Below are 54874 nucleotides of genomic sequence, written 5' to 3' on the forward strand. Positions count from 1 at the left end.
GAGGTGGGCATCCCCGGCACCCAGCGGGTGCACGTCGCTGGCCCGCCGGGGGAGGTGGACCCCGGCTTCCTGGTCCGGACCGGCCTGGGCAGGGGAGAGGACCGGCACTCGCCGGAGCACGTACAAGACCCGCGGTCGTGCTGGTGACCGAGCCCAGACCGGGGGCGAGTCGACGGCCCCGCTAGGCCGGGCTGCGCGGCGGCAGCTGCCGGGTGATCCGGTCGAACAGGTCCGTCAGCGGCTCGCTGATGTCGCGGCCGAACTCGCTGAGCCCGTAGGTGACCTGTGGCGGCGTCGTCGGCTCGACCTCCCGCCACACCAGGCCGTCCTTGACCAGCGCGCGGAGGGTCTGGGCGAGCATCTTCTCGCTGATGCCATGGATGCTCTCGCGCAGCTCGTAGAACCGGAGGTCGTTGCGCCGCAGGGAGATCAGGACCCAGATGCCCCATCTGCTCGTCACGTGGTCGACCACATCGCGCGCGGGGCAGTCGGTGTGAAACACGTCATACCGCTGCTCAGGACCGGTCTCGGTGAGCTGCGCGCTTTCCGTCATGTGATGAGCTTACCCAAAGGTATGTCCTTACCAAAAGTTAGCCCGGCTCCTAGCGTCAAAGCCACGAAGACATCCGACAAGGAGCTGATCATGATCGTGGTGACCGGAGCTACCGGGAACATCGGCCGGCCGTTGACGCAGGCCCTGGCCGAGGCGGGCGAGCCGGTGACGGCTGTCTCGCGACATGCGGCGGCGCTGCCGCACGGCGTTCGCCACATGGCGGCCGACCTCGCCGATCCGGCCGGCCTCAGGCCCGCGTTGGAGGGGGCGAAGGCCCTCTTCCTGCTGCTCTCCGGCGACCTGCACGCCACTGGAGCCAGCCATACCGACATCATCGGCGAAGCCGCGGCCGGAGGAGTCCGGCGGGTCGTACTCCTCTCCACACTGGGCGTGGCGACCAGGCCCTTCGGCCCGACGCGGATCGCGATGCGCGCACTGGAGGACACGCTGCGCGGCTCAGGCCTGGAGTGGGTCATCCTGCGGCCCGGCGGCTTCGCGTCCAACGCCCTGTGGTGGGCCGAGTCCGTACGCGCGCGACAGCTCGTCGCCGCGCCGTTCGGCGACATCGGAGTGCCGATCATCGACCCGGCGGACATCGCTGCGGTCGCGGCGGCCTGCCTCCTCGACGACCGGCACACCGGCAACGTGTACGAACTGACCGGCCCACAGGTGATCACTCCTCGCCGGCAGGCACAGGACATCGCCGCCGCGCTGGGCTCGCCGGTGGGGTTCCACGAGTTGACCCGAGACGAAGCCAAGGCCGCCATGACCCAGAGCATGCCGGCGGAACTCGCCGACGACACCCTGGACATCCTCGGTTCCCCGAGCCCGGCCGAACTGCGCGTCAGCCCGGACGTCCGGCGCGTCCTGGGCCGCGACCCTCGCCCCTTCGCCGACTGGGCCGCCCGCAACGTCGCCGCCTTCCGCTGAGACCGGTCAGCCCCGCCGGCGGTGCAGCACCCCGCCGGGAACGCGGCCGAGCCTCGGAGCTGCCGGGCTGCCACCCAGGGCCAGGCACAGGTCGGCGACGACCCGCTCGCCGCCATCCGGCGCGAGAGCGCCGAGGAGCTCGGTGTCACACTTGGACCGCTCACCCACGTCCTCGACGCCTATATGAGCCCCGGCTCCGTCACCGAGCGCCTGCACTTCTACGCCGCCCCCTACACCCCGGCCGATCGAACCGGAAGCGGCGGCGGACTCGAGGAGGGCGGCGAGGACATCGAAGTACTTGAACTGCCCTTCACCGACGCCCTCGCCATGATCCGCGACGGCGCACGACGCTAGCGGATCGCTGTCCCGGTCTGGCCCGCCCAGCGGCGCAGTGCGGCGATGGCCTGTTGGGCGTCGTTCGGACGCAGGCCGTTGATGGAAATGTGGTGGTTGGCGTCGGGGACGTTGAAGAGGTGGGAGTCGTAGCTGCCGCTGCCCGGGCGGAAGTGCTCTGCGACCGCGATGTCGTTCTCGCCGTTGACGAACATGAGTGAGCTGCCGTGGCGGCGCACCCAACGGTCGATGTCCGCCATCGCGGAGGGCTGGAAACGCAGGGGGATGTCACGCGGCACATAGGTGCGCAGCTCCTGGATGCCCGGGTAGCGCAGCAGTCCCTCCAGGTAGGGGGTGGTGAACTGTGCGTACCCGAGTTGGGTGCCCAGTTGGTAGAAGTACGGCGTGAACGCTTCGAGGGTCTGGTCGGTGTAGACCGGGAGCTGGGTCACATCGGCGACCCACGCGTAGAGGGCATCGTCTGTGGTTGCGGCGGTGGGTATGGAGGCGCAGCCCCCCGTGGGCTGATGCATCCAGAACATCATCGGCAGCCGCAGCACGGCGAGCTCGAACGCCCGGTCTGCGCTGCCGATGGTCTGGAAGGTCTTCTGCTCGCCGTCGGCCCACCGGGCATACCGCTCTGTCATCGCTTCGCGCCGTATCAGTGCCTCACGCTGGGCGGACTTGATCGCGGCACGGCACTCGGTGGTGCCGACCTGCTCGAGGCGGGCATCGTACGCGGTGTCGTCTTGGTCGTCCGTGTTGTTGGGGGCGGAGTAGGCGACCGTGCCGGCCACGTCTCCTGGGTAGAAACGGCGGTGATAGACGGCGGTCATCCCGCCTTTGCTGCCGCCGGTGGAGATCCATGCGCCGCGGTAGATCTTCTTGAGGGCAGTGATGAGGCGGTGATGGTCACTGGCTGCCTGCCAGATGGTGAGCTTGGACCAGTCCGAGCCTTCGGGCCGGGACGTTCCGAAGAAGCGTTGCTCGGTGGTGATCTGATTGGCGTCCAGCAACTCGGTCGGCTCGGTCAGGCGGTTCGGCGACGGTCCGAGGTCGTAGCCGCTGGAGTAGAGCACCATGGGGCGCCGGGTCGACTTGTGCACCAGAGTCAGCCTCTGGTCGAAGGAACCTTGGTCGGCGTGCCGGTGGTCGGAGGGCTGCCGGTAGGCGAGGTCGAGGACGACCTGGCCTGCGGTGGCGGCGGGTCGTTCGCCGAGCACGCGCATTCCGGGAATGGCTTCGATCCGGGCCCGGATGTTGCTGTCAGGCGGTTGAGCCAGGGCCGGCGCGGACAGCCCGGTGGCCGTGAGCGTGGTCATCAGGAACAGGGTGAGGAGGCGCCTTGTCACGTTCTTCATGTACTCAAGGCAACCGCACCTGGTGGGGGCGGCGGATCCCCCGCGCGTGGAAAGCGTCTCCCACTCATGGGGGGTGACAACTCGGAGCCTCTGGCGTAGTGATCACGGAGCACTGGGTCAGAACCAACTACCCCGCTCACGCTGGTCAGCTGTGAGGTTCTGACCGCTCTCCGTGCGACCTACAGCTGACGGAGGGCCGCCACCCCCCAAGGGGTGGCGGCCCTCCGTCATCGGCCCGTGCCTGGGACCTGCTGTGCGTGCTGCTGCCGTGCACCTCGCGACCGCGGACGCGGCCTCCGCCCGGTCCGCGAACCGGTCACTCTGCCTACAGCTGCGGCGTGCGGGGCGGCACCGTGCGCCGGCTGCCGGTCTTCTCGAAGGCCGCGGCGAGGACCAGCAGGGCGTTGTCGTCGTAGGCGCGGCCCGCGAAGGTCAGACCGACCGGCATGCCGGTGTCCGCCATGGTGCCCATCGGCACGGTCACCGTAGGGATACCGAGGTGGCGGGGGACCAGGTTGCCGTTCGCGACCCAGACGCCGTTGCGCCAGCCGAGGTCGGCGGACGCCTCTGAGACGTCCATGTCCGCGGGGCCCACGTCAGCGACCGCGGGGAACACCACCGCGTCCAGTCCCAGCCCGTCCATCCACTGCTCCAGGTCGACCCGGCGCGTCTCCTCTAGACCCCGCAGCCCCTGTTCGAGGTGCGGCATGTCGGTGAGCGACGCATACGGGCGCTCGCGCACGATGCGCGGGTAGTCGCCGATCGTGTCGTCGAAACCGTGGTAGCGGTCGGGCAGTTCACCGGGCTGTTTGGGAAAGATGCGGTCGCCGTCGACCTCGGTGAGGGTGGAGAGCGCCGGGTCGCCGTTGGCGCGCAGGAAGTCGTCCCATGCCCAGGCGGACAGGTCTTCGATCTCGAAGGTCAGGAAGTCGCGGCTGACCAGGCCGCGGGTGAACAGCGAGGGCGCGTCGGGGCGGTCGGACTCGTAGTTCGACACGACCGGGAAGTCGACCTCGACCACCTCGGCGCCGGCGGCCTCCAGGTCGCGGCGGGCGGCTTCCCACAAGGTGATGACCGAGGGACGCGTGTCGATGCGCTGGCCGGTCTGGCCGCCGATGCCGCCGTCGGGGTTCGTTCCGGCGTCAGGGTCGGCGTTGATGTACATCCGGGGTACCCCGACGCGCTTGCCGGCGAGTGCGTCGTGTGCGGCCGCGGCGTCGGCGGGCGCGAGCGCCGGGTACGAAGCAGGTCGTACCTGCGACGCCGGGGGCAGCGCTACCCACGGCTGTGCACGCCACAGGTCACCGCGCGTGTGCGGGTCGTCGGCCACGACGACGTCGAGCAGTTCGAGCAGGTCGGCCATGGTGCGGGTGTGCGGGACCACGACGTCCATGGTCGGTACCAGCGGCCAGTTCCCCCGAACCGAGACCACGCCGCGGCTGGGCGTGTAGGCGCACAGCGCGTTGTTCGACGCGGGTGCCCGGCCCGAGGACCAGGTCTCCTCACCCAGGCCGAACGCGCCGAACGACGCCGCCGTCGCCGTGCCGGAGCCGTTGGAGGAGCCGGAGCCGTACGCGCTGGTGAGCCAGTCGGCGCTGTACGGGCTTTCCGCGCGTCCGTACACACCGCGCTGCATGCCGCCGTTCGCCATCGGCGGCATGTTGGTCAGGCCGATGAGGACGGCCCCGCCCGCGCGCAGGCGCTCGATGGCGAAGGCGTCGCGCTGGGCGACGAGGTGCTCGAACGCGGGGGAGCCGGACGCGGCCGTCAGACCCTTCGCGAGGTAGCTGTCCTTCGCGGTGTACGGGATGCCGTCCAGCGGGCCGAGCGTCTCGCCCCGCGCGCGGCGTGCGTCGCTGGCCTCCGCTTCCGCCCTGGCGTCCGGGTTCATCACGACCATCGCGTTGAGAGCGGTGGCCGTGCCGGGCCGGTCGTACGCGTCGATCCGCGCGAGGTAGGCGTCGAGCAGGTCGACCGCGGTGGTCTCACCCTTCTCCAGCGCGGCGCGCAGGTCGGCGATACAGGTCTCCACAACATCGAATCCATGCGTCATGCGGGTGCCTCCTCGGGGTCGGATCGGTACAGGCGACCGCCGCTGGGCGCGGGGCCGAGCACACGTGGCTCGCCCCTTCGTCGCACTGACTAGATTTTCAGTCTAGACTAGCGTTCTAAGTTTTCAGAACCTACCAAGGTGAGCCCATGTCGACGCCACAGCCCGGGCCCGCGCACCCGCAGGGGTCACGCCTGCCGGAAGGCGGGTCCGAACCGACAAACGCCGAGGTGGGCACCGCTGCGCAGCGTGCGGCCAGGCCCTCGGGCGACAGGCGGCGTCAGCCCAGCGGAGACGAGGCGCGGGGACGGGCGATGAGGGCTGCCATCAGCGTCATTGCCGAGAAGGGGACCGCGGCCGTCCGGATGTCGGATATCGCTGCGCGGGCCGGCATGAGCACCGGGCACATCCTTTACCACTTCGGCAAGAAGGATCGACTGCTACTCGAAGTCCTCGCATGGAGCGAAGCGGATCTCGGCACCCAGTTCCAGCAGGCCGCCGACAAGGCCGAGTCCCCTGCCGAGAAGCTCGCCCTGTTCGTCCGCTTCTACCTGCCCCGCCACCAGGGCGACGAACGCTACGCCCTGTGGACGCAGGTGCTCGCGCAGCGGCATGACGCCGAAGGCCGGCAGGTTCTCACGGCGCTCCTGGACGCCTGGGAGGAGCGGTTGGAGGCCATCCTGCGGGAGGGCCGGGCCCTGCAACAGTTCGCCGACGTGGACCTTCCCGAGTTCATCATCCGGTCCGTGGCCATGCTGAGCGGCCTCTCCGAAGAAGTGATGCTCGGCCGGTCGCGCTGGCAGCACACTTCCGCACACTCCTTCGCCCTGTCGGCCCTCGAACGCGAACTCCGTCCGCCTGGTCAGCGATGAGGCCCTCGGGCAGGGGGGCGGGGCCGGACAAGCTCGCCATCGGTTACCAGGCCGCACTCGACCCTGTTGCCATCCTGACCTGGGCCCGGCGCTGAGCAGGGCGTCCGAAGGCAGTCCCCTGGCCGGTAGCCCCCCGTGGGCTGCCGAGAGGCCCGTCTACCCTGGCCGGGTGATGGATGAGGGGGATTTTCGAGTCGGTGACGTGCTGTCGGTCGCGTGTCCCTTCACGGTGACCAGAGTCGCGCGGGGTGTCACGTGGGATCACGTGTCGGTCGCCACGATCCCCGCTCGAGACGGCCTGGCTGCCGCACCCCACCCAGACCGTGACCGTGCTGCACCGAGGCCTGTCCTATCGCGAGTTCCCGGACGGGAGCCATCTCAATGGCTCGGGGTACGACATCCACCCCGGCGACGGGATTCCTTCACGTTCGAGCTGCTGATGCGTCCGTACGCGGCTCTCCAGGTGGGCGATGAAGTCGCCGACATCGGCGGCCGGGCATGGCGGTTCGACGGCCCTTGGGACTGGACTGCCTTCGACGGAGAGCCGGCCGGTGAGGGCCCCGCGTGGCCGCTCGTCCTGCTCGCCCGAGCAGGGATGCCGTGCTCCGCGGAGGACGCCGAAGCGGTGGCTGCCGGCACGGCGAGCGGCTCGCACCAGGAGACGGTCCGCGAGTGGATGGCGCTCACCGAGGCCTCGCCCACACCCTGACCGTCGGACACGTGCTGGATCTCTCCCGTGGCGGAGTGCCTCAGTCGGCCATTGAGGGCGGGAGTTGGCCAGTTGGGCACATCGTTGGCCGGATGTACGGCCCTGGCCTCATGTCAGGCGACCCTGATAGGGATCATATGTCATATTTCGGACATATCTCCTGACGGGAAGGCATGTCATGAAGTTCGCGGTCATCGGCGGTACCGGGCTGATCGGGTCGCAGGTCGTCACGAGTCTGAACGCAGCCGGGCACGAGGCGGTGCCGCACTCGCAGTCCACCGGTGTCGACGTCATCAGCGGCCAGGGACTGGACGAGGCGGTGGCGGGGGTCGACGTCATCGTCAACCTGACGAACTCCCCGACCTTCGACGAAGCATCCCTGGCCTTCTTCCAGACCTCGATGGACAACCTTCTCGCCGCGGCCCGGGCGGGTGGCGTCGGGCACTTCGTCATTCTGTCGATCGTCGGCGTGGACCAGGTGCCGGAGCTGGACTACTACCGGGCCAAGCTGCTCCAGGAGGACATCCTCAGGGGCGGACCGATCCCGTACTCGATCGTCCGCGCGACGCAGTTCATGGAATTCGTCGACGCGATCCTGTCCTGGACCGCCGACGGCGACACCGTCCGGCTGCCGCCACGCCGATCCAGCCGATCGCCTCCAAGGACGTGGCCGCGGAGGTGGCGGAAGTCGCTGCGGGCGACCCGCTGGGCGGCATTCGCAGCGTCGCGGGACCCGAGATCTTCGCCCTGGACGAGTTGGGCCGGCTCACCCTGTCCCACAAGTCCGACCGCCGCACCGTCGTCACCGACCCCTCCGCCGGCATGTTCTCCGTCATCAACGGCGACGTCCTCACCGACAAGAACGCCCACCTCGCCACCACCCGCTACGCCGACTGGCTCTCCTGAGGAACGCTCGTGTCCTGCCCCGCATGACGGCGTATGCGTCAGCGGGACGAGGTGTTGCCGTTGTGCTGTGCGCCGGAGGCCAGCCGGCTCGCGGCCTGGTCCCATGGCTGAGGCTCGACCGGGTCGTCCCCGTCGAAGGCGTCCTCCTCGAACCAGCCCGTCCCCGCCAGCCATGTCTCCAGCCAGCCTGCGAGGCCGGCGGCGTCGAGGAACCAGCACTGCTCCCACGATCCGCCGCCGTACGGGTTCGGCTCGAAGAGCAGGACCTGACCGTCTCCGCTGAGGCAATCAACGCCGGCGTACATGCCACAGCCCCAGGTCAGGATCGGTACGACGCCTTCGGGCCACTCCGGATGCTCCGCTCCAGCGGAAGCCTCCCGCCGCATCAGGTATTCGCCGGTGACGCTGGAGCCCGGGCCGAGCAGTGGCAGCAGCTGGTAGTCAGGGCCGAAGCCGCCGTCAGCGACCTCGCGGTGTCGATCACGACCGTGATGCTCTCAGGCCCCGCTGACATGTCGACGGTCTGGGCCTCCGGGCGGATCGTCGTGCCGGCTTCCCATGCCTCGCGTCCCCGGACGGGCGGGGTGCTGCGGATCACGGACTTCGCGCCCGCACGACTTGAGCCGAGACGGTTCGTCTTGTTATGGTGGGCGCATGGCTTTCCTCTTCTTCGTCTGAGTCCGGGCACGGCCCCTGCCGCCGTTTCTGCTGCCCGTAGACCCTTCGTATGCCCAGGGAAAGTCCCATGCGCGATCGCGCTCATACCGCCATGCCCGCCACCGTCTCGGCGCCGGCGCAGCTGTCCGTCAAGTCCGTCACCAAGTCCTATGGCACCCGGACCGTCCTCGACCAGGTCTCCTTCACCGTCCGGCCGGGGGAGAAGGCCGCCGTCATCGGCGAGAACGGCTCCGGCAAGTCCACCTTGCTGCGGCTGCTCGCCGGGGCCGAAACGCCGGACGCCGGAGAGGTCACCGTCCGCTTTCCCGGCGGGACGGGCCACCTCGCCCAGACCCTCGACCTCGATGCCGACTGCACCGTGCAGGACGCCGTCGACCTTGCCCTGACCGAACTGCGCGACATGGAGCGCAGGCTCCGTACCGCAGAGGAGTCCCTCGGCGGCGCGTCGGACGAGGCACTTGCCGCGTACGGCGAGCTGCTGATCGCTTACGAGGAACGCGGCGGATACGAGGCGGACGCCCGCGTGGATGCCGCCATGCACGGGCTCGGGCTGGCCCGGATCACCCGTGAGCGCCTGCTCGGCTCACTGTCCGGCGGCGAACAGTCGCGCCTCGCGCTCGCCTGCGTCCTGGCCGCCGCCCCCGAACTGCTGCTCCTGGACGAACCGACGAACCACCTCGACGCGGCGGCCGTGCGCTGGCTGGAGGATCACCTGCGCGCACACCGCGGCACCGTCGTCGCGGTCACCCACGACCGCGGCTTCCTGGAGCGCATCGCCACCACGATCCTCGACGTCGACCGGGACGCGTGCACCGTGCACCGGTACGGCGACGGCTGGGCCGGCTACCGCGCCGCGAAGGCCGCCGCCCGGCGCGGAGCGGAGCAGCGGTACGCGGACTGGGTCGAGGAGGTGGCCCGCGCGGAGGAGCTGCTGGAGGCCGCGGGCAGGAGGCTCGCCACCACCGGCCGCGACCCGAAGCAGGGCTTCGGCAAGCACCGCCGCTCCAGCGAGGCGAAGCTCGGCGGGCAGGTGCGCTCGGTGCGGGAGCGCCTGGATCGGCTGCGGCGCGACCCGGTGGCGGAGCCGCCCGTACCGCTCAGGTTTACGACAGTGCTGCCGTCGGCCGCCGACGGCCCGGTCCAGGGCGCACTTGCCGAACTCGACAACGTACGGGTCGGGGAACGGCTGCGCCTGGACGGGCTCCTGGCGATCGAGCCCGGAATGCGCCTGCTCGTCACGGGGGAGAACGGCGCGGGCAAGACGACGCTGCTTCGCGTCCTCGCGGGCGACCTGCCGCCGGACGCGGGCACCGTGCGCCGCCCCGCCCGGATCGGCTACCTCGCCCAGGAACTGCCCGCGCACGCCACACGGCTGCCGCTGCTCGCCGCGTTCGCCGCTGGGCAGGCCGGGCTGCCGGACGAGCACGCCGAACAGCTCCTGTCCCTGGGCCTGTTCCGCGAACAGGATCTGCACGTCCCGGTTGCCGCACTGTCCGTGGGCCAGCAGCGGCGGTTGCAGATCGCGACCCTGGTGACCCGGCCCGCAGACCTTCTCGTCCTCGACGAGCCGACCAACCACATCGCCCTCGACCTGGTCGAGGATCTCCAGGCGGCGCTCGCGGCGTACCCCGGGGCGGTGGTCGCGGTCTCGCACGATCGTGACTTCCGTGCGCGCTTCGAAGCCGAGCAGCTGGAACTGCACGCCGGCCGCAGGCGCTGACCCGCTCCGGCCCGCCCTCAATTGCCTCACATCCACCAGTCAACCAATCCACAAGTTCGCCAATGCAGTGAAACGAGGGGCCCATGACCACCTTCCTGACACCACAACAGCGCGCCGACCGCACCTCCGCCGCCGTCGAGGCAGCCGTCGCGGCCGGGCGCGGGCTCGGCCTGACTGTCACCGAGCCCGCCGTGCTCCACGACGTCTTCTCGGTCGTCGTCCACCTGGCCCCGTCCCCGGTCGTGGCCCGGATTCCCACCGTCCTGCCCCGCCCGGACGACCTGGCCGCCCTCGCTCGCCGCCAGCAGGACGAGCTGGATGTGACGGCGTGGCTGGCCGAGCAGAAGATCCCCGTGATCGCGCCCAGCCCGCTCGTGCCGCGCGAACCGGTGCAGCGCGACGGGTTCTCGATGACGTTCTGGCCGTTCGTCGAGGAGGCCCGGGACAAGGAACCCGACTACGTCGCGAACGCCGAGAGCGCCGCCGACCTCCATGCGGCACTGCGCGCCTACCCGGGCCACCGCCTGGAGTTTCTCTCCGCGGCCGACCCGCAGTTCATCTCCGATGGCCTCGCCCTGCTCGACCGGCATCCTGACCTGATCGCAGCGCCCGAGCTCGACCGGGCGCGTCGCGAATGGCAGTTCTTCGAACCCCTCGTACGCTCACGCAGCGCCTTCGAGGCTCGGTTCCCCGGCATCGAACTCCAACCCATCCACGGCGACTCCCCGCCCGCGAACATCTTCAACGGGGTGGACGGCGACCTCTACGCCGACTTCGAACTGGTCACTCTGGGGCCCGTCGAGTGGGACCTGGCCGCTCTCGGACCCGAGCACGAAGCCGCGTACAACCGCGGCGCACGACGCAACGGCACGCGGCCGCTCGACGAGGAGGTCCTCGCCTTCGTCAATGCTCTGGGCATGCTGCGGATCATCGCCACCCTCACCCTGGTCCCGCAGCTTCCCGAACTGCTGGAGTACCTCAAGCCCGCGGTGGACCACTGGCAGACGACGCCCTTCGCCGCAGGCATGAGCGACTGACCCGGGCCGGCCGGCCGGCTGCCGAGCCGGAGCCCGAGCTCGGGCGCGGACCGGCTCGGGCCGGATGCAACGGGCGGACTTGGCCGCCGGGTACCGACGACACTGCCTGGAGATGGATCCGGTCGCGCTGCGCCCTGAGCAGACCCGCCAGACAGGTACCATGCAGCGCCCCACCTCCGCGGCGCGGTCATCTGGCTCTGCGGCCTCCGCCCACGGGCACCAGGAACCGGCTCCGAACGTTAAAGAGCGAGCTTGAACCCATCGTGACTGCAAGCGAAGCCCAGCCCGCCGTAGAAGCGGTGCGCATCCTCGCGCCGCTTGTTGCTGGTCAGCTGGACCAGCGCGCAGCCACGCGTGCGGGCCCGCTCGATCGTGCGCTCCATCAAGATCCGTCCGAGCCCGCCGCCTCGACGGTCCGCGCGGACCCGCACCGCCTCGATCAGGGCCCGCTCGGCCCCGCCCTTGCCCAGCCCCGGGATGTACGTCACCTGCAGACAGCCCACCACCACCCCGCCGCCAGCACCCTGCTCGTCGACGCCTTCGACCAGGACCAGCACTTCGTTACGCGGGTCCGCCTCGATCGCCGCGAAGGCCTGTTCGTATGTCTCATCCACCACGAGCGTCGCCGGGTCGACCACCCTCTCCTCGTCGGCGAGCAGAGCGAGTACCGAGGGCAGGTCGGCGCGTGTCGCGGGGCGCAGCGCTAGCGCGGGCACGTGGACGGATTCAGGGACAGCCGGCATGGCACCGACCATAACCGGCCCCTCGTCGGCACCTTCCACCCTGCCCCTGATCGCGACGCCCGCCCAGGACGCGGCGCGGGGCCGGTAACGCTGTGGGCGGCCGCGCGGCGCGCGGGACCGCCCCACCACCCCCTTTCGTAACGATTCATCCGCTATGGCCATATATTGCTGATCATGTGTGCTGACATCAGCCCGTTCCGGATCCAGATTCCGCAGGCCGATCTCGATGACCTGCATGACCGACTGGCCCGCACTCGATCGCCGCATCCGGTACCCGGCGCCGATTCGGAGTGGGATCACGGCATTCCGTCGGCCTACCTTCACGAGCTGGCCCGCTATTGGGCGGACGGATTCGACTGGCGGGCCCACGAGTCCAGGCTGAACGCCTTCCCGCAGTTCCTGACCGAGATCGACGGGCAGACCATCCATTTCCTGCACATCCGTTCACCGGAGCCGGACGCCACGCCCCTGCTGCTCAACCACAGCTACCCGACCTCGTTCGTCGAGTTCCTGGAGGCGAGCGGGCCGCTGGCCGATCCACGCGCGCACGGTGGGGACCCCGCCGACGCGTTTCACGTCGTCATCCCCTCGCTGCCCGGCTTCGCCTTCTCCAGCCCGCTCTCCGCGCGCGGCTGGAATCTGGAACGCACCGCCATGGCCTTCGGGGAACTGATGACCCGTCTGGGCTATGAGCGCTTCGGCGTGGAAGGAGGGGATCTCGGGGCCGGGGTGACGGGCCGGGTGGCGATGCTGATGCCCGACCGGGTGATCGGCGCGCACACCCATGGCGACCGGCTCCAGCTCGGCATGGCCGGCGAGGACCTCCCCGTCCCGGACGGCCTGAGCCCAGCGGAACGGGCCGGCCTCGAAGCGGCGCAGCGGAGCTGGTCGCAGATGAAGGGCTACCGGGTGCTGCACTCGACCGCGCCGAACGCCCTCTCGGCGGGGCTGGCGGACTCGCCGATCCTGCAGCTGGCCTGGATCGCCGAGAAGTTCGTGCAGTGGGCCAACCCCACCACACCGATCAGCCGCGACAACGTCCTGATCACCGCCAGCCTCTACTGGTTCACCCGGACCGGGCCCGCGGCGGGCGACTTCTACTGGGAACTGGCCCACTCCGACGACCCGGGATGGGGCGGCCCTTCCGACGTGCCCATGGCCTCCTCCCTGTTCTTCAGCGACCCGCTGGTCCGCAAGGTCCTCGGCCCTGGCGCCGACAGCGACGTCTTCTTCCGGGAGCACGCCGAAGGCGGGCACTTCCCAGCCTTCGAGGTCCCCGACCTGTTCGTCGACGACATCCGCGCCTTCTTCAGATCACTCCGCGACTGACAGCCCAACTTCGCCCCGGAGGTTCCATGTCGACAAGCGGCGCGCCTCGCACTGACATTACGGGTGAGGCCCCGGCGCGGGCGTCGCTCGTTCTGGCGTCCTTGATCATCGTTGCCGCGGTGGCCAACCTGAACCTGTCGGTGGCCAACGTGGCGCTGCCCGCGATCGGGAAGGCCTTCGACTCCTCCCAGACCGCGCTGAACCTGGTCGCCGTGGGGTACTCCCTCGGCCTGGCCGCATCGGTGCTCTATCTGGGTGCGGTCGGCGACCATCACGGGCGCAAGCTGCTCCTCCTCCTCGGCGTCGCTCTGTCCGTCCCCGCCTGCCTGCTCGCCGCGTACGCGCCGAGCGACACCGTCCTCGTAGCGGCCCGGATCCTCGGCGGGCTCTCGGCCGGCATGGCCTATCCGACCACCCTGGCGCTGATCACCGCCCTGTGGTCGGGGCCGGCGCGGACGAAGTCGATCGCGCTGTGGTCGGCCCTGGGCGGCGGCATCTCCATGCTCGGGCCGGTGACCGCGGGCGCGCTGCTCGAACGCTTCTACTGGGGGTCGGTGTTCCTGATCACCCTGCCCCTCGCCGTGGTCGCGCTGGTCATGGCCCTGCTGTTCATCCCCGCGCACGCCAACGAGTCGGCCGAACCGGTGGACAACCTCGGCGGCGTCCTGTCCGTACTCCTGATCGCGGGGCTGGTGCTGGCGATCAATTTCGGCGCCGTCCCGGGTCAGGGAGCACTGGTCGTCGGCCTCGCAGTGATCGCCCTGGCTGCCGGAGCGGCGTTCTTCTGGCGTCAGCGCCGGGCTCCCAACCCGCTGTACGACCTCCACATCGCCGGCCGGCGCACGTTCTGGGTCGCCGCATGCGCGGGAATCATCGTGTACGGCGCCATGATGGGGTCTGCGTTCATCAGCCAGCAGTACCTGCAGAACGTGCTCGAGTACAACCCCGTCGAAGCCGGCGCCGCCATCCTCCCCCTCGTCGTGATGATGGTGCTCGTGGCACCACGGTCCGCGAAGCTGGTCGAGACGCGCGGCGCCCGCACGACCCTGCTGATCGGCTACGCGTTCCTCTTCCTCGCCTTCGCCTGGATGCTGGTGTTCTGGCGCGAGAACAGCGGCTACTGGCAGATCGGATTCGCCTACGTACTCATCGGCATCGGCGCCGGACTCGCCGGGACGCCCGCATCCCACTCACTGACCGGATCGGTGCCCGTGCGACGCGCCGGCATGGCCTCAGGCACCGCCGACCTGCAACGGGACCTCGGCGGGGCCGTCATGCAGTCCATCATGGGCCTGCTCCTCACCGCCGGCTACGCCTCGGCCTTCAGCGCGGCGATCTCTGCTTCCCCCGAGAGCAAGGACGTCTCGGACCAGGTCCAGAGCGAGCTGACGAAGTCCTTCGCCTCCGCCGGACAGGTCGCCGAGCAGCACCCCCAGTACGCCGACCACATCGTCGCGGCAGCACGCCAGTCGTTCCTCCACGGCGACGACTGGGCATACACCGTCGGCCTCGCCGCGATCGCCCTGGGCGCGCTGCTGATCTTCTTCATGTACCCCCACCGGGACGCCGAGCGGGAACTCCTGGCGCGCTACTACACCGAGGACTCCGCTTCCGCCGCCCCCGAGAGGCCGAGCGGACCGGGAGCCTGAGAGCGTCCGGGTGGAGGGAAAGGCTGTCAGGACTGGGGTGGCTGGCATTCGTGGGGGAGTGTGACGGTTCCGGGGCGGTGTTCGAAGGTGTCCATGACCAGCCATTCGTCCAGTTCGGGGTCGTAGAGGTTCTGTACACCGAACTGCAGCACCTGCCAGAAGGTGCCCGGGTTGTTCTCGTCGACGTAGATGTCGCCCAGGGCGAGGGGCAGGCGCGGGTAGTTGCCGGGAGGCAGCTTCGGGAAGACCACGCCCACCCTCCAGTGGTTCACGTGCCGCTGCGGGGTGCGCCGCAGGGTCTCCCGTCCGACGAACCGGGCCTCCTCGAATCCTTGGTTCAGATCCTCCAGGCTGAAGCCGGGGATGCGTGAGCAGGGGTGCTCGTTCAGACCGGGCCACTTGTACGTCAGTGTGTAGAGGGTGTCGTGGTAGATCAGGTTCGTGAACCAGATCGGGTACCCCGGGCCGCCCGCGGTCATCTGGCTGTCGCCGTCCCGCCCGCTCCAGGTGAACGGCACCGTGATGCCGAGGTCCCGGACGATCCACTTGCCCTTGCCGTGGAAGTCGCGGGGCAGGCGGGGCGGGGGTGGATCGCCGTCGTGCCGTGCGGCGGCCGCCGTTGCGAGCCATGACGCGGCTCCGGTCCGTGGCTCGGCGCCGGCCGAAGGTGCAGCCGTCAGGACGAGGCCGACCGCCCCGGCGAGAGCGGCCGACGCGACCGTCCGGCGTGTACGTTTCCAACCCATGATCTTCCTCGGCTGTCGCGTCAGGCGCCGTAACGGCGCAGGGGACAATCGCGGCGAATGATGGGAAACCATCCCCGGAATCAAAAATTTCGAAACCGACGGCCAGTCAGCCCGCAACCAGTCGTGTGAAGGGGTGCGGTGGCAGTCCCTTCTCGCCTTGCATCTTCTGGTGGATCTTCTGCCACACGATGTCCCGGGTCACCGGCAGTTCCGTGAAGCGGATCCCCGTCGCGTCGCGCAGTGCGTTGGTGAAGGCCGGGGCCACCGGGTTGAAGGGGCTTTCGGACATGGACTTGGCGCCGAGTGGGCCGATCGCGTCCGAGGTCTCCATGAAGTGGACTTCGGTGCGCGGGACGTCCGCGTACTGGGGGAGGCGGTAGCGTCGGAAGGCGGCCGTGGTGACCTCGCCGCGTTCGTCCACCCGTACCGTCTCGAAGAGGGTCGCTCCGAGGGCCTGCGCGACGCCGCCTTCGACCTGGCCGCGGCACTGCATCGGGTTCATGACCTTGCCCGCGTCCGCCGCGTGCACACTGCGCAGGATCTTCATTTCGCCCGTTTCGGGGTCGACGGCGATGCGGAACCACTGGGCGTTGAAGGCGACCGAGCGCGGGCTGCCGCCCCAGTGCCCGTCCGCCGCCAGCTCGTCGAGCCTGCCCTTGTCGTGGGCGGCCTCGTACAGCTCCTTGAGGGTGAGGACGCGGCCCGCGCAGTCGAAGGACTCCGCCGAGAGGATGCACAGGTGCCGGGCCACGCCCGTGTGGCGGGCCGCGAGGGTCTTGAGGCGCTCCGCGAGGGAGTTGGCCGCGAGCATGACGGCCTTGCCCGCCACCACGGTGCCGGCGGAGCCGAACGCGCCGGTGTCGTGGCGGACGACGTCCGTGTCGGACTGGCGGATCGCGATGCGGTCGACCGTGGTGTTCAGGGCGCCGGCGGTGATCTGCTTGTGGACGGTGGTCGTGCCGTTGCCGAACTCGGCCGTGCCCACCGCGATGTCGTAGGTGCCGTCGCGCAGCAGGCTGACCCGTGCGTCGGCGAAGTGGCCTCCCGGGGGGCCGGTCGCGATCATCGCGACGGCCGTGCCCGTACCGGTGAGCCAGCCGTCCGGGACGTCCTCGTGACTGCGGTCCTCGGCGATGGCCTTGCGGACGACGTCCATGCACTGCTTCATCCCGTACGAGGCGATGAAGAGGTCCTCTTCGTGGCCGATCGGGGTCACCATGTGGTCGCCGGCGCCGATGACGTTCTTCTCGCGCAGGACGAGCGGGTCCATGCCGAGCCGGATGGCCAGCTCGTCCATCACCGATTCGAGGGCGAAGAGGAACTGGCCGAGGCCGTAGCCGCGGAAGGCGCCCGCCGGCACGCAGTTGGTGTAGACGGAGTACGCCTCGACCTCCTTGTTCGGCGCCTTGTAGACGGCGAAGGACTCGCCGACGCTGTGGAACATGACCGCCGGGCCGTGGTTGCCGTAGGCGCCGGTGTTGGAGAGCACGCGGATGCGCAGCGCGGTGAGGGTGCCGTCGGCCTTGGCGCCGATCTTGATGGTGATCTTGAAGGGGTGGCGGGTGGTGGCACCGTAGAACTGCTCGGCCCGGGTGAATTCGAGTTTCACCGGGCGCCGCAGCTTCAGGGCGGCGAGGACCACGATGTCCTCGGTGAGCATCTCCTGCTTGCCGCCGAACCCGCCGCCCACCCGGCCCGCGACGACGCGCACTTCGTCCTCGCCCAGGTCGTAGAGCGCGCACAGCGCCCGCCGGGTCAGGAACGGCGCCTGGGTGGAGGAGCGGACGGTGATGCGCTCGCCCGGGGAGCCGTCCTCCTTGGGCTCGAAGTACGCGACGCTGCCGTGGGTTTCCAGGCTGGCGTGCTGCACGCGCTGGGTCAGATAAGTCTCCTCGTAGACGACGTCCGCCTCCGCGTACCCCTTCTCCATGTCGCCGAGCGTGTTGTGGACCTCGCCGCACACGTTGTTCTCGGCCCGGAAGATCCCCGACTCGGGGCCCTTGGGGTGGATGACGGGCGCGCCGGGCAGCATCGCCTCCTCCGGGTCGATGACGTACGGGAGTTCCTCGTACGTGACGACCACCCGGCGGCAGCCCTCCTCGGCCGCCTGCTCGCTGTCGGCGACCACGGCCGCGACCCGCTGGCCGACGAAGCGGACCACGTCGTCCAGTACCCGCGTGTCCATCGGGTCCTCGGTGGGGTGCTCGTGCCGGGCCGAGGAGTACAGCCTGTCGGGAGCGTCGTGGTGCGTCAGCACCGCGTGGACCCCGGGGACCTGAAGGGCGTCGGTGGTGTCGATGGAGACGATCCGGGCGTGCGGGTGCGGGGAGCGCAGCAGCTTCATGTGGAGCAGGCCGGGCACCTCCACGTCGAAGGTGTAGCGGGCGGTACCGGTGACCACCTGCGGTCCGGCGGGGGCGCCCAGGGACTTGCCGACGGCCTGTCCCGCCTCGGGACGCTCGGTGTGCTTGACCCCGCGTACGGCGTCCTCGATGGCCCGGTAGCCGGTACAGCGGCAGATGTTGCCCTTGAAGGCGCGCGGGAGGTCGTCGAGCTTGCCGTCGTCGTGTTCGGTGCCCTGTTCGTTCTGGAGGGCGGCGGTGGTCATCAGGAACCCGGCCGTGCAGAAGCCGCACTGGAAGCCCTGAGCATCGAGGAACTGCCGCTGCGCCGGATGGAGTTCGCCGCCGGGCGAGCAGAGCCCCTCGACGGTGGTGACCGAGCTGCCCTCGGCGCGGACGGCCGGGTAGAGGCAGCTGTGCACCGGGCGGCCGTCGACGTGGACGGTGCAGGCGCCGCAGTCGCCCTGGTCGCAGCCCTTCTTCACGCCGAACCAGCCGCGTTCGCGCAGGTACGTGCGCAGGCACTGGCCCGCCCGCGGCGCGGTGTCGAACCGCTTCTTGTTGATCTCGATCTCGTAGCTCATCGGGAAACGTCCTCCAGCGTGAGTTCGGCGCGGATCTCCTCTGCCAGGCGCAAGGCCATGTGCCGCCGCCAGGCGGGCAGCCCGTGGATGTCGTCGAACCACTCGTCGGGCCGGACGGCGTCGTCGATCACCGTCCGCAGTGCGGCGGCCGTGGGCGGCAGCGCGAACCAGAAGTGGAACGGGCGGGTGGTGGCGGCGGTGACCGTGAGAGTGAAGGAGCCGTCCGCCGGGTCGGACGCGCCGATCACGAGGACGCCGGAGCGTCCGAGGCCGTAGAGCGAGGCCTGCCGGAAGGCCGTACGGGAGTCCAGTGCGCGGGCGGGCAGCCGTATCGAGCGGAGCAGCTCACCGTCGCGCAGGTCCTTGACCCCGGCTCCGCGGATGAAGTCGGTGACGGGCAGGCGGCGGGTGGCGCCGTCCTGGCCCTGGAGCAGGACCGTGCCGTCGAGCGCGGCGGTGAGGGAGATCATCGGGCCGGCGGGCAGGCCGTTGCAGAGGTTGCCGCCGACCGTGGCCATGTTCCAGATCTTGAAGCTGGCCAGGAAGGCCCGGCAGCACTGCTCGAAGAGCGGGGCGGCGGTGGTCGGCAGCCGTCGGCCGAACCGCGACAGCTCGGCGATGGTGCAGGTCGCGGCGATGTCGAGGGAGCCTTCGGGCTGCCATGACAGCGGCGGCCAGCCCATCTGGGACAGGTCGACGAGGCGGCGGATGTGCGGCTGCGGCTCGGAGAAGAGGTACGTGCCGCCGCCGAGCCAGGCGTCGCCGGGCCGCCAGGGTTCGCGGCGGCGCGCATCGCGCACGTCGAGCACCGTATTGAGATCCATTTCGCGCCACCAGCCTTTCCCGCCCGACGGCCGGGAACCGCGGGTTTCCGCCAGTGAACCAACGCGGCGAGGCCGAAACGACTGGTCCCGACCACGGAATCAAGCAGCCTTTGAGTAGTCGTCCCTGGACGATCAACCAAGAGGCTATCTGGTCATTGTGCTTGCATTTACGATGGACATCCGCGTAATCGCCTAGCGAATGTGGGATGTCCCCGCCGTAAGGAGTCCCCGTCATGCACGTCCTGGACCTGCTTCATGCCGAGAGTCTCGGCCTCAGCCTCCTCTGGGGCGAGGAGCTGCTTCTCGGCCAGGACATCAGCGGGGTCACGGCCACCGACCTGGAGGACCCGGGCCGCTTCCTGGGCCCCGGCGAGCTGGTCCTGAGCGGGCTGGTGTGGTGGTCGGAGGGCGACCTGGCCAAGGCGGACCGGTTCGTCGCCGCGCTCGCCGGGGCCGGGGCCACCGCGCTGCTGGCCGGCGAGGAGACCCACGGCCGGGTGCCCGACGCTCTCGTCGCCGCCTGCCGGGCCCACCGGGTGCCGATCGTGGCCGTCCCCGCGCGCACCAGCTTCCGCGCCGTGACCGAGGCGGTGTACCTGCGGCACTGGGGCGACCTCAGCCGACGGCCGACCCGGAACCCCGTCTTCGCCCTGCCCGAGAACGTCCGCGGCGAACTCAGCCGTCTCGTCGCGGACGGGGCCGGTCCGGCTGAACTGCTCGACCGGGCCTGCGCCCACCTGGGCCCGGTGCCCTGCTACCTGCTCACGGCCAGCGGCCGCACAGTGGCCCGTACCCCGTCCGCACCCGCGATGTCCGCCCGGCAGGCGGTGGCCGCGCCCGCACGAGCCGGCGTCTGGCTGCGGATCGAGGCCGAGAGCTCCCCGTACGACGCCTGGCGGCTGTTCCTGCCCGACCCGGACGCCGCGCCCCCGCGCGTGCTCCACGAGATCGCCGAGATCCTCGGCCAGTACCGCGACGGGGAGAGCCGCCGGACTGCCGCCGGCTGGGCCGTGGGCCGGGAACTGCTCGCACTGCTGGACGAGGAGGCCCCGGCCGACCCCGGGGCGCTGGAGGAGGCCCTGGCCGCCGCGGGACTGCCGGCCGGCGGCCCGTACCGGTCCTCGCGGCGACCTCCGGAGCCGCCCTGGTCGAGGCCCTGGCGCACCTCGAAGGGGTTCCGTACGCGGTGGGCGGAACGGCGGCGGTCCTGTACGAAGCCCCGGACACGGAAGCGGACTCGGGCGCGGATCCGGCGGACCGGCTCAGCTCGGTGTGGCCGCTGCTCCAGGCATGCGCGGACCCGGAGGCCGACCTGCGCCTGGGCATCGGGGCGCGGGCCGCCGGGGTCGGGCAGCTGCGCGCGTCACTGAACCAGGCCCGCTTCGCCCTGACGGCAGCGGACCATGCGGTTCCGGTGCGTGGCGTGGAGCAGCTGGACACCCTCGAAGAACTCCTCGCCGGGGTGGCGCCCGACGTTCGGACGGTGTTCGCGGCGCGGATCCTGGTGGCGCTCGGGGACGGGATGCTGCGCGAGACCGTGGAGGTCTTCCTCGCCAACAACTGCTCGTGGACGCGAACGGCGGAGGCCCTGCACGTGCATGTGAACACCGTCCACTACCGGATCGACAGGGTGGAGGCCCTGACGGGCCGGGACCTCACCCGCCTCGACCACAAGGCCGACCTGTATGCGGCGCTGCGCTGCGGTTGACCGGCCTCCTGGGTGCGGTGCCCGCGGCAACCGGCCTGTCCCGCTAGGGCACGTCGATGTGGACCTCGGTGGATTTCACCCGGGCGGTGACGCTGACACCGACCTCGATGCCGAGTTCCTCGACCGACTCCCGGGTCACCACGGAGACGACGCGGTGTGGGCCCGACTGGATCTCGACCTGGGCTGCCACGTCGCCGAGCCGTACCGTGGTGACGATCCCGGCGAAGGAGTTCCGTACGGACGTGGCGGCAGCGCCGGTGGACAGGGGGTGCAGTCCGGCGGCGCGCTCCTGGGCGAGCGCGGCGAGGACCGCGCCGTCAACGAATCGGGACCCGTCCGGCGCCCGGTGTGAGAGCAGTTGGCCCGACTCGACCCAGCGGCGGACTGTCTCGTGGCTCACGCGCAGCAGGTCGGCGGCCTGCCCGATGGAATAGGACGGCACGCTCGCAGCCTAGCGGGTGTTCGAACCAATGCCCCGACGACGATGGACCCGAGGAGATGCCGCTCTGATCCCGAGGCCCGCGGCAAGGAGCGAAGTTCGGCCAAGGTGAGCGAGTCGGGCTTGCCGAACCGGCCCGTCAGGCGTACCTCGCCCGGCTCGGGCCCCGACGCGGAGCCGGTGGTGAAGACGGCGGCTGAAGCGGACGGGGAAGCGGAAGCACCCGCGGCGGGCCCATCCTTGGCGTCGGCGGGCTCACCGCAACTGGTCAGGAGCAGCCCGACGGCGGAGGGCGGGGCTCCGTACACCCGCAGGCGAAGGTCGATGTGGTGAGGCGCGGACCGGTCCCTCTCGACCGCCGACCACCTGTTCCGCAAATGCATGTATTGCACTTCTCTGGCACTGCAAATGCCATGTTAATGATGCGTAGCGGGTGGCAGATATGGACGGTTGGGCGTGGACAGGGATGGGGGTCGGCTGCCACGTTGTGGACATGCCGTAGTGCCACGTCGGCAACCACACACCGTCAACAGGCTCACGCCCGAGCCTCACGCGCTGGTGCGCGCGCAACGCACCGACACCTCGATGCGCTCGCCTTCCCGCCAATTCCCCCTGCCCGCCCGGAGCGGGCACAGACAGGAGATGCGTTATGGGAGGACCCCGACCACGACGCCTTCCGTCGCATCCTGCTCACCCTGCTGGAAGCCGGGGGCGAGTGGCCCGCGGACGCGCCGGTCGATCCCGCGGATCCGAAGTGGAACTTCTGGTACCGGGGCATCGACTTCTTCATCAACGTCAGCACGCGCCACCACCGGCTCCGGCGCAGCCGCAACCTGGGGCATCCGTTCACTCTCGTCGTGCAGTCCCGCGCCAGCTTCGACCGGCTGCCCGTCCAGGCGGCCGCCGCGCGCAGGCAGATACGCGGGCGCATCGCCGCGTACGACGGCCTCGGCCTCTCCCCGCATCTGGGCACGCACGGCGACGCCCCTGAGCTTCCCCAGTACTTCCTCGGCGACACCAACGGCTGCCCCTACGCCGCCGTCACCGAGCAGGACGTCACGTCCTCCGTCAACAGTGGCCGAGGCCAGGCATGACCGTACCCATCAGCCGCCGCGGAGCACGGCAGGCGCTCGGCCTCATCCTGGTCGGCTCGACCGGAATCCAGCTGTCCTCGGCGTTCGCGGCGGGGCTGTTCGACTCGCTCGGGCCCTTGTCCGTCAGCTCGCTGCGCATGGCGATGGCCGCGTTGATCCTGTGCGTACTGTTCAGGCCGCGGCTGCGCGGAAGGACCCGTAGCCAGTGGACGTCGATCGTCGTCTACGGGGTGGCCATGGCCGCCATGAACCTCTGCCTCTACTCGGCGATCGACCGGATCCCCCTCGGGGTCGCCGTCACCCTCGAGTTCCTGGGGCCGTGCGCCTTGGCCTTCCTCGCCTCCCGGCGGATTCGGGAGGGCCTGTGCGCGCTCGCGGCCTTCGCGGGTGTCCTGCTGATCTCGGGCCCTGGCGGCTACTTCAACGCGGCCGGTTATGCCTTCGGCCTGGGAGCGGCGGCCTCCGCGCCGTTCGGCATCGGCACGGTCGGCCGCGTGAGCGGGCAGCAGTGGCTGGTGCTGGCCGTGGCCGCCGCCATCGGCGTCGCCGTCCCGTACGCCGTCGACACGATCGCCGCGCGCGTCTCCTCGGCCCGGGTGGTCGGAACGCTCTTCAGCATCGACCCCGTCATCGGCTCCCTGGCCGGCCTGCTGATCCTCGGCGAGCACATCGGGTGGGCGGCCGTCACTGGGATCGTCGTCGTGGCCGGTGCGGGAGCCGCGGTGGTGTGGATCTCGGAACCGGCCGGCGCAGCCGATGATGCCCATGAGGACGCGTCGAAGACGGGGCGCGTACCCGTCTGACGGCCGCTCGCGTCCGGTACGTGTCCGACGGCGAGCGCGGTGCCGGTTACTTCGCCAGGACCGCGCGGGCGAGGAAGTGCTGTTCGGCGTCGTCGTAGACCTTCAGCCGCCAGCCCGTGGCCTCGAGGGCCGGACGCAGATTGGGTTCGGCGAGCAGGTCGTCGGGGCTGAGCGGGCGGCCGTGGCGGGCCGCCCGCTCGGCACGGCCCGACGGGTGGAAGAGGAGGAGGGTGCCGTCGGCCGTGCTGACGCGCGCCCATTCGCGCAACGCGGTGCGCGGGTGGGGCAGGTGGTCGATGAGCCCTGCCGCGAAGATTCCGTGAACCGATGCCGAGGGGAGGGGGAGCCGGGTGCAGTCCGCCAGGAGCAGCTGACCGGAGTCGGTTCGGCCGATGCGGGCGGCCGCGGTGAGCATGGCGTGTGTGACGTCGACCCCGAGGACCGTGCCCTCGCTGCCGACGTGCGCGCGCAGGGCGGGCATGGCCCGGCCCGTGCCGCAGCCCAGGTCCAAGGCGGTCCGGCCGCGCCCCAGTTCCATGCGGGCCACCGCGGCGTCGTAGGCCGGGGTCTGGTAAGCGAAGCGGTCCTCCCACGCGTCGGCCCGTTGTGTGAAGAGGGCCCGGGTGGCGGTGTGTTCGGCGCGTTCCGCCACCAGCGCGGCGAACCGTGCCAGCAAGCCATCCTGCCAACGGGGCGGGGAGGCGTGCGCGCCGGGCGTCTGCGTGTCCACCTCCGCGGCGTCGGGTTCGAGAGGGAACTGCAGGCCCCAGGCGCTGCCGCCGATCCGGAATGCCTGGGTGTGGTGGGAACGGTCGTCGCGGGCCAGGATCACGGCCTTGGTGGGGAACTCCACGGTGCCGCCGGGCCAGTTGCGGACTTCGGGCAGTTCCGGCGTACCGCTGGCGAACAGCGGGTCGGAGACCGATGCCGGGGTGGTCCGCAGGGGCATTCGGCCGGTCTGCGCGTTCTGACGCTGCAGGACGGCGCCGCCGGCGGCGACGGCCAGGAGCTGTGCGCCCCGGCAGATGCCGAGCACGGGAACTTCCGCGGCCAGGGCGCTGCGCAGGAGTCGCAGCTCGGCGATGTCCGAGGGGGTGTCTACCGGGGAGTCGCCGGTGGGCGGGCCGCTGACGATCAGTGCCTCGACTCCGGTGAGCCCGTCGGGCAGTTCGCCCGTCCATGCCCGGTACACCCGCTTGTCCAGCGCTGCGGCCTCCAGGGCCGCGCCGATGGCGGTGAGGTCCTCCTCCGGTACGTGCTGCAGGACGACGACTGCCACCGGCCACTCCTTACATTCGAGCCTGGCGGCACTCACGGGCCGCACATGCGTCCAGGATGCCGCGAACAGTGCCGCATATGCCAGACCAGTGGCATGACGGAGCCCCTGCCTGCCGAACACCGCGATCGGCAAGCAGGGGCTTCCTTCACCACGCCCGCAGTGACAGCGAGAGCCGCAAGCGGCCAGAGGGGCGTGGCGTCCGCAGCCAGTGAACCAACCGTCGCCCCGGTGGGGCGACTGTTCGCCAGCACGGAATCCGGCCAGGTTGGCCTGACTGGGTACAGTGAATCATCCAAGAGGCAAATCCGCCAGTATGGCCAGCATCTGCAAGGTGGCAGTGCTCGGTCGCCTCGTAGGTGCCGCTCTCCTTGATGCCGCTCTGGTTGATCAGAGCGTGACGAGAGTGATCTCGGTGGCCTTCGCGCTGCACCACACGGGCGTGCCGTAGGTGACGGCGAGGTCGGCGGCCGCCTGCGGGATGATCTCCGCGACGACATCGGCCGCTTCTTCGGAGGTGACCAGTACGCGCAGCCGGCTGCTGACGGCGGTGATTTCCCGGATGGTCCCGGGCCAGACGTTGCGGGGGCTGCCGGCCGGCCGGTCGCGGTGCAGGGACACCGCTTCGGGCGCGACGATGGCCAGGGCCTCGGCGCCCTTCTCGACCGGTTCGGCGATGACGAGGGAGGAGGGCCACACCGCCGACCGTCGAGGGTGTCGGCGGTGGCGAGGGCGTCGGCGGGCGCGCCCTGCTTGACCTGGGCCGCGAGCTCCTGCGAGCCGGCGAAGGAGAAGGTGACCTTCGTGCCCGGATGGGCCTTCTCGTACGCGGCCCCGGCGGTCTTGAAGACGTCGGTGAGGGAGGCTGCGGCCAGGACCGTGAGGTTGGCCGCTGCCGGAGCAGGCGGCGAGCGCGGGGATCAGCAGGGCGCCGCCGATCAGGCCTGCTGCGGCACGGCGCATCGCGGCACGGCGCGTTGTGGTGCTTCTCGACATGGGTGTTGGTTCTCCTGGAGCTGGGAGGGTCCGGCCTTCGAATGTCCGGGCCGGATGGTGCGAAATGCGATGGGCGGCGGCTCAGACGACGTCGACGTGGACGCTGGTCGATTTCACGCGGGCGGTGGCGCGCATTCCGACCTCCAGGCCCATCTCCTCGACCTATTCCCTGGTCAGCAGGGACACGAGACGGTGCGGGCCGGCCTGGATCTCCACCTGGGCCGAAACATCGCCGAGTTTGACGGCCGTGAGGATGCCGGGGAAGGAGTTGCGGACCGAGGTGTGGACGGACTCCTCGTCGTTCTGGGTCTTCTGCGCGAGATTGACGGCGAACGCCGCCAGGTCGCGGCCGTCGATGAGACGGCGTCCCGAGGCGTCACTGCCCTCGCGGTACGTCGGGACCTTGCCCGCGTCGGCCCAGCGGCGCGGCCCCACTTCGGCAAGGCAGCACGGCCGGAATTGTCATGGCATACGGATCGGAGGGGAATGCCATGCGGCACGGCACTCTCGCCTTGCGGATGAGATGGGGTGCGCACGGTTCGGGGATTCTGGGGCTAGCGTGATCACTGAGGCGACCCAAAGGTCGCAATTCCCCCACCGAACCGAGTGAGGCGTTACTTTCATGAGCCTGAGCATCCGCAACCAGATCGCCGGAACCGTCACCGCCGTCACCGCGGGCGAGGCCATGGCGACCGTCAAGGTCCGCCTGCGGGGCGGCCAGGACGTCACCGCCGCGATCACCGTGGACGCCGTCAAGGACCTGGGCATCGCCGAGGGCTCCGCAGTCAAGGCGCTCGTCAAGTCCACCGAGGTCGCCCTGGCCACCGGCCCGGTCGAAGGCCTGTCCATCCGCAACCAGCTCGCGGGCACCGTCACCGAGGTCGCCTCGGGCGGCGCCATGTCCTCGGTGAAGGTCGACGTCGAGGGCGGCGCGCTCACCGCCGCGATCACCAAGGACGCCGTCGACGACCTCGGCTTGGCGGTCGGCTCTTCCGTCGTCGCGCTGATCAAGTCGACGGAGATCTCGCTCTCGGTCTGAGGCCGCTCGAGCTTCACGCACGCGTAGGGGCTCCGCACCAGCCGGTGCCGAGCCCCTACGCGTCAAGAGGCCGCCCCATTCTTGTCTTGACCACATCGTGGGGACGGAGCAACTCCCTCCGGGGCAGCGCCTGGTCAAGGGCTGGCCCGTCTCGCACTACGGTCCCGTCCCCAGGTTCCGTCCTGATCGATGGAACCTGCAGGTGTTCGGCGCCACGGCCACGGCGGAGAAGTACACCTGGACCTTCGAGGAAGTCGCCGCCCTGCCCGGCACCGCCATCGTCACGGACATGCACTGCGCCTCCGGCCCCACCTCCACGGACCACGAGTTCTTCGGCGTGCCGGCCTCCGCCCTGCTGGAGCTGGCCCCGCCGGCCCCGCAGGTCACCCATGTGATGGCCTGGGCGGAGTACGGGTACAGCGCCAACCTCCGCCTCGGTGACTTCGCCTCCGAGCGGACCCTCCTGGCCACCCACCACAACGGTGAGCCGCTCACCGTCGAACACGGATTCCCGCTGCGCCTGGTGGTCCCGCACCTCTACGGCTACAAGGGCCCCAAGTGGCTGCGTGCCATCGAGTACACGGGAGCAACGCCACTCCTACCAGGAGGAGTAGGGCTCACAGAGGGCCGGCGTGGTGCGTGAGCGGGCTGATGCACGAAGGCAATGCGCCGCGTAGGCGACGGAAAGACCGCGGCCGAAGGATGGCTCCATGGTTCTGAAGACTGGTACCCCCGCCCGCGCCTCCGAGGACTGCGCGGTCGCCCGCGAGAGGGCCTGGGGCGAGGCCCGCGAATTGGCTCACCGAGCACCCCTGCCGCTGGCGGCCCGCACGGTGCCGTTGGCCGCAGCGGGCGGGCTGACCCTGGCGGAGGACCTGTGCACGCACCACCCGCTTCCGGCGTTCGACACGGCGGCCATGGACGGATACGCGGTGGCCGGCCCCGGCCCGTGGCGCATCACGGGGGTGGTCCGAGCGGGCACAGCCCGGGAGGGGCGCCTCGCGCCCGGGGAAGGGGTGGAGATCTCCACGGGCGCCCTGGTCCCCGCAGGTGCCCGCGCGGTGCTGCCGCTGGAGCTCGCGGCAGTGGGGGACGGCTGGGTATCGGGAGCGGCACCGTCACCGGGCAAGCACATCCGGCGCACCGGCGAGGACTCACGGACGGGGACGTGCCTAGCCCCCGCCGGTACCCGGGTCGGCCCGGCACTGCTCGGGCTCGCGGCGTCCTGCGGCAACGACGCCGTGCGGGTACGGCCCCGGCCACGGGTCGGGATCCTGGTGACCGGCGACGAGCTGGACCGTTCCGGCCTGCCCGGGCCCGGGCGGGTGCGGGACGCGCTCGGGCCGCTGCTGCCGTCGCTGATCGCCACCCTCGGGGGCGAGGCCACCGGCGTGCGGCACGTCGCGGACCGGCCGGCGGGGCAGCTGGCTCAAGTGGTGTGCGAGCAGCGGGACTCGGACGTCCTCGTGGTCACCGGATCGACCTCTGTCGGGGCCACGGACCAGTTGCGCGAGCTTCTGCGCGACGCCGGTGCCCGCATGGTGGTCGACACCGTGGCCTGCCGGCCGGGGCACCCGCAGCTGCTCGCCGGACTCGCCGACGGGCGCTGGGTGGTGGGGCTGCCGGGCAACCCGTACGCGGCACTCGTAGCCGCCCACACCCTGCTGTCACCGCTGTTGGCCGGACTGTCCGGGTGCGGCCTGCCCTCCTTGCCGCGAGTGCCGGTGAGCGGAGATGCGCGCCCCGTTCCCGGCCTCACACGGCTGGTGCCCGTCGCCTGGGCGGGTTCCGGCGCGCGGATCATCGGCGGTCACCGCTCGGCCTTCCTCCACGGGGCGGCGGTGGGTGACGCCCTCGCCGTGATCGCCGACGACTGGGCGGACGGCGGTTCGGCGCCGTTGGTCCTCCTGACCTGATGAGCATGCCCGGCGATCGCGTTTCGGACGTTGAGACGCCCGAGATCCCTCTGTGTCCCCGAGGCCGTTCCGGCCTGGACTAGGTTGGGATGATCACGTCAGTACATGTGGCACTTCAGGAGGTTTCCCCGCATGGCAGGCCCGGCTCATCACCAGTTGTTCTCCTACGGCACGCTGCAGTTCCGGGAGGTCCAACTCGCCCAGTTCGGCAGGCACCTTCAGGGGACACCCGACGCGCTGCCCGGATACCGGGTCACCTACATCGAGATCACCGACCCCGACGTGATCGCAGCGAGCGGAACCGACCGCCACCCCCTGATCGTTGCTTCCTCCGACGCGTCCGACTCCGTCGAAGGCACGGTCTTCTCGATCACCGACGACGAACTCGCCTCTGCGGACGAGTACGAGGTCGACGACTACGCGCGCACCGAAGTGACCCTGCGTTCCGGTACGAAGGCATGGGTGTACCTCGGCGCGCCCGCGCAGCAGAGCCCCGACGGCCGGTCCACCGCGTCCGCCTGATCCAGCGGCGCGGTGCGTCAGGCCAGATCGAGCCACCTCGGCATGCAGCTGCCGGCCGGTGATCTCCGGGTCTTCACGGAATGCGGTGCGGCCCGCGGCGAACACCGTGGCCAGGTCCTCGCGGAGCCGGTGCTTGTCCGGGTCGTCTCCGAAGACGAAGGTCCGGCCGAAGTCCGCCTCGTACTCCTCGAAGATGGGGCCGAAGTCGGCGAAGGCGATGTCGTCCTCGCCGATGATCCGGTCCGGCGGGTTCTCCCGGTACGGGAACAGCGTGTGCGGGCCCGAGCGGACGATCCGCTTGTGCCAGTGCTTCGTCGTTCCGAACGTCTCGTTCGCGAGGTCCCGGATCCGGTCGCTGACCTTCCCCTCGCCAGAGCCGGGTGACACCAGGCCCCGGGCTTCGACCTCGGCGAAGAGACGGGCCGCTTTGCGCTGCGCCTCGACGAGCCCCAGGACGCGCAGCTGCTCGTCCATGCGGTCGGGTGTTCCCATGGTGCTGTGCCGCTTCCTCTTGTCCGTCATGGAGTCGCGCGCACGATGACGAGGGAGCCTTCGAACGTCGGCTGTGTGCGCAGGTGGCCGAAGCGCTCGTCCCAGGCCCCGGACTCCAGGTCGCGGCGCAGGCTCACGTCGAAGCGCTCCCGCACGCCGTCGTCGACGAAGCTCCACGCTGAGCAGGCCTGGCGGGCCGCGGGGTCGAGCAGCATCTCGGGGCGGCCGTAGTACGCCTCGTTGAACCCGTCCGTGCAGTCCAGGGGGATGGGTACGGTCTGGATCGTGCCGCTGCCGCTCAGAGCCGCGGCCATGTCCTCGATGGGCGGGTACCGGCGCCCCTCGGTGTCGAGCACCTCGGGGGCGTACTCGTACAGCCAGAAGTCGCGTACGAGCTTCGGATCGCAGGTCAGGACCACGACCGGGCCGCGGGTGACCCGCCGCATCTCGCGCAGGCCGGCGGCGACGTTGCTCCACTGGTGGACGCTGAACAGGGTCATCGAGCCGTCGAACTCCCCGTCGGTGAAGGGCAGGTCTTCGGCGACGGCGTCGACCGCGCGGGCGAGGCTGCTGGGGCGCTGGGCGCGCATCGACTCGGAGGGCTCGACGGGAGTCACCGTGCGGGCCGCGCTCTCGTAGGACCCGGCGCCGGCGCCGACGTTGAGCACGGTCTGGGCACCGTCCAGGGCCTCGGCGATGAACCGGGCGATACGGGTGTCGGGCCTCCGGTAGGAGGAGTATCCGGAGCCCACGGTGCCGTAGTCGACGTCTCCGGCGCTGCCGTCCTGGGTTCGCGCGTTCATGGATCCTTACCTCGCCTTGTGAGCAGGAACAGGGGGAACAGGGGGGAGTGGAGCTGGAGCTCTGGCGATCGCCGGTGGTTCCGGCATGCGCGGGAGCGGGGGAGGTGCGGGGCGTCGCCGCTACGGCCAGAGCTGGAGGCGTTCCCAGCCGCTGCCGGTGCGTTCGTAGCGCAGCCGGGTGTGGACGCGGCTCTTCGCGGCCTGCCAGAACTCGACCTCGGCGGGGGCGAGGGTGTAGGTCGTCCAGGCCGAGTCGACGAGGGAGGGCTCCGCCTCGATCAGGGCCAGGGACTTCTCCAGGGTGTGGTCGCGCTCGGCGGGGTCCGTCAGGTACTGGCTCTGCCGGGCCGGCAGGGACGCGGCGCGGGCCGTGCGCGACCGGCCGAGGAAGTCGGCGGCGTTGTCCTCGGCCGTACCGGGCGTCACGGCGCCGCGGATCCTGACCTGGCGGCCGTGCTGCGGCCAGTAGAAGGTGAGGGCCGCGCGCGGGTGGCAGGCGAGCTGGCCGCCCTTGGGGCTGAAGGCGTGCGCGGAGAACTGCCAGCCCGAGGCGTCCACGTCCTTCAGGATCAGGACGCGGGCGTCCGGATCGCCGGCGGAGTCGACCGTGGACAGGGTCATGGCGTGCGGATCGCGCACACCGTCGGCCACGGCTTCGAGCAGCCAGGACAGGAAGAGCCGTACGGGGTCGGCCGGCGCCGTCGCCGGGTCGAACTCCGGCAGCGGGCCGGCGAACACCTCGAGGCCGCGCAGCCACTGCCGCGTGCCGTCCACACGCTCCGATCCCACTGTCATCCTCCGCTCCTCGGCCCTTTCGGACGCCGCATCCGAGTGCACCGCTCCGACAGCGTGCACCGTGCTGTGTTGCATCCTGCATCCGCGAGGCTTGTTTCGTAAATCAACTGGCAAATGCTTGTTACATCGCCCAAGAAGGCCACAGGTGCGGTTCGGCCGATGTGTGCTCGCGGACGTATGGCCGGTTGATCAGAACCGGGCGGGCGGAGGCCTTCCGCGCCACCCTGCACGACCCCCGTACCGGTGAGTCTGGCGCATCACACGAGCGCGGCAGGCCGGGGCGCGGGCGTTTCCGTACGCGGCTCCAATCGTCCTGCCCGGTCGGCCACTGCTTCACTGAGTTCGCCCGGGGCCCGGGTCCGACACCTCGTGGCCTCGGGCTTGCAGCGCTGACTTGCAGGTTCCCGAAAGGTGTTGGCATCCGTGCCCTCTGAAAGACCATCCCCGCTTTCGGCCCTCAGGTCGTGCTCCATCGCCGGAAGTGGCAGCGAGAGGAGCGGCACGTTGTCGGTACCCGACCGGATGGACGAGCGTCTTCGGGCCTTGAGGCTGGTGGAGGGGCAGCGGATGGCCCAGGCCGTGCTCGCCGAGGTGATCGAGGGCGGCCTGATCGTGCCCGGTCACACGGAGGGCGAGGTGGACGACCGGATCTGGGAGGTGGCGGGGGAGGTTTTCGGCGCGGCCGTGGCCTGGCCCGACCGTCTGGTCCGCTCGGGTCCGAACACCGTGCTTCCGTACGGTCAGGGCACACCGGACCGCGTGATCAGGGTGGACGACATCGTCGTGATCGATCTCGGCCCGCTCTTCGCCGGGCACGAAACGGACTTCGCCCGCACGGTCGTCGTCGGCGACGATCCGGGCCGGCGGCGGCTCGTCCAAGACCTGGCCACGGTGGGTGCGGCAGCCCGCGAGATGTTTCTCGAGCAGGACGGCATCACCGGCAGACAACTGCACGCCGAGGTGCGGGCCCTGGCCGGCAAGGCGGGCTGGAGCCTGGGCACGTGGCAGGTGGGCCGTTTGTGCGGGCAGGCCCCGGCCGCGGGCGGATCCGACCCCGAGCCCAGCGCCTTCATCGGCCCGGACAACGACGAGCCGCTCCGCCGCACCACCGCAGGAGGGTGGCTGGCCCACTGGATCCTGGAGATACGTCTGGTCGACGACTACAGCGGGTTCGGAGGCGCGTTCAAACAGCTCCTCGACCTGGTGTGACTCCGAGCGGCTTTGCCCGACGACCGTTCGCCTGTTGGATGCCCTCGCGGATCAGGTTGCGGATCGCCGACGTGCCCACCAGCACCTCGTAAGCGGCGACCCGGCCTCCGCCGATCCGGGGGATGAGCGTCTGGTTCAGGATGCCGACCAGGGTGTGCGCCAACTGCAGCCGGATCTGCGGCTGTTGCTCGGCCGGGAACACGTTGACGATGCGGTCCAGCGTCTGCGACGTGTCGTTGGTGTGCAGGGTGGCGAAGACCAGGTGCCCGGTCTCGGCGATGGTCAGGGCCGCGGAGATGCTTTCCGGATCGCGCATCTCGCCGAGGATCAGGACGTCGGGATCCTCGCGCAGGGCCGAGCGCAGCGCGCCGGGGAACGAGTCGGTGTCGGTGCCGAGCTCGCGCTGGTTGACCGCCGAGCGCTTGTGCCGGTGCAGGTACTCGATCGGGTCCTCGATCGTGAGGATGCGCACCGACCGGTGCGTGTTGACGTGGTCGAGGAGCGCCGCCAGGCTCGTCGACTTCCCCGACCCGGTCGGCCCGGTGACCAGTACGAACCCGCACGGCATGCCCGCCCAGCCGACGACGACCGAGGGGAGCCCGAGCTGCGCGGGCGACGGCACGTGGAACGGGATGATCCGCAAGGCCAGCGCGGACGTGCCGCGCTGCACGAAGGCGTTCCCGCGCAACCTGGCCTTCTCCCCCCAGCTGAACGCGAAATCGACCTGCTTCTCCCGGCGGAACCGTTCCGTGAGTTCCTTGCCCAGCACCCCGGTCACCAGGCGATCGACCTCCGGCTCGGTCAGCGCGGCCCCCTCGACCGGTCGCAGGGCGCCGTCGACGCGGAGGAACGGCGCCGATCCGGTGGTGAGGAGCCGGCTACGGCCGGGTCGTCGTACCGCCATCGCGGCGGTCAGTGTGATCGCGGTGATCACGCTGACCGCGTGCGCCGGCAATGAACCCCCGGAGCACACGTTCGACGTCGCTCCGTACAGGCACAAGGGGCACGTGGTCGACTGCGAAGCGTTCAAGGCCCAGGCCGACGCGCAAGCGGTGCTGCGAGCGGACGGACTCGACCCGAACGGACTCGACCGGGACGGCGACGGCATCGCCTGCCCGAACCTGCCCGGGCCGACGGACAAAAAGCGGGTCCACCGCGACTTCATGACCGACGTGGACGGCGCGCCGATCATCGAGCCGATCAAGCCGTCGCCGACGTAGCAACAACGGAAGCAGCCCTGCTCGGCACGGAGCCTGTCCGCCGAGCCGTGCGACATTGCCGTCTGACGGTGGACACACACCTGGGGCCCCGCACCGACCGGTGCGGGGCCCCGTCTGGCGTGGCCGTCGCTGCTATACGGCGTTGGGGGCGTCGAAGCGCACCGAGCGTACTTCGAGGCTGTCCTTGGCGGGCTGGCCGTGTGCCCTCAGCCGCCACTCAGGACCTTGGCAGTTGGCACCGACGTAGACGGTCACGGCGGTGTCGGTGTCGTTGTGCGGGCCGTAGCCCGGCTGCTCGTCGTCGTCGGCGACGGCGTAGAGGTTGATGCACTTGCCGCTGTGCGGGTTGTGGAGGGCGACCAGCCGCTCCACGCCGTAGCCGTCGACGTACTTGTAGGTGAAGTCGCCCTCGGCTGCCTGGGCGGAGCCGGCCATCGACAGGATGAGGGCGAGCGCGCCGAGGCCGGCGCCGAGGGTGGTGCGGAGCTTCATGACGGGAGGGATCCTTCCGGATGATGATCACGGATGGTGCGGGTCCGACCCTAGGAGGGACGGCGGCCGACGAATCGATCCGCCGGACCGCACCCCCGTCGCGCCGTCCCGGCCATCACCCGTTCGGGTCCCGCTGCCGCGCTCCATCCCGCCGTCCCGGCTTCGGGGAGGCATGGCAGTGCGGCAGCGCAAGGCTGCGGTGGCGTCGGTCCCAGGACCGCCGTCCACGGGTCTGCGGCTTTCCCACCTCGGGTGCCTGCCCTCTCAATCGCCACGGCGGCGGCGGTGCCTCAAATCCATGGGGCCGGCAACGCTGTGGGGTACAGATGGAGCCATCACGCAACCACCTGGAAGGAAGCACCCCGTGTCTGCCCACCTCGGCGATGACCTGAAGTCACTCCTCGACACCCCGGTGTTCGTCTCCATCGCGACGATCCAGCCTGACGGCAGCCCCCAGGTCTCCCCGGTCTGGGTCAAGCGCGACGGCGACGACGTACTGATCTCCACCACCCTGGGGAGGCAGAAGGAGAAGAACCTGCGCCGCGACCCCCGGGCCACCGTGCTGCTCCAGCCTTTCGATGCGCCGTACTCGTATGCGGAGATCCGCGGCACCGCAGAGCTGACCACCGAGGGCGGCCAGGAGCTGATCGACGAGCTGTCCGTCAAGTACACCGGCAAGAAGTACGCGGAGTTCAACCCCGCCTCGGCCGACGACAGCCCCCGGGTCGTCGTTCGCATCACTCCGCGCAAGGTGGTCGGCCGGATCTGACCTTGCCCGCGGCCGCACGGCTGCGCGTCACCCAACGGCCGGATGGGCGCTGGGTGGCGTGGCCGCGACTGTGACGCTCTCAGAGCGGCGAGATCGAGCAGTACGTGTCGGTGAACGACCGTGCATGGGCCCAGGCGGCGGGCAATAGGGCGTGGACCTCCGTGGAGACTTCCGGCTTCGCCACCAAGCCGCTCACCGCGGCCCAGATCGATGCTGGCGCGACCCACGCGTACGTAGCCATCGGCGGGTCTGTACGGTCTCTGGCTCTGTGTCGCATCCGGTGGTGACGGAGAGCAGTGCGACGGGCGGCAGGGCCGGGGTGGAGCGGGGCAGGGCACGTGATCGCTCGGCTGGGCCGCGTGGCACGCTTGTCAGCAGACCTGACGGAAACAAGGAAAGTTGAGTCGTGCGTTGATCCGTGTATCCCGAGGAGCCACCGGGTTCTGGGGGCATGGCGATGACCCGTTGCCGCAGGCGGACGTCGTGGCCTTCAAGACCGCATGCCACGCTGTGGCCCGATCGATCGGGGGCACGGTCGGCGAAGTGACCCCGCCCGGAGTCACCCCGAACTTCCATACGGCCGTGATCACCACCTCATCCGGTCGGTCCACGGTCTTGTGCCACGCGGTACTCCCGGTCGTCGCCTTTGTGGCAAGCCCGCCGCAGGCCGGTGCGTCCTTGCCGGACTTCACACCCCCGCCGGCGTGGGCGGCCGCGTTTGAGACGGGCGGCTTCCGGCTGCTGCATGTCAATGAACTCCGCATGCCGTTGGCCTCGGCTGACACCAGTGAGCTTGCCGAAGCGGAGCTGGAACAGGTGGGCTACTGGCGCCCCAGCACGGTCGGCGAGCTGATGTTCAACTGGTGGGACTGAACGGGTTCGTTCGCCCGGGGGATGCGGTTCAGCCCGTGCGCAGCCGATCGCCTGGTACCGGGAGGCGGGGAGGAGAACGACGCGGGCGGTGTCCCTGGGTATTGGTGCACGTAGATGGTGTCGCACAGCAACACGACGTCCGCTGAGTCCACCGTGCACGCCGCGAGTTGCACCATGGTTTCCGGCAGCCCACCGGTCTTGCTCAACCGGTACGTGTAATGCACCGCACTGCCTCGCTCGGGGACCTGAGGGTGTGGCCCTACCGGGCCGGGTGTGCTTTCCCTCCGGCCTCCTTCCCCTGCGATGCAGCCGGCGAGGATCCCGCCCGCCGGATAGGCAAGCGGATCCACCGCCACCGACCCGGCAGCGGACTCAGGCCTCGGGGTCGCGCAGGCCGACGCAGTCGAAGGCCCAAAAGGCCTCTGAGTAGACGAAGGTGCCCGTCATCCACGGCTCGTGAGCGGACAACCGGGCGACCTGGAAAGCGGCGTCAGGGATACGGAGCGAGGGCGAACGGAAGCCAGCCGCGCCGGCGCCCTCGAAGCCGCGCATGCCGTAGTAGTGCGGGGCACCCTCCAGGAATACCAACGGCACACCCTGACGGTCGGCCGCCTCGAGGGCGTGGGCGATGAGCTGCGTACCAATGCCTTGACCCTGGAACTCCGGGACCACGCCCAACGGTGACAGGGACAGGACGTCCACGATCCGGCGCGGAGCGTCCAACCGCGTCGCGCTCAGCAGGACATGCCCGACGACCCGGTCCTCGACGACAGCGACGAAGGACATCGGCGGCAAGGCGGCCTCCGCAACGCGAAGTGCCTCCACGAGCCCCGGAACCCGATCGCTGTCACCGAAGGCACGCGTATGAACCTTGCGCACATCTCGGTGATCGTCAGCGGTCTCTTGCCGGATCACCAGCCCGGCGCTAGCAGGAGCGATCGGGAAGTCTGCGGGCGCATCGTGTGAGGTCATGGCCGCGAGCGTAGATCGAAAGGCGGCTGAGCGCGACGCAATTGCGCACCAGCGCGAGCACGGCGGGCGGCTTCGCGCAGACCACTGATCGTCTGCGCCTCCCGGGCCGGCTGTCACACCTGACGGGCGCGGGCCTCGGCGGAGTCAGGGTGGGAGGAATTCCAGAGCCGGTCGGCTTCACCGCGCGCGAGGTGATCCGCATAGACCCGCACTTTGTACCGCACGACGTCCAGGGCCTCGCGCAGCTCCTGGATCTGCGCCTCGACATGGGTCTCGTGCTGCCGCAGCAGCGCCAGCCGCTCGTCCTCATTGCCGGGACCCTGACGGGCCAGCTCGATGTACTGCCGGATGGTCGCCAGTGACATGCCGGAAGAGCGCAGTTTCGTGCAGATCGCGAGCCACTCCAGGTCCTCCTCGTGGTAGACCCGGCGACCGTTGGACAGGCGGCGCACCGGGTTCGCGAACAGGCCCTCGCGCTCGTAGAAACGCAGCGCGTGAACACTCAGCCCGCTGCGCTCGGCCACCTCGCCGATGCTCAGATCCATGAACGACTCCCGTCACACAGCTGTTGATCTAGACCCGACTCTAGGTTCTAGCGTCGAGCCGTTGTCCAATCGGGTGGCCGGAACAGGGGAAGAACATGAGCGTTTGGTTTGTCACTGGTGCATCGCGCGGGCTCGGCGCGGCGATCACACGCGAAGCACTGGATCGCGGACACCAGGTGATCGCCACGGCGAGGGATGCGGCGGCGGTGCTGCAGGCACACCCGGACACGCCCGCCGGACTGCTGGCGGTACCCGCGGACGTGACCGAACCAGGGCAGTTGGCGGCTGCCGTACAGGCCGCCGTGGCGCAGTTCGGCCGGATCGACGTCGTGGTCAACAACGCCGGCTACGGCCTCGTCGGCGCCATCGAGGAGGTCGGCGACAAAGCCGCCCGGGCCCTCTTCGACGTGAACGTGTTCGGCGCGCTCAACACCTTGCGGGCGACCCTGCCGACGCTGCGTGCCCAGCGATCCGGACACGTACTGAACATCGGCTCCGTGGGCGGCTTCGCCACCGCCCCGGGCGTAGGCCTGTACGGTGCGTCGAAGTTCGCCCTCGAAGGAATCACCGAGGCGCTCCACGGCGAACTGGCCCCGCTCGGCATCCGCGTCACGATCGTCGAGCCGGGCGGCTTTCGCACCGACTTCCTGGGCAGCTCGAGCATGCACGTCGAACCAGCCTCCATCGCGGACTACGCAGCCGGCGCGGGACCGGTACGCGAGGCCCTGGCCCACAACGACGGCCGACAGCCCGGAGACCCGGCAAAGGCAGCCAAGGCCATCGTCGACATCACCGAGGCCGCCGAGCCCCCGCTGCGCCTGCAGTTGGGCGCGGACGCGGTCGAGCGCGTCGAGGCGAAGCTGGACCTGGTGCGCCGTGAACTCGACGCATGGCGGCACGTCGCCCTCTCCACGGCCATCTGAGCCCAGGGCGAAGGAACACCGTCACCGGGTGCGATGCGGTCAGCCGGGTCCGTGGCCGTGTCGCGTCGCGGGTCTGGCTGATCGATCCCGCGGCGCCATAGCCCCTGATCTCGGCCGGGGTTGAGGTCAGGGAGGTTTCAGGGTGGGCCCGGGTGTCGGGGAGTGTGTCTGGATCCGAGCATCAGTGGGTGAAGACATTGAGCCCCCGTTCCTTGAGCCGCTTCCTCGCTCCTGCCGTTTGGACTGCCGTCGTGCTGGCGGTGGTTGCGGCTTTGTGGGCTCCCTCGGATACGGATCCCGGCCTCAGCCCCTACTCGCTGACCGTCAGCGACTTCGCCGCACTGGACCGTGGAGGCCCGATCGAGACGACGATGGCGTTGCTGGGTCTGGCCTCGTCGGTCTTGCTCGTGGTGGCGCGCGTACGGCTGCCCTCCATGCGCGGCCTGGTGTCGGCCCTGCTGGGCGTATGGGCTGTGGGGCTCGTCGTAGCCGCCGTGGTACCGACCGATCCGCTCGTCACGGAGCTGAGCACGTCGGCCCAGGTGCACCGCTACGCCTCGATCGCGGCCTTCGTCGCCCTGCCGGCCGCCGGACTCGTACTGGCCCGGCGCCTCGACGCCGATCACCACGCGAGGCGGACGGCCCGGTCGCTGCGTGCACTGTCGTGGGCGGCGCTGGCCGGTGCAGTGGTGATGGCCTACTCGGCGGGCCCGGGCGGTCGGGAACTGATCGGCTTGATGGAACGTTTGCTGCTCGGCTGCGAAGTGGTCCTGCTGGGTCTCCTCGGCCGATACGTCCAGAGGAGCGGGTCGGTCGGTCGTCCGCTGTGACGCCGGCTGTCCTGCGGCGGCGCGGCTGTGCCGGCAGAGTTGCAGGTGGCGGCCGGCAGGGTATGCGAGGCCGGCACCCGACGTCCGCGTACTGGAGAGGCAATGAACCGTCACCCTGGCGGCGGCCGAGGCCGGCAGCGAGGTGACGGTCACCTACGAGATGACGCCCCTCACCCCGTCAGCGGCCGAGGCCCTCGAGGAGTTCGCCGACCAGTACCCGACCTTCATCCGCTCCTGGGAGGAGCTCATCGCCGCCCACCTGGCTTCGGGTGCGAGTAGGTGAGGGGCAGCAAATCCCGATCAGAATGATCATGGTCTGTGAGCTCGCCGACGTTCTCCCGCTCCGGGGGCCGAGCGGCCGGTCGGGATCCGTGACGTCCCTCCACGCGGATCTGGCGTGGCGCAGCAGCGCCAGGCGGGCGGCGGCCCAGGTCCGGCGCGGGCTCACGAGGGACGCATGATCGGCGGTGTCAGCGTCGTGGCGTCGCCCGCCCGGTACAGCGCCGCGGGGCGGCCGACCGCGGACTTGCGCTGCCGTCCCACGGGGACGATGAACCCGGCCGCGTCGGTGACCTTGCGGTGGAAGTTCGGGCCGTCCAGCGGCTGTCCCCACACGGTCTCGAAGACCTTGCGCAGTTCCGCGATGGTGAACTCGGGCCGGCAGAACTGAGTGGCCACGGCGGAGTGCTGGAGCTTGAAACGGGCCTGCTCGACGGCGTCCGTGAGGATCTCGTGGTGGTCGAAGGCGAGGAGCTCCGGGGAGGCGAGCACCGTGTCGACCGGCAGCCACCGGGTGGCGGCGGCGTCCGACCCGGCGACCGGCGCCGCGGGCTCCGGCACGATCGCCAGGTAGGAGCAGGTGACCACCCGCGGGTCGCGCGGATCGCGACGCGGGTCGGCGTAGACCCCGACCTGTTCGAGGTGGAACCGGGAGGCGTCGAGGCCGGTCTCCTCGCGCAGTTCGCGGACCGCCGTGTCGTCGAGGGTCTCCGACCCGCGCAGGAACCCGCCGGGCAGGGCCAGCTTGCCCCGGAACGGCTCGGTGCCCCGCTCCACCATGAGCACCTGGAGGGCTCCCTCACGGATGGTGAGGAGGGCGATGTCGGCCGTCATGTGGATCAGGAGGCGGGGGCGGGTGGCTCTCATGCTGCACAGACTAGCTAATTGTTCGATTGACAAAAACTCCGCCGCGTAGTTAGGGTCACAACTACAGAAACTGTTCCCGGAGCGGGTGCGGTACAGGCTTGGGGGGCCCTGTGATCCTTGCTGTGGACATCGGCGCGTCGTCTGCGAAGGCCGCGCTGTGGCGGCGGAAGGACCCCGCCGCGCTCGACATCGACGGGGAGTCCCAGTGGTCCACCACGCTCTTCCTGGACCGGGGGCGGGGCATGCTCACCGGGGTGGCGCCGGAGAACCTCGCCGGCGCTCCGCGCTACCGCGGGCGGTACCTCGTAGGAGTCAAACAGCAGGTCAACAAGCCGGACCCGGCCACCGAACCGCTCTACCGGGAATTACGGTTCCCCGCCGGCGGCACCGAGCCCCTCGTGCGCGGAATCGGCGTGATCCTGGCCCACGCGCTCACCGCCGTCCCGAAGCGGTTCGGACGGCCCGACCGCCTGGTGCTGTCGCACCCCGTGGTCTGGACGGACACCGAGAAGGCGGTACTCGTGGAGGCGGCGGCCGCCGCCCTCCCCGGAGTGCCCGTCGCCCTGGTCAGCGAGGCCGAGGCAGTCGGCCTGCACATGGCGTCCCGCCTGCCGGCCGGCGGATCGTACGCCGTCCTGGACTTCGGCGCCTCGTCCTTCGACTTCGCCGTCCTGCGGCACCAGGAGCAGGGACCGGCCCGCGTGGTGTACGACGGGGGCCGGCTGATCGGCGGGGACGACTTCGACGCCTGCCTCCTGAACCTGGTGCGCGAGTCGGCCGACGCCGGTGAACTCCGTGAGCTGACGGAAATCGCCACCACCGAGCCCGAGTTGCTGAGGGCCGAGGCGGAGCAGGTCAAGAAGGCCCTGAGCGAATCCGACGAGGCCGTCTTCGCGGTCCGCAGCCTCGAAATCGTCGTGGACCGCGGGGAATTCGAGGCGGCGATCGCCCCGCTGGTCCTGACCTGCCGCACCCTGGTCGAGGAGGCGCTGTCCCTGCTCCACGCGGACCCGCCCCACACGTTCGCGCTCACCGGGGGAGCGGCTCGCGTCCCCTTGGTGCGGGCACAGATGGCCGAACTGGCCGCCGGAGCGGAAGCCAAGGTGATCGACGCCCAGCAGGAGACACCGGGCAGCCTGGTCGCCCTCGGCGCACTGCGCATCCCCGTCGACGCCCCCGCGCCCCGCGTCCGCGCGGCCCGTCCCTTCACCCTCGCCCCCGAGGTGATGAAGGCCCCGGCCGCCCGGACACCCCTCACGGCCGTACGCGGCGGCCTCGCATTCCTCGGCCCCGACGCAGGGTTACAGGTGTGGCGGGACGACGGCACCGGAACCATGAGCCCGGTCGCCCAGCGCCGGAAGGTCCCCGGCTCGGTCGCCATGACCGCAGACGGCACCGGTCGTGGACTGGTGCTCGCCAGCCCCTCACCGGCTTTCACCCTGATGGAACTGAACACGCGGGGCGAGGACACCGCCGCCACCGTGTTCGGTCACCTCGCCGCCACACCGTCCCGGTCCGAGGGCCGGGTCACCGCACTGGCCCACTGGTCGCCGCTGCTCGCCTGGTGCGTCGACGGCGGTCCCGACGGCTCCCTGGTCGACGTCAGCGCAGATCACTGGCGTCCCCTCCACTTCGACGAGCCCGTAGCGGAACTCACCTTCGCCGGACCCGGAATGCTGCTGGCCCGCACCGCGACCGGCCTGTTCCTGCTGGACACGCACTCCCTGCGGAGACCGGCCTTCCTCCCCCTCTCCGAGCCGTTCTCCGTGGCCGTCGAACCCTCCTCGGCCACGGCGGCCGTGAGCGCAGCCGGAACCGTGAGCGGATACGCCCTGCGACCGGACGGTTTCGAGCGGCTCTGGCACCGTCCGCTCAAGGACGGCGGCCCCGTGGCCTGCACGGCGCCGGGCGGACAGCCCGTGGTGATCGTCTTCGACACCCACGACGGGGTGTACCGGGCACTCGCGGCGGACACCGGCAGGCAACTCGCGCTGCGGGACACGGCCACGTCCACGGGCCCCCACCGGATGTACCCCAGCCCCGACGCCGGTGTGGTCTACGCCAGGACCCCCGGGTTCGTGCACCGGCTGCGCCTCGAAGGGCCCGTACGGTGACGGCGCCCGGCCCGGTCGCGGCGCTCATCGCGGAGCACTGCCGAGAGCTGCTCGGCGACCCGGAGCAGGCCGACGACACCACCCTGCGCGACATCGTCGCCCAGTGCGGCCAGCCCCTGAGGGTCCTGCTGGTCGGTGACGTCTCGAGCGGGAAGTCGACCCTCCTGAACGCCCTGGTCTCCGGTTCCCACGCCGAGACGGCGTTCAAGGAGACCACCAGCAAGGTCACCTGGTACCACGGACCGCACCTGGGCACGCTGCGCCTTCCCGATCCCTCCCACCGCGCGGTCGCCGTCGAGTTCCCGCTCGCCGACCGCCTCGTCCTGGGCGACAGCCCCGGCCTGAACACCCCCTCGGAGAACCCGCGCGAGACCTTGCGGATGATGGGCGGCGGCGACCTGGCCGGCGCCGCCGCGGCCTTCGTCTGCGTCCTGGACAACGGGCTGGTGAGCGGTCGCTGGGCCAAGCAGTTGGAGGGCCTCGCGGCCTTGTCCGCGGGCCCCTTCGACCTCGTCGGCAACCTGGTGCTCGTCATGGCGAAGATCGATCTGATCGATGACGACATCGGCAGCATCGAGCGCCGGACGCGCGACGCCACACCGCTCACCTTCCGCTTCGCGGGCGTCAACCAGCTCATGGCGGCCGCCGTCAGGACCGGCGCGGTAGACCGGCGGACCGTGGCCGTACTGGACGCCCTCCGCGCACTGCCCTCGTTCGCTTCCTGGCCCCCGGACTCCTGGCCCGAAGTGTGGGACGAACTGTCCGGACCGTTCTCCGACGCGGACCTGACCGCGTTCAAGGACTCGGTCGGAGCACCCGAGTGGCTCCCCGAACTGGTCCGCACCACCGCGGACATGGACCACCCGTCAGCCGTCGCCGCGGTCTTCGAACGCATGTCGGGCCTCGCGACCCTGGAATCCGTACTGGCCGACATCGCCGAGGACGCCGACCTGTTCACCTCCACCGCCGTCCTGCTCAGGCTGCGCCGACTGGCCGCCGGGCTGCCCGACGCTCCCGCCGCACGGGTGCGCTCCGCGATCGCCGGGGTGACGTCCAGCCGGCCGTACCAGGACCTGTGGCCGCGGGCCGCCGCACGGCTGATGCGCCACACCTCCGTCGGAGACGGACTCGGCCCGGACGACCTGGACACGGCCCTGCGGCTGCTGCGCGGGCTGAGCTGCCCACCGGCCGACGCCGCCACCGCACTCACCCGATGGTCGGCCCGGGCGGCCGATCCCTTCGCCGACTCCCGCACCCGCCACCTCGCACGCCTCGTCCAGGACGCGGCACTGCGCGTACTGGCCGAACCCGAATCGGAGGCAACGCTTTGAGACCTCCTCGCTTCCGCTCGCCCCGGACCCCGGCACGGACCCTGCACCGAATCGCAGCCCGCCGCCGGCCCCGTCCGGGCGGCACACGACCGGACGCGCCGCCCTCCCCGGCACCGCACCTGACCGGCGTGGCCGCGGACCTGCTGGCCGTGGCCGACCGCCTGACCAACCGTGAACTGGCCCGCCGGATCAGGGCCGTGGTGGCACGGCTTCCAGGCATCGCGACGATCAGCCCCGAACCGGGATCGCCCTTCGACCCGGCCGCCCACAACTGGGCCGAGACGCACGAGGCCACCGAACCACTGCAGTGCGGCCGGATCGCCGCCGTGCTCGACCCCGGATTCCGCGAGAGCCACACCCGCAAGGTCCTCAAGCCGGCCCGCGTCGCCGTCTACGACATGGAGGAGGAGTCCCATGACTGACCCCTTCGGCACCGCCGCGGCGGCCGCCGACGACCGGGCGGAGGACGCCGTCCTGCGCCTGCTCGCACTGGCCGAGGAGGAAGAGGCCCTGGCCGCGGCCGGCGAACCCCTCCAGCACCTGGCCGGTCGCTGGCGCAAGCCCATTGCCCAGGTGACCGTCGTCGGAGAGGTCTCCGTCGGCAAGTCCACACTCATCAACGCTCTCGTGGAGACCCCGGTCCTGCCCACGGCCGCCGAAGCGCTGTCCTCCATACAGGTGGAGCTGGCCCACGGAGACGCCCTGCTGGCCACCGTCTACATCCGACAGGGCGACGAACTCGTCGTGCGCGACGTGGCGGGGAAGGAGATCGAGGAATACCTGACCACACGCGGCGCCAAGACGGTGGCCCAGCGCCACGGGCAGGACGCGGAGGTCCTCGGCGCGGTGATCGCGGTCCCGTCCCCGTTGCTGGCCCAAGGGCTGCGGCTGACCGACACGCCGGGCGTCGGCGGCCTCAACCCCGCCCACCGCAGGGCGACCGTGGCGGCGCTGGCGGACACCGACGCGGTCATGTTCGTCATCCGCCCGGACCGCCCCATCAGTGACTCGGAACTGCGCTTCCTGGCCGAGTCCGTGGAGCATGTCGCCCACTACCTGATCGTCCAGAGCCATGCCGGGCAGTTCACCGACGCCGAGGACCGACTGCGCGAGAACCTCGCCGTGCTGCACTCCCCGCAGACGTGGACGGCGCTGTTCCAGGACGAGACGCGCGGCATGCAGCTCGCCGAACGCTTCCGTAACGAGGTGACCGGGGTCAGCGTGTCCGCCAAGAACGCCCTGACCGCGTACGCGCGGCGGCCCGCCCCGGGCTGGGAGAGGAAACTGGAACTGAGCGGAATCTCGAAACCGGCCGAGTGGCTGCGCACCGAGGTGGCCGAACAGGTCGGGCTGATCCACCGCCGCACCCTGCTGCGGCTCGCCGACTCCACCGGGGCTGCGATCGCCGAACGGCTGGCGGGCCGCCGGTCCCTCCTCTCGGAGGGCGAGGTAGGCGAACGGGCCATCCGGGAACGGCAGGAGCGCGTCTACGAATGGATCGCCAAACACGGGGAGGTCTGGAAGCCCGACCTCGACCGGGCGGCCGTGGAGTCTCAGGCAAAAGTGCGCGAACTGGGTGCCGAACGGATGGAGGCGCTCGGAACCGACTACCGCAAACGGTTCGAAGGCAAGAGCCCCAAGGCCCTGCAGGGCATCTGTGAGGAACTGGTCAAGGAACCTGCCAGCGCCTCGATCCGGATGCGCGGACTGGTCAAACAGCGGCTCGACGCCGCGGTCGAGGAGATCACCCGGAACGATCCGGAGGGGCCGGTGGGCGCCCACCTCGGACGGATGAACGCATCCAAGGAAATGGCCGTACGGGTGCACACCCGGCTCACCGTCGACGACCTCGCACTGGAGGACAGCCAGGCCTCGGCGGCGGCCATGATGGGGGCCGGCGTGCTGTCCCGAAGCCTGCCCACGAGCGTGCACAAGCCCCCTGCCGAGACCCGTACCGGGCCGCAGACCGTCCCGCTCTTTCCCGACTGGTTCCCCATCCACACGTCCGCGACCGTGCCGCGGCCAGGCACGCAGTCCCCCGACTGGCTCGGCGGCCGGCACAAGCCCGTTACCGGACAGCAGGCCGGCGGTACGGCCGCGCTGGCCGCCACGGCCCTGGCAGCGCTGCCCGCCGCCGTCGTGGCGGCGGCGGTCGCAGCGGCGCTCTTCGGCGGGGTGGCCGTCTGGCGCAAACGCCGCGCCCATTCGAGGGAGGCCGCCGAACAGCTGCTGGCGGATGTGCTCAAGGCCATCGGCACCGACGCGGTCGAGGACGCCTGCGCGTATGCCGTCGAGGAGCGGGACGCCATCACGGTGGAGATCGAGAGCCGGCTGAAGGAGGAGCAGGCCCAGATCGAGCGGGACAAGGCGGACCTGGAGCGGCACACCGGTCTGACCGTCGACGAGCGCGTGGGGATGCTCAACGCCATCGACCTGGCGGAGCGCGAACTGGAAGCCCTGCAAGCCGAATTGGCGGAGGTCAGGCTCGTATGGAACCCGTGAGCGCGGGCCGTGACGGCCGCGGGCCCGGTGCTCCGGGCCCGCGGCGGCCGGCCCCCGACGGGCCTTCGCCGTCCCCCGGTTCCCAGACGCTGTGCCAGGTACTGGTCACCGAGTACGAGGTGCTGAAGGCGGAGCAGAGCGCCCGGATCGCGGCGCGGGACCACCTGATGTACGCGACGCTCGCCGTCTTCGGCGCCACCGCCGTGGCGATCGCGGGCAGTTCCCGCGCCGCTGAACTCGTCCTGCTCCTCCCGCCGGTGTGCATCGTCCTCGGATGGACCTACCTGGCCAACGACGAGAAGGTGTCGGCCATCGGCCGCTATCTGCGGACCACGCTCCGGCCCCGGCTGGCGGCGGCGGCCGGCGTGGACGCCGGTCTCGTGCTCGCCTGGGAGTCCGTGCACCGGGGCGGCCCGCTGCGGGTGTCGGGGAAGTACCTCCAACTCGCCGTGGACCTGATCATGTTCGCGCTGCCCGCGGTCCTCTGCGTCGTCCTCCACTTCCTCTCACGGGGTGTTTCCCAGCCTGCCCTGACCGTGGTGTCCGCCGCCGAACTGGCGGCGGTCGCCGTACTGTCCACCCGCATCGTGCTGGCCATGGACGCCGGCGACAGAAGGGAGCCATGATGGCCGAGCCGACCGGAGACCGCGAACTGAAGCCGAAGGTGGGGCTGGTGGTCGCTCTGGGCGAGGAGTTCCGGTACGTGATGGCCGGACTCGACCGGCTCGGCGACTTCGAGGTGGACCAGCGGGTCTACTACCGCTTCCGGGTCCCGGGCTCCGATGTGACGGGCGTGCTGACCGTCCTGGACGCGATGGGGCTGCCGAACGCCGCGGTCGCCGTCAACGACCTCGTCCACGAGTTCAAGGTGTCCCTGGTCGCCCTCGTGGGAACGGCGGCGGCACTCGACGACGACCTCCCGCTCGGTGACGTCGTCATCGCCTCGGAGATCGTCGACTACCTCAACCAGGCCAAGGTCGTGGACGACCCGAAGAACCCCGACGGCGCCCGCTACCGGCTCGCCGGGACGAACTGGAAACCATCGGCCGCCCTGCTGCGCTACGTCCAGAACTTCCCGCGCAGGGAGGCAACAGAGCCCCTGGCGGAGAAGTGGACCCGGGACGGCCACAAGGCATGCCGCATCGCCCAGCCGGACCGGCCGCAGGGGGGCCCGCAGTATCACGTGGCCCCCGTCGCCAGTGGCGAGATGGTCATCGGTTCACAGGCCTTCAAGGAGATGATCCAGACCCACAACCGCAAGCTGGCGGCGGTCGAAATGGAGGCGGGCGGCGCCGCACTGGCCGCCTACCCGCAGGACGGCGTGGACCTGATCGTCGTCCGCGGGCTCTCGGACCGGGCCGAGAGCGGCAAGGCGGCCACCGACGCCACCGTGGACCTCGACGGCCTCCCGAACGCCTGGCGGCGCTACGCGGTGGGCAACGCGATCCGGCTGCTGACCACGATGCTCGCCGACCCCCACTTCCCCTGGCTCACCCGGCACGAGCCGACGCGGCGCCGGGGGCGCAGGGGCGACGGTTCGGCCCGTACCTCCGTCGACGGGCTGCCGGGAGGGAAGGTGCGATCCACCCTGGGCGTCGCCGCCGGGCTCACGGCCGGATACGGACTGGGTCGCCGGGTCGCCGAACTCGCGCGCGAGTACGCCTTGGCGCAGGACCAGCCGCCCGCGCCGGTGCACGGTTCCCGCGACCAGGGGGACCAGCGGGACCAGGCCGCCCCAGAACCGCGCGACCCGGACCGTACGACGGAGGACACCCCCGACCAGGCCGGCGCGCACACCGCCCCGCACCACCCGGTGGACCGCATGGGCGCGGTGGACCGCACGGACGTGGGGGGGGCAGCTTCGACGCCGGCCTCGTCTGAACGACCCCGTCCACACGATCTGAGAAACGAGGCGCTGCAGCCAGTCGGTGGCTTCTTTCAGGGCCGTTTCATTCCACGGCAGGTCAAGCTCGATGGCTCGGAACAGTGATTCCTCGCGCTTTCGCTTCGGTCATGGGCGAGGCAGAGCTCGGGGCACTGGAGGCGGATCTGGTGATGACGGGCCTGCACCGAGGCGGGATCTGGATGACCTGCGACCGCTAGACCGGGGATCGAGCCGAGCGGGCATGACTTCGCGCACCGGTAACGGAGTTGGCTTGAGCACACCGACCAACAGCTCGATGTCACGCCACTTGCACCAGCCCACCAAAGAGCTTCACCGGCCTGCTGATGGTGGCGTGGCCGTGCCCCTAGCTCAAGTGTTGCTCTGAGATGGCGGGAAGAGGGTTGGGCGGCGCGCCGTCAGGTGAGACTGCCGGCAGATGAAGTGGGCCGAAACGGGGGCGGGTCTGGCATGCGGTGGGTGTTCCGGCGGTTCGCAAGGGGCTCGGACGAGATGCGGGCTCTGGATGTGTACGACGTCGCGTTCCTGGCGGGCGGCGCGCGGCGGGTGGCTGACAGCGCGATCGTCGGGTTGAACAGGCGCGGCCTGCTCGTGGTGCACGCCTCGCAGGTGCGTACGGTGGATGGTGAACTGCCGGGGCATGCGGTCGAGCGTGTTGTGTTCGCGTTCTGCGGGCGAACCAAGAGCGTCGACACCGTACGCGCCGCCATACAACGCTCCCCGGAGATCCAGGAGATCGGCCGCCGGCTGGCCGCATGGGGCCTGGTGGAGGGCGCGGATCATCGGGTGACCCGTAGAGGCAGGCGATACCTGGAGACGGCAGGGCGCGACGCGAGCATGCCGGAGTACGTCCTGGGCGGGGCCTCCGGCCTCTTGGGCGGGACAGTGCGACGCCCGGCCGGCCGTGCTCAGGCGGTTCCACCCCGTCGCGGCCCGACACCGGGGCGCGGGAGCCAGAGCCCGACGCGGGGGCCCAGGTTCCCGCGCCCGGACGTCGACTCCGGTCCCGGCTCGGGTACGGGCGGCACCTCCGGCGACGGCAGCAGTTGCGGAGGCGGAGGAGGCGGAGGAGGCGGAGGAGGCGGCGAGTGAGGCCTCACGGTCCGGCTCGTGGGCAGGGTGCCGGCCACCCGCCCACGACCGGGACGGTCCGGCGAAATCGGAGACCCTCATGGACTCAAGCCAGCGGACCTGCGTCCTGGCGACCACGGACAGCCCGGCGGCCCGGATGCAGAACGATCAGGAGAAGGGCTGTCTGTCCGGGCGGCAGGTGGTCCCGGGCGGTGGCAGGGTGCCGTTGATGAAGTAGCGGCTCTCGTACGTGTTCACGCAGCTGCTGGCGTTGTTGAACAGGGCGGTGTGGCCGTACCCGTCGTGGGTGAGCAGGCGGGCGTTGGCCAGTTCCCTCGCCATGGCCTGGGAGCCCGTGTACGAGGTGGACGGGTCGTACGTGGTGCCGACCACGAGGATCGGGTGCGCGGTGGGCTTGTTCCACGGTCCGGCGTATCCGTCGGCGGCCTGGGCCGGCCAGGTGGCGCACGGCTCTCCGGCCCAGGTCCAGAAGCGGCCTGCGTCGCCCGCCCGTTTGGCGCTGTTCTCCTCCAGGCCGTGGTAGGCGGCGGGATCGCGGGGGTTGGGGCTGTCGCCGCACCACACGGCCATCGCCTGTTCGTCGCCGAGATACGGGTCGGGTTGTGCGACGGGGGGCGGCGGCGGGTAGGTGGGCGGCTTCGGGGCGCGGCCCTGCCACAGGTCCTGGAGGCGGCGGGCGAGCTCCGCCCAGCCCGGGTCGACGATGTAGAGGCTGCTGACCGTGTCGGCGACCGTCTTGGCGTACGTCCACGTATCCACCGGGCGTTCCCTGAGGCGCTGCATCAACTGGTCGAACTTCACGCGGGTAGCCTCCGGGCTGCCGGCCGAGAAGGCGCAGCGGCCCGTGGGGGCGGATCCGCACAGGTCGAGGAACCGGTCCAGGGTCGCGGCGGCGCTGACGTCGGAGCCCATGCGCAGGAAGGTGGGGGTCTGGGCGTCCGGGCGGTCGCTGTTCGTCCACGCGGAGGGCGCGATGTTGCTGTCCAGGACCATGGCGCGGACCTTGCCGGGGAACAGGTTGGCGTAGGTGGCGCCGAGGATCGTGCCGTAGGAGACGCCGAAGTAGTTGAGCTGCTGTTCGCCCACGGCCTGCCGGAGCAGGTCGAGGTCCCGGGCGGTGTCGGCGGTCGACACGTGGCGCAGGAGGTCGGCGTCGCGCTTCTCGCAGCGCCGTCCGAGGTCCTCGTAGGCGTCTGTCCAGGCGGTGCGCTCCTTCTCGCCGACGGGGAAGCCGGCCGCCTTGGAACGCCCCCAGGCCGCGGCGGCGTCGGTGCTGTCGAAGCAGTTCACCGCTGTGCTGTTGCCGATGCCGCGAGGGTCCCAGCTGACGATGTCGAACCGCTCCCGCAGTTCTTTCGGGAAGGAGTCGTAGTTCTGCGGCACCTGCACCGTCCCGGGGCCGCCGGGCCCGCCGGGGTTCACGAAGAGGGTTCCGATGCGGTGCGCGCCGTCGGTCGCCGTCCTGCGGACCACGGCCAGGTCGATGGTGCGGCCGGCGGGGGCGGCGTGGTCGAGGGGGACGCGGGCGGTGGCGCAGTCGTACGGGCTGCCGGGCGTGCAGGGGCGCCAGTCCAGTCGGGGGATACCTGCCGAGGGCGACGGCGTGTCCTGGGCGGCGCCGGAGCCGGGGAAGCCGAGCACGCTCGAGCAGACCGCCGCCGCGACGAGCGCCGCCGCGCGGTGGCGGAGACCGCCGGCTGTTTCGGACAGGGGCATGGCGGGCCCTCCTCCGTTGCCTCGGGGCCCTGCCGACCACGCAGCCGGGGCCGCGGTCCGACGACAGTCCCTGCAACCACGAAACCTCGGTTTACCGACCCACGCGAGTCGGGGCCCCGGGACCCGCTGCCGGTGGCACCCCGGCCAGTGCTGTTCCCCTGCGGGAAACTGCGCACGACGTGAACCGCTGCGGGCTTCGCTGCATCAAGTCCGGCAGGGCTTATCGCTCACGCAGCGGGTTGTGGTTCGTAGTCGGCGAGAGGGGCGACTCGGAGTCGAACTCGAAAGTCTCTACGGCGGCGTCGGCAGGGAACTCCGGGTGGTCGTGCCAGATTTCGGCGAAGGCGACCAGAAGATTCCATGAGGCGGTTGCGTGCAGCTCGGTCCCCGTCGCTTGCTCAGGCAGAGAGGACCGATGGAAGCGCACCGCCGCGATCTGCTTGTTCGCGGCCAGTCTCAGGGCGGCGGCAGTACGACGGGCTTCGCCTTGGCAAGAGGCTGGGTCGGGGATTCGCGCGAACACAAAGCTGACCAGCCGTGCGACCTGGTCCTCGGTGATCCGCTCCACTCTCTCCCCCTATGATGCGCGCACTGTTGGCCTGGCTCGTTGTCAACTATCTCAGCTCAGATCTCTGGACGTTGAGCGCGGTGTGGGCGGTTCTTGCGGTCGGTCACAGCCTTGCCGATGAGTGGCGGGGCGAGTCATCGATCAGCGAGTCTCGTCCCTGATCAGAACCGCTGGGACCCGGTCGGATCGCTGAGCGACGGCTGTCGCAGATGGTGCTGGACGAAGACGTACGGTGGCGCGAGGCTCCGTACCGTTCAGCTGATCGCCAACGATCGCTATCTCCACTACAGAGACCAGATCGCCCGCGAACCGGAGAGCCCCCTCGACCTGGAGTCGCTGGCCTATCGGGCGGCCGGATGCGGGGGCCGCATCGTGGCGATCGAGGCGATCTGGGACGGTGACACCGTCCACGACTGGTTTACTCGTGACCAGGTGGCTGTGTCGAAGCCGTACGCGGTGCGGCCCTGCCCTTCCCAGCGAACTGGTGGATCCGCTCCCGTTCGGCGGCCTCGTCGGCGGCGCAGCCGAGGCCCAAGGAAGTGCTCGCAGACATCCGGCCTGTTCGTCGTCGCCCGAGAGGTAGGCGGTCGGTGGGGTGGCCAGGGTTTCGGGTGCGGTCATGACCATGAACAGCATGGTGTTGAGGGTCTTGACCACCCGGGTGTGGGGGAGTGCGGCCTGGAGCTCTTCGGCGAGGCTGCTGCCGGGATAGCACAGGTCGCCGGGCAGGCCGTCAGCGGCGTCGAGGGTTGCGTTGGAGACGTCGATGAGGATCTTTCCGGAGAGCTCGGTACGCAGGTCGGTGAGGCGCTCCAGGGAGCTGTCGCCGGGCGTCGCGTTGATGACGATGTCCGTGGTGCGGGCGGCCGTGTCTTCGGGGCTGCGGCCGCCGATGGTGACATGGTGCCCGGCTGCGGAGAGCTTGCGGGCGAGGTTGGTGCCGACGCGCCCGGCTCCCAGGATGCCGATGTTGGCCATGCGGTGATGCTCCTTGCGGTAGGGAGGTAGGGAGGTAGGGAGGTAGGGGAGAGCGGTGACGGTCCGGTCAGGCGATCGGCGAGAGGACCTTGAGGGCGGCGCCGTGGATGCCGGGGGCGGAGGCCAGGAAGTCGCGGCTGCCGGTGGTCCAGGGCGCGCCCGTCAGGTCAGTGACGGTGCCTCCGGCCTCGGAGACCAGCAGGGCGCCGGCGGCCAGGCCGGAGAGGACGTCGGAGAACTGCCAGAACGCGTCCATGCGTCCGGCGGCGACGTGGATGAGCTGCATGGTCGCGGGAACGGACACGCGCACGACCAGGCCGTTGATGAGCATGGCGGTGACGGAGTCGCCGATCCGCCGGAAGGTGCGCTCGTCCTCGCCGGGCTTGGCCTGGCCGGTGCCGATGAGCGCGGCGCCCAGGTCGGTCTTGGCGGACACCTTCAGGGGGCGGTCGTTGAGCCGGGCACCGCCGCCCGCGACGGCGGTGTACGTGTCGCCGGTCAGCGGCAGGTGGACGGCGGTGAGTACGGGCTGGTTGTCGCGCACAAAGGTGGCGGTGACGGCCCACTCGTCCATGCCGTGGACGTGGTTGATGTTGCCCTCGGCGGGGTCGACGACCCACCACTCCCCGGGCGGGAGCGCGCCGCCGGCCAGCTCGTCCTCGGCCCACTGCGACCCCTGCCGGGCCCGCAGCAGCGGTTCCCGCAGCAGCTCCAGCACCGCGTCGTCGTTGGCGTGGATCTCGCCGACGACCTCGTCCAGGCTCACTCCCCGGGCGTGCGAGGTGTAGCGGTCGCGCAGCGTGACGCCGGCGGCTTTCACCGCAGCGGTCACGTCGGACAGGAGCGTCGCGTCGGCGTTGAAAGGCATGGCTGTGCTCATGGTGGGCTCCCTGGGGTTCGGTAGAAGCGGGGCGGTTTCTCGTCCCCGCACTTCGAAGCTAGGCCGCCTGGCCATTAACAACAAGTGCATGCTTGTCACTTGTAGAGTTACTCGCATGCAATTGGATCTGAACCTGCTCACCGCCCTGGACGCCCTGCTGGAAGAGGGCAGCGTCGCCGGCGCCGCAGCGCGCCTCCACGTCACCCCACCGGCGATGAGCCGCTCCCTGGGCCGCATCCGCAAGGCCACCGGGGACCAGATCCTGGTCCGCACGGGCCGCAGCATGGTCCCCACCACCCGCGCACTGGCCATGCGTGCCGAGGTCCACGCCCTCGTACAGCAGGCCCACCAGCTTCTCTCCGCACAGCAGGAACTCAACCTGGCAGCTCTGGACCGGGTGTTCACAGTGCGCTGGCACGACACCCTGACCGCAGCCTGCGGCACCGCCCTGATCACCGCCGTCCACCATCAGGCCCCAGGCGTCCGGCTCCGCCTGTCCGCCGAACCCGGGACGGACGACGCCGAGCTGCGCCGCGGTGAGGTCGACCTCGAATCAAGCTCCAGCGCTCCGACGCCCCCCGACGTCCGGCACCGCCTCATAGGCAGGGACCGGCTGATCGTCGCCGTCCGCCCGGGCCACCCGCTCACCGAAGGCCCTCTGAGCCTCGAGCGCTACGCGGCCGCCGAACACCTCACCGTCTCGCGGCGCGGAAACCTGCGCGACCCGATCGACGACGCCCTGACCGCACGCGGCCTCGAACGACGCGTCGTCGCCGCCGGGCCCACCGCCGCCTTCGCCCTGCAACTCGCCCTCGAAACCGACCTGGTCGTCACCCTCCCCGACGCGGTCACCCGTACGACCCGGGAACAACTCGGCCTGGCCTCACTGCCACCGCCGCTCCCGCTGACCGACGTCCCTCTGTACCTGCTGTGGCACCAGCGCTACGACAACGACCGCGCCCACACCTGGCTGCGAGACCTGGCCACCGAAACCGTCCAGGCACTGTTCACACCACGGACCGCCGCTCAATAGCGCCACCCCAAACGACGACTGGGCAGTCAGGCGCTGCGTGCCGGCTTGCCGACACCTCGACCGGGCGGCCTTCGACGCGCTCGATGAGAACGGTGACGGCCGTGTCGATCGGGACGCCTACCTGGCACAGATCCGTCTCTTCGTCACTGACGGATCGTTTCTCATGGCGAGCGCTCGCCACGCGCAGGCCGGGCCGACGACATGAGGACCGGCGGTTTTGCGGGTACGCGACCGCCTCGCTACGGCAGATCAGTCCGTCGCTTCGCGGACGTCCTTTCCCTGCTCGGCGAACGCCTTGAAGTCCTGCATGTGCTGTTGCGACTGCTTGCGGAAGGCGCCGGGCATCAGGAGCCCCACCAGCTTCATGAGGAAGCTGCTGAAGCGGTATTCGTTCTCGCTCTCCCAGAGCGTCGTTTCCGGGCCGGCTTCGGTCAGCCGGTCGCGCACCGCGCTCCACATGCCCTCGCCGACGATCTCGCGGTCGAAGTGAACGACGCTCGTTTTCGGGATCTCGCGCAGGTCTGCCGGT

52 protein-coding genes and 8 pseudogenes (2 of these 60 only partly in view) are annotated in these 54874 nt (G+C 70.5%); 33 read left to right on the plus strand and 27 right to left on the minus strand.

Annotation, left to right across the window (positions count from 1 at the left end):
* On the plus strand, window positions 1-147 hold the 3' end of the coding sequence (locus ACFWP3_RS02465) for a hypothetical protein (protein WP_384215563.1). 285 nt of this gene lie to the left of the window's left edge; only the last 147 of its 432 coding nucleotides appear in the window; its start codon lies off the left edge, out of view; it ends in the stop codon at window positions 145-147.
* A gap of 34 nt (window positions 148-181) precedes the next feature.
* On the opposite strand, the gene ACFWP3_RS02470 is transcribed toward ACFWP3_RS02465, so the two are convergent.
* A complete protein-coding gene (locus ACFWP3_RS02470) occupies window positions 182-553 on the minus strand; it encodes a winged helix-turn-helix transcriptional regulator (protein WP_384215564.1) in 372 nt (123 codons plus the stop codon).
* 90 nt (window positions 554-643) lie between these two features.
* Here ACFWP3_RS02470 and ACFWP3_RS02475 point away from each other — a divergent pair, with 90 nt between their 5' ends.
* Both ACFWP3_RS02475 and ACFWP3_RS02480 read left to right on the plus strand, forming a co-directional pair.
* Entirely contained in the window at window positions 644-1483 is an 840-nt protein-coding gene (locus tag ACFWP3_RS02475) for an SDR family oxidoreductase (protein WP_384215565.1), read from the plus strand.
* Between the two features lie 21 nt (window positions 1484-1504).
* Window positions 1505-1825, plus strand: a pseudogene (locus tag ACFWP3_RS02480) (NUDIX domain-containing protein); the annotation flags it as partial.
* An 8-nt stretch (window positions 1826-1833) separates the two neighbouring features.
* On the opposite strand, the gene ACFWP3_RS02485 reads toward ACFWP3_RS02480, so the two are convergent.
* Together ACFWP3_RS02485 and ACFWP3_RS02490 are read right to left on the minus strand one after the other, a co-directional pair.
* Window positions 1834-3177: a S28 family serine protease gene (locus tag ACFWP3_RS02485; RefSeq protein ID WP_384215566.1), complete on the minus strand. Its 1344-nt coding sequence runs from the start codon at window positions 3175-3177 to the stop codon at window positions 1834-1836.
* Window positions 3178-3502: 325 nt separating this feature from the next.
* Entirely contained in the window at window positions 3503-5230 is a 1728-nt protein-coding gene (locus ACFWP3_RS02490; protein WP_384215567.1) for an amidase, read from the minus strand.
* A gap of 146 nt (window positions 5231-5376) precedes the next feature.
* On the opposite strand from ACFWP3_RS02490, the gene ACFWP3_RS02495 reads away from it, so the two are divergent.
* The 3 genes and pseudogenes from ACFWP3_RS02495 (at window position 5377) to ACFWP3_RS02505 (ending at window position 7714) form a co-directional block, all read left to right on the plus strand.
* Window positions 5377-6099, plus strand: a complete 723-nt coding sequence (locus ACFWP3_RS02495; RefSeq protein WP_384215568.1) for a TetR/AcrR family transcriptional regulator — start codon at window positions 5377-5379, stop codon at window positions 6097-6099.
* A 439-nt stretch (window positions 6100-6538) separates the two neighbouring features.
* On the plus strand, window positions 6539-6808 hold the full coding sequence (locus ACFWP3_RS02500) for a hypothetical protein (protein WP_384215569.1): 270 nt from the start codon (window positions 6539-6541) through the stop codon (window positions 6806-6808).
* Window positions 6809-6986: 178 nt separating this feature from the next.
* Window positions 6987-7714 (plus strand): annotated as a pseudogene (locus ACFWP3_RS02505) (SDR family oxidoreductase).
* Between the two features lie 38 nt (window positions 7715-7752).
* Here the strand turns inward: ACFWP3_RS02505 and ACFWP3_RS02510 are convergent.
* Window positions 7753-8190: pseudogene (locus ACFWP3_RS02510) on the minus strand (SMI1/KNR4 family protein); the annotation flags it as partial.
* Between the two features lie 269 nt (window positions 8191-8459).
* Here ACFWP3_RS02510 and abc-f point away from each other — a divergent pair.
* Window positions 8460-10112, plus strand: coding sequence for a ribosomal protection-like ABC-F family protein (gene abc-f / locus ACFWP3_RS02515; protein ID WP_384215570.1), 1653 nt, complete (start codon window positions 8460-8462; stop codon window positions 10110-10112).
* Window positions 10113-10195: 83 nt separating this feature from the next.
* Window positions 10196-11149 carry an aminoglycoside phosphotransferase family protein gene (locus ACFWP3_RS02520; RefSeq protein ID WP_384215571.1) on the plus strand — a complete coding sequence of 318 codons (954 nt, stop codon included), beginning with the start codon at window positions 10196-10198 and terminating at the stop codon, window positions 11147-11149.
* A gap of 239 nt (window positions 11150-11388) precedes the next feature.
* Here ACFWP3_RS02520 and ACFWP3_RS02525 read toward each other — a convergent pair whose 3' ends face one another.
* Window positions 11389-11892: a GNAT family N-acetyltransferase gene (locus ACFWP3_RS02525; protein ID WP_384215572.1), complete on the minus strand. Its 504-nt coding sequence runs from the start codon at window positions 11890-11892 to the stop codon at window positions 11389-11391.
* Between the two features lie 168 nt (window positions 11893-12060).
* On the opposite strand from ACFWP3_RS02525, the gene ACFWP3_RS02530 reads away from it, so the two are divergent.
* Both ACFWP3_RS02530 and ACFWP3_RS02535 read left to right on the plus strand, forming a co-directional pair.
* Window positions 12061-13221 (plus strand): epoxide hydrolase family protein, encoded by a 1161-nt coding sequence (locus ACFWP3_RS02530; RefSeq protein ID WP_384215688.1) that lies wholly within the window; start codon window positions 12061-12063, stop codon window positions 13219-13221.
* A gap of 26 nt (window positions 13222-13247) precedes the next feature.
* Window positions 13248-14870, plus strand: coding sequence for an MFS transporter (locus ACFWP3_RS02535; protein ID WP_384215573.1), 1623 nt, complete (start codon window positions 13248-13250; stop codon window positions 14868-14870).
* Between the two features lie 26 nt (window positions 14871-14896).
* Here the strand turns inward: ACFWP3_RS02535 and ACFWP3_RS02540 are convergent, their stop codons facing one another.
* The 3 genes from ACFWP3_RS02540 to ACFWP3_RS02550 all read right to left on the minus strand — a co-directional run bounded on the left by ACFWP3_RS02540 (window position 14897) and on the right by ACFWP3_RS02550 (window position 19366).
* Window positions 14897-15616, minus strand: coding sequence for a hypothetical protein (locus ACFWP3_RS02540; protein WP_384215574.1), 720 nt, complete (start codon window positions 15614-15616; stop codon window positions 14897-14899).
* Window positions 15617-15722: 106 nt separating this feature from the next.
* A complete protein-coding gene (locus ACFWP3_RS02545; RefSeq protein ID WP_384215575.1) occupies window positions 15723-18542 on the minus strand; it encodes a molybdopterin-dependent oxidoreductase in 2820 nt (939 codons plus the stop codon).
* A complete protein-coding gene (locus ACFWP3_RS02550; RefSeq protein WP_384215576.1) occupies window positions 18539-19366 on the minus strand; it encodes an FAD binding domain-containing protein in 828 nt (275 codons plus the stop codon). The genes ACFWP3_RS02545 and ACFWP3_RS02550 overlap by 4 nt, the downstream gene beginning before the upstream one ends.
* Window positions 19367-19599: 233 nt before the next feature.
* Between ACFWP3_RS02550 and ACFWP3_RS02555 the strand changes: the two genes are divergently transcribed.
* Together ACFWP3_RS02555 and ACFWP3_RS02560 are read left to right on the plus strand one after the other, a co-directional pair.
* Window positions 19600-20736 carry a PucR family transcriptional regulator ligand-binding domain-containing protein gene (locus ACFWP3_RS02555; RefSeq protein WP_384215577.1) on the plus strand — a complete coding sequence of 379 codons (1137 nt, stop codon included), beginning with the start codon at window positions 19600-19602 and terminating at the stop codon, window positions 20734-20736.
* Window positions 20737-20789: 53 nt separating this feature from the next.
* Entirely contained in the window at window positions 20790-21074 is a 285-nt protein-coding gene (locus tag ACFWP3_RS02560; RefSeq protein WP_384215578.1) for a PucR family transcriptional regulator, read from the plus strand.
* Between the two features lie 43 nt (window positions 21075-21117).
* On the opposite strand, the gene ACFWP3_RS02565 is transcribed toward ACFWP3_RS02560, so the two are convergent.
* Window positions 21118-21516 (minus strand): molybdopterin-binding protein, encoded by a 399-nt coding sequence (locus ACFWP3_RS02565; RefSeq protein ID WP_384215579.1) that lies wholly within the window; start codon window positions 21514-21516, stop codon window positions 21118-21120.
* A 419-nt stretch (window positions 21517-21935) separates the two neighbouring features.
* Here ACFWP3_RS02565 and ACFWP3_RS02570 point away from each other — a divergent pair, with 419 nt between their 5' ends.
* Together ACFWP3_RS02570 and ACFWP3_RS02575 are read left to right on the plus strand one after the other, a co-directional pair.
* On the plus strand, window positions 21936-22607 hold the full coding sequence (locus tag ACFWP3_RS02570) for a YqcI/YcgG family protein (protein ID WP_384215689.1): 672 nt from the start codon (window positions 21936-21938) through the stop codon (window positions 22605-22607).
* Window positions 22604-23410, plus strand: coding sequence for a DMT family transporter (locus ACFWP3_RS02575; RefSeq protein ID WP_384215580.1), 807 nt, complete (start codon window positions 22604-22606; stop codon window positions 23408-23410). The genes ACFWP3_RS02570 and ACFWP3_RS02575 overlap by 4 nt, the downstream gene beginning before the upstream one ends.
* A 46-nt stretch (window positions 23411-23456) precedes the next feature.
* On the opposite strand, the gene ACFWP3_RS02580 is transcribed toward ACFWP3_RS02575, so the two are convergent.
* The 5 genes and pseudogenes from ACFWP3_RS02580 to ACFWP3_RS02600 all read right to left on the minus strand — a co-directional run bounded on the left by ACFWP3_RS02580 (window position 23457) and on the right by ACFWP3_RS02600 (window position 26117).
* Window positions 23457-24062 (minus strand): class I SAM-dependent methyltransferase, encoded by a 606-nt coding sequence (locus ACFWP3_RS02580; protein ID WP_384215690.1) that lies wholly within the window; start codon window positions 24060-24062, stop codon window positions 23457-23459.
* Window positions 24063-24176: 114 nt separating this feature from the next.
* Window positions 24177-24809 (minus strand): annotated as a pseudogene (locus ACFWP3_RS02585) (gamma-glutamyl-gamma-aminobutyrate hydrolase family protein); the annotation flags it as partial.
* A 267-nt stretch (window positions 24810-25076) separates the two neighbouring features.
* Window positions 25077-25385: a TOBE domain-containing protein gene (locus ACFWP3_RS02590; RefSeq protein ID WP_384215581.1), complete on the minus strand. Its 309-nt coding sequence runs from the start codon at window positions 25383-25385 to the stop codon at window positions 25077-25079.
* Window positions 25352-25682: pseudogene (locus ACFWP3_RS02595) on the minus strand (extracellular solute-binding protein); the annotation flags it as partial. The pseudogene ACFWP3_RS02595 and the gene ACFWP3_RS02590, both read right to left, overlap by 34 nt.
* Window positions 25683-25763: 81 nt before the next feature.
* Window positions 25764-26117, minus strand: a pseudogene (locus ACFWP3_RS02600) (molybdopterin-binding protein).
* A gap of 187 nt (window positions 26118-26304) precedes the next feature.
* On the opposite strand from ACFWP3_RS02600, the gene ACFWP3_RS02605 reads away from it, so the two are divergent.
* The 4 genes from ACFWP3_RS02605 (at window position 26305) to ACFWP3_RS02620 (ending at window position 29159) form a co-directional block, all read left to right on the plus strand.
* Complete coding sequence (locus ACFWP3_RS02605; RefSeq protein WP_384215582.1) at window positions 26305-26721, plus strand: molybdopterin-binding protein; 417 nt, start codon at window positions 26305-26307, stop codon at window positions 26719-26721.
* Window positions 26722-26818: 97 nt separating this feature from the next.
* Window positions 26819-27364 carry a molybdopterin-dependent oxidoreductase gene (locus ACFWP3_RS02610; RefSeq protein ID WP_384215583.1) on the plus strand — a complete coding sequence of 182 codons (546 nt, stop codon included), beginning with the start codon at window positions 26819-26821 and terminating at the stop codon, window positions 27362-27364.
* Between the two features lie 67 nt (window positions 27365-27431).
* Window positions 27432-28637: a molybdopterin molybdotransferase MoeA gene (locus tag ACFWP3_RS02615; RefSeq protein ID WP_384215584.1), complete on the plus strand. Its 1206-nt coding sequence runs from the start codon at window positions 27432-27434 to the stop codon at window positions 28635-28637.
* 132 nt (window positions 28638-28769) lie between these two features.
* Entirely contained in the window at window positions 28770-29159 is a 390-nt protein-coding gene (locus ACFWP3_RS02620) for a gamma-glutamylcyclotransferase family protein (protein ID WP_384215585.1), read from the plus strand.
* Here the strand turns inward: ACFWP3_RS02620 and ACFWP3_RS02625 are convergent.
* From ACFWP3_RS02625 to ACFWP3_RS02635, 3 genes and pseudogenes are all read right to left on the minus strand, one after another.
* Window positions 29130-29651, minus strand: a pseudogene (locus ACFWP3_RS02625) (M24 family metallopeptidase); the annotation flags it as partial. The gene ACFWP3_RS02620 and the pseudogene ACFWP3_RS02625 sit on opposite strands and share 30 nt — an antisense overlap.
* A gap of 26 nt (window positions 29652-29677) precedes the next feature.
* The gene (locus ACFWP3_RS02630) at window positions 29678-30454 is read right to left on the minus strand and encodes a class I SAM-dependent methyltransferase (protein ID WP_384215586.1); all 777 of its coding nucleotides are present in this window, start codon (window positions 30452-30454) and stop codon (window positions 29678-29680) included.
* 120 nt (window positions 30455-30574) lie between these two features.
* Window positions 30575-31249 carry a pyridoxal 5'-phosphate synthase gene (locus tag ACFWP3_RS02635; RefSeq protein ID WP_384215587.1) on the minus strand — a complete coding sequence of 225 codons (675 nt, stop codon included), beginning with the start codon at window positions 31247-31249 and terminating at the stop codon, window positions 30575-30577.
* 504 nt (window positions 31250-31753) lie between these two features.
* On the opposite strand from ACFWP3_RS02635, the gene ACFWP3_RS02640 reads away from it, so the two are divergent.
* Window positions 31754-32458: a M24 family metallopeptidase gene (locus ACFWP3_RS02640; RefSeq protein WP_384215588.1), complete on the plus strand. Its 705-nt coding sequence runs from the start codon at window positions 31754-31756 to the stop codon at window positions 32456-32458.
* On the opposite strand, the gene ACFWP3_RS02645 is transcribed toward ACFWP3_RS02640, so the two are convergent.
* Window positions 32433-33392: a type IV pilus twitching motility protein PilT gene (locus ACFWP3_RS02645; RefSeq protein WP_384215589.1), complete on the minus strand. Its 960-nt coding sequence runs from the start codon at window positions 33390-33392 to the stop codon at window positions 32433-32435. The genes ACFWP3_RS02640 and ACFWP3_RS02645 overlap by 26 nt on opposite strands.
* Between ACFWP3_RS02645 and ACFWP3_RS02650 the strand changes: the two genes are divergently transcribed.
* The gene (locus ACFWP3_RS02650) at window positions 33385-33678 is read left to right on the plus strand and encodes an excalibur calcium-binding domain-containing protein (RefSeq protein ID WP_384215590.1); all 294 of its coding nucleotides are present in this window, start codon (window positions 33385-33387) and stop codon (window positions 33676-33678) included. The two genes, ACFWP3_RS02645 and ACFWP3_RS02650, sit on opposite strands and share 8 nt — an antisense overlap.
* A 132-nt stretch (window positions 33679-33810) precedes the next feature.
* Here the strand turns inward: ACFWP3_RS02650 and ACFWP3_RS02655 are convergent, their stop codons facing one another.
* Window positions 33811-34170, minus strand: a complete 360-nt coding sequence (locus ACFWP3_RS02655; RefSeq protein ID WP_384215591.1) for a hypothetical protein — start codon at window positions 34168-34170, stop codon at window positions 33811-33813.
* Window positions 34171-34534: 364 nt separating this feature from the next.
* On the opposite strand from ACFWP3_RS02655, the gene ACFWP3_RS02660 reads away from it, so the two are divergent.
* Window positions 34535-34939 (plus strand): PPOX class F420-dependent oxidoreductase, encoded by a 405-nt coding sequence (locus ACFWP3_RS02660; protein WP_384215592.1) that lies wholly within the window; start codon window positions 34535-34537, stop codon window positions 34937-34939.
* 483 nt (window positions 34940-35422) lie between these two features.
* A complete protein-coding gene (locus ACFWP3_RS02665) occupies window positions 35423-35812 on the plus strand; it encodes a hypothetical protein (RefSeq protein WP_384215593.1) in 390 nt (129 codons plus the stop codon).
* Between the two features lie 372 nt (window positions 35813-36184).
* Here ACFWP3_RS02665 and ACFWP3_RS02670 read toward each other — a convergent pair whose 3' ends face one another.
* Together ACFWP3_RS02670 and ACFWP3_RS02675 are read right to left on the minus strand one after the other, a co-directional pair.
* Entirely contained in the window at window positions 36185-36727 is a 543-nt protein-coding gene (locus ACFWP3_RS02670) for a GNAT family N-acetyltransferase (protein WP_384215691.1), read from the minus strand.
* A gap of 170 nt (window positions 36728-36897) precedes the next feature.
* Window positions 36898-37329, minus strand: a complete 432-nt coding sequence (locus ACFWP3_RS02675) for a MerR family transcriptional regulator (RefSeq protein WP_384215594.1) — start codon at window positions 37327-37329, stop codon at window positions 36898-36900.
* 95 nt (window positions 37330-37424) lie between these two features.
* Here ACFWP3_RS02675 and ACFWP3_RS02680 point away from each other — a divergent pair, with 95 nt between their 5' ends.
* From ACFWP3_RS02680 to ACFWP3_RS02690, 3 genes are all read left to right on the plus strand, one after another.
* Window positions 37425-38252 (plus strand): oxidoreductase, encoded by an 828-nt coding sequence (locus tag ACFWP3_RS02680; RefSeq protein WP_384215595.1) that lies wholly within the window; start codon window positions 37425-37427, stop codon window positions 38250-38252.
* 188 nt (window positions 38253-38440) lie between these two features.
* Window positions 38441-39082, plus strand: a complete 642-nt coding sequence (locus tag ACFWP3_RS02685) for a DUF998 domain-containing protein (protein ID WP_384215596.1) — start codon at window positions 38441-38443, stop codon at window positions 39080-39082.
* 142 nt (window positions 39083-39224) lie between these two features.
* Window positions 39225-39365, plus strand: coding sequence for a hypothetical protein (locus tag ACFWP3_RS02690; protein ID WP_384215597.1), 141 nt, complete (start codon window positions 39225-39227; stop codon window positions 39363-39365).
* 161 nt (window positions 39366-39526) lie between these two features.
* On the opposite strand, the gene ACFWP3_RS02695 is transcribed toward ACFWP3_RS02690, so the two are convergent.
* Window positions 39527-40228: an NUDIX domain-containing protein gene (locus tag ACFWP3_RS02695; protein WP_384215598.1), complete on the minus strand. Its 702-nt coding sequence runs from the start codon at window positions 40226-40228 to the stop codon at window positions 39527-39529.
* 110 nt (window positions 40229-40338) lie between these two features.
* Here ACFWP3_RS02695 and ACFWP3_RS02700 point away from each other — a divergent pair, with 110 nt between their 5' ends.
* The 7 genes from ACFWP3_RS02700 to ACFWP3_RS02730 all read left to right on the plus strand — a co-directional run bounded on the left by ACFWP3_RS02700 (window position 40339) and on the right by ACFWP3_RS02730 (window position 49170).
* Complete coding sequence (locus ACFWP3_RS02700) at window positions 40339-42342, plus strand: Hsp70 family protein (protein WP_384215599.1); 2004 nt, start codon at window positions 40339-40341, stop codon at window positions 42340-42342.
* Window positions 42339-43673 (plus strand): GTPase, encoded by a 1335-nt coding sequence (locus ACFWP3_RS02705; RefSeq protein ID WP_384215600.1) that lies wholly within the window; start codon window positions 42339-42341, stop codon window positions 43671-43673. Before ACFWP3_RS02700 ends, ACFWP3_RS02705 begins: the two co-directional genes overlap by 4 nt.
* Before the next feature lie 128 nt (window positions 43674-43801).
* The gene (grpE, locus tag ACFWP3_RS02710) at window positions 43802-44095 is read left to right on the plus strand and encodes a nucleotide exchange factor GrpE (RefSeq protein ID WP_384215601.1); all 294 of its coding nucleotides are present in this window, start codon (window positions 43802-43804) and stop codon (window positions 44093-44095) included.
* A complete protein-coding gene (locus ACFWP3_RS02715) occupies window positions 44088-46175 on the plus strand; it encodes a dynamin family protein (RefSeq protein ID WP_384215602.1) in 2088 nt (695 codons plus the stop codon). The genes grpE and ACFWP3_RS02715 overlap by 8 nt, the downstream gene beginning before the upstream one ends.
* The gene (locus tag ACFWP3_RS02720) at window positions 46163-46801 is read left to right on the plus strand and encodes a hypothetical protein (RefSeq protein ID WP_384215603.1); all 639 of its coding nucleotides are present in this window, start codon (window positions 46163-46165) and stop codon (window positions 46799-46801) included. The genes ACFWP3_RS02715 and ACFWP3_RS02720 overlap by 13 nt, the downstream gene beginning before the upstream one ends.
* Window positions 46801-48165, plus strand: coding sequence for a hypothetical protein (locus ACFWP3_RS02725; RefSeq protein ID WP_384215604.1), 1365 nt, complete (start codon window positions 46801-46803; stop codon window positions 48163-48165). The genes ACFWP3_RS02720 and ACFWP3_RS02725 overlap by 1 nt, the downstream gene beginning before the upstream one ends.
* Window positions 48166-48528: 363 nt before the next feature.
* Window positions 48529-49170 (plus strand): TIGR04222 domain-containing membrane protein, encoded by a 642-nt coding sequence (locus ACFWP3_RS02730; protein WP_384215605.1) that lies wholly within the window; start codon window positions 48529-48531, stop codon window positions 49168-49170.
* A gap of 147 nt (window positions 49171-49317) precedes the next feature.
* Here ACFWP3_RS02730 and ACFWP3_RS02735 read toward each other — a convergent pair whose 3' ends face one another.
* The 4 genes and pseudogenes from ACFWP3_RS02735 to ACFWP3_RS02750 all read right to left on the minus strand — a co-directional run bounded on the left by ACFWP3_RS02735 (window position 49318) and on the right by ACFWP3_RS02750 (window position 53312).
* Window positions 49318-50886: an alpha/beta hydrolase gene (locus tag ACFWP3_RS02735; RefSeq protein WP_384215606.1), complete on the minus strand. Its 1569-nt coding sequence runs from the start codon at window positions 50884-50886 to the stop codon at window positions 49318-49320.
* Window positions 50887-51106: 220 nt separating this feature from the next.
* Entirely contained in the window at window positions 51107-51454 is a 348-nt protein-coding gene (locus ACFWP3_RS02740) for a hypothetical protein (protein WP_384215607.1), read from the minus strand.
* Window positions 51455-51985: 531 nt separating this feature from the next.
* Window positions 51986-52432 (minus strand): annotated as a pseudogene (locus ACFWP3_RS02745) (NADPH-dependent F420 reductase); the annotation flags it as partial.
* A 67-nt stretch (window positions 52433-52499) separates the two neighbouring features.
* Entirely contained in the window at window positions 52500-53312 is an 813-nt protein-coding gene (locus tag ACFWP3_RS02750) for an inositol monophosphatase family protein (protein WP_384215608.1), read from the minus strand.
* A gap of 115 nt (window positions 53313-53427) precedes the next feature.
* On the opposite strand from ACFWP3_RS02750, the gene ACFWP3_RS02755 reads away from it, so the two are divergent.
* Entirely contained in the window at window positions 53428-54345 is a 918-nt protein-coding gene (locus ACFWP3_RS02755) for a LysR family transcriptional regulator (protein ID WP_384215609.1), read from the plus strand.
* 249 nt (window positions 54346-54594) lie between these two features.
* Here ACFWP3_RS02755 and ACFWP3_RS02760 read toward each other — a convergent pair whose 3' ends face one another.
* Window positions 54595-54874, minus strand: partial view of an SRPBCC family protein gene (locus ACFWP3_RS02760; RefSeq protein WP_384215610.1) — the 3' portion only. 212 nt of this gene lie beyond the right edge of the window; the window shows 280 of its 492 coding nt (coding positions 213-492); its start codon lies beyond the right edge, outside the window; its stop codon occupies window positions 54595-54597.

The organism is Streptomyces sp. NPDC058525 (assembly GCF_042719495.1).
Lineage (GTDB): Bacteria > Actinomycetota > Actinomycetes > Streptomycetales > Streptomycetaceae > Streptomyces.

Excerpts from the sequence above, each read along its gene's own strand:
- ACFWP3_RS02680 (WP_384215595.1), top strand. The coding sequence starts at position 37,425 with ATGAGCGTTTGGTTTGTCACTGGTGCATCGCGCGGGCTCGGCGCGGCG.
- ACFWP3_RS02575 (WP_384215580.1), top strand. The coding sequence starts at position 22,604 with ATGACCGTACCCATCAGCCGCCGCGGAGCACGGCAGGCGCTCGGCCTC.
- ACFWP3_RS02605 (WP_384215582.1), top strand. The coding sequence starts at position 26,305 with ATGAGCCTGAGCATCCGCAACCAGATCGCCGGAACCGTCACCGCCGTC.
- ACFWP3_RS02535 (WP_384215573.1), top strand. The coding sequence starts at position 13,248 with ATGTCGACAAGCGGCGCGCCTCGCACTGACATTACGGGTGAGGCCCCG.
- ACFWP3_RS02485 (WP_384215566.1), bottom strand. The coding sequence starts at position 3,177 with ATGAAGAACGTGACAAGGCGCCTCCTCACCCTGTTCCTGATGACCACG.
- ACFWP3_RS02555 (WP_384215577.1), top strand. The coding sequence starts at position 19,600 with ATGCACGTCCTGGACCTGCTTCATGCCGAGAGTCTCGGCCTCAGCCTC.
- ACFWP3_RS02470 (WP_384215564.1), bottom strand. The coding sequence starts at position 553 with ATGACGGAAAGCGCGCAGCTCACCGAGACCGGTCCTGAGCAGCGGTAT.
- ACFWP3_RS02570 (WP_384215689.1), top strand. The coding sequence starts at position 21,936 with ATGCGTAGCGGGTGGCAGATATGGACGGTTGGGCGTGGACAGGGATGG.
- ACFWP3_RS02620 (WP_384215585.1), top strand. The coding sequence starts at position 28,770 with ATGGCAGGCCCGGCTCATCACCAGTTGTTCTCCTACGGCACGCTGCAG.
- ACFWP3_RS02545 (WP_384215575.1), bottom strand. The coding sequence starts at position 18,542 with ATGAGCTACGAGATCGAGATCAACAAGAAGCGGTTCGACACCGCGCCG.
- ACFWP3_RS02540 (WP_384215574.1), bottom strand. The coding sequence starts at position 15,616 with ATGGGTTGGAAACGTACACGCCGGACGGTCGCGTCGGCCGCTCTCGCC.
- ACFWP3_RS02655 (WP_384215591.1), bottom strand. The coding sequence starts at position 34,170 with ATGAAGCTCCGCACCACCCTCGGCGCCGGCCTCGGCGCGCTCGCCCTC.
- ACFWP3_RS02615 (WP_384215584.1), top strand. The coding sequence starts at position 27,432 with ATGGTTCTGAAGACTGGTACCCCCGCCCGCGCCTCCGAGGACTGCGCG.
- ACFWP3_RS02635 (WP_384215587.1), bottom strand. The coding sequence starts at position 31,249 with ATGACAGTGGGATCGGAGCGTGTGGACGGCACGCGGCAGTGGCTGCGC.
- ACFWP3_RS02750 (WP_384215608.1), bottom strand. The coding sequence starts at position 53,312 with ATGAGCACAGCCATGCCTTTCAACGCCGACGCGACGCTCCTGTCCGAC.
- ACFWP3_RS02730 (WP_384215605.1), top strand. The coding sequence starts at position 48,529 with ATGCGGTGGGTGTTCCGGCGGTTCGCAAGGGGCTCGGACGAGATGCGG.
- ACFWP3_RS02675 (WP_384215594.1), bottom strand. The coding sequence starts at position 37,329 with ATGGATCTGAGCATCGGCGAGGTGGCCGAGCGCAGCGGGCTGAGTGTT.
- ACFWP3_RS02715 (WP_384215602.1), top strand. The coding sequence starts at position 44,088 with ATGACTGACCCCTTCGGCACCGCCGCGGCGGCCGCCGACGACCGGGCG.
- ACFWP3_RS02735 (WP_384215606.1), bottom strand. The coding sequence starts at position 50,886 with ATGCCCCTGTCCGAAACAGCCGGCGGTCTCCGCCACCGCGCGGCGGCG.
- ACFWP3_RS02500 (WP_384215569.1), top strand. The coding sequence starts at position 6,539 with ATGCGTCCGTACGCGGCTCTCCAGGTGGGCGATGAAGTCGCCGACATC.
- ACFWP3_RS02695 (WP_384215598.1), bottom strand. The coding sequence starts at position 40,228 with ATGAGAGCCACCCGCCCCCGCCTCCTGATCCACATGACGGCCGACATC.
- ACFWP3_RS02630 (WP_384215586.1), bottom strand. The coding sequence starts at position 30,454 with ATGAACGCGCGAACCCAGGACGGCAGCGCCGGAGACGTCGACTACGGC.
- ACFWP3_RS02725 (WP_384215604.1), top strand. The coding sequence starts at position 46,801 with ATGGCCGAGCCGACCGGAGACCGCGAACTGAAGCCGAAGGTGGGGCTG.
- ACFWP3_RS02475 (WP_384215565.1), top strand. The coding sequence starts at position 644 with ATGATCGTGGTGACCGGAGCTACCGGGAACATCGGCCGGCCGTTGACG.
- ACFWP3_RS02495 (WP_384215568.1), top strand. The coding sequence starts at position 5,377 with ATGTCGACGCCACAGCCCGGGCCCGCGCACCCGCAGGGGTCACGCCTG.
- ACFWP3_RS02520 (WP_384215571.1), top strand. The coding sequence starts at position 10,196 with ATGACCACCTTCCTGACACCACAACAGCGCGCCGACCGCACCTCCGCC.
- abc-f (WP_384215570.1), top strand. The coding sequence starts at position 8,460 with ATGCGCGATCGCGCTCATACCGCCATGCCCGCCACCGTCTCGGCGCCG.
- ACFWP3_RS02490 (WP_384215567.1), bottom strand. The coding sequence starts at position 5,230 with ATGACGCATGGATTCGATGTTGTGGAGACCTGTATCGCCGACCTGCGC.
- ACFWP3_RS02720 (WP_384215603.1), top strand. The coding sequence starts at position 46,163 with ATGGAACCCGTGAGCGCGGGCCGTGACGGCCGCGGGCCCGGTGCTCCG.
- ACFWP3_RS02550 (WP_384215576.1), bottom strand. The coding sequence starts at position 19,366 with ATGGATCTCAATACGGTGCTCGACGTGCGCGATGCGCGCCGCCGCGAA.
- ACFWP3_RS02755 (WP_384215609.1), top strand. The coding sequence starts at position 53,428 with ATGCAATTGGATCTGAACCTGCTCACCGCCCTGGACGCCCTGCTGGAA.
- ACFWP3_RS02525 (WP_384215572.1), bottom strand. The coding sequence starts at position 11,892 with ATGCCGGCTGTCCCTGAATCCGTCCACGTGCCCGCGCTAGCGCTGCGC.